Source organism: Bradyrhizobium sp. USDA 4449 (assembly GCF_054056275.1).
The window spans coordinates 6,853,433-6,909,418 of the sequence record NZ_JBSRYD010000001.1; the positions used below are offsets into that span (position 1 = coordinate 6,853,433).

At 61.6% G+C, this 55,986-nt stretch carries 57 protein-coding genes, 2 pseudogenes and 1 riboswitch (2 of these 60 only partly in view); of the genes and pseudogenes, 19 read left to right on the plus strand and 40 right to left on the minus strand.

The features are described 5' to 3' along the window. From ACVIIW_RS32390 to ACVIIW_RS32400, 3 genes are all read left to right on the plus strand, one after another. A protein-coding gene (locus ACVIIW_RS32390) for an alpha/beta fold hydrolase (protein WP_456704413.1) crosses the window boundary here: on the plus strand, positions 1-864 show its 3' end. Its footprint begins 864 nt before the window's first position; 864 of the gene's 1,728 nt are visible here — the last part of the coding sequence; its start codon lies beyond the left edge, outside the window; the stop codon is at positions 862-864. Positions 865-984: 120 nt separating this feature from the next. Then, positions 985-2,199 carry an NADP-dependent isocitrate dehydrogenase gene (locus ACVIIW_RS32395; protein WP_456704414.1) on the plus strand — a complete coding sequence of 405 codons (1,215 nt, stop codon included), beginning with the start codon at positions 985-987 and terminating at the stop codon, positions 2,197-2,199. A 142-nt stretch (positions 2,200-2,341) separates the two neighbouring features. Then, positions 2,342-2,800, plus strand: a complete 459-nt coding sequence (locus tag ACVIIW_RS32400) for a DUF3455 domain-containing protein (RefSeq protein WP_456704415.1) — start codon at positions 2,342-2,344, stop codon at positions 2,798-2,800. Here ACVIIW_RS32400 and ACVIIW_RS32405 read toward each other — a convergent pair. Together ACVIIW_RS32405 and alaS are read right to left on the minus strand one after the other, a co-directional pair. Further along, positions 2,797-3,753: an IS481 family transposase gene (locus tag ACVIIW_RS32405; protein ID WP_456704416.1), complete on the minus strand. Its 957-nt coding sequence runs from the start codon at positions 3,751-3,753 to the stop codon at positions 2,797-2,799. The genes ACVIIW_RS32400 and ACVIIW_RS32405 overlap by 4 nt on opposite strands. 107 nt (positions 3,754-3,860) lie before the next feature. Then, on the minus strand, positions 3,861-6,539 hold the full coding sequence (gene alaS, locus ACVIIW_RS32410; RefSeq protein ID WP_456704417.1) for an alanine--tRNA ligase: 2,679 nt from the start codon (positions 6,537-6,539) through the stop codon (positions 3,861-3,863). 225 nt (positions 6,540-6,764) lie between these two features. Beyond that, positions 6,765-6,853: riboswitch (glycine riboswitch) on the plus strand. A gap of 145 nt (positions 6,854-6,998) precedes the next feature. On the opposite strand from alaS, the gene gcvT reads away from it, so the two are divergent. The 3 genes from gcvT to gcvP all read left to right on the plus strand — a co-directional run bounded on the left by gcvT (position 6,999) and on the right by gcvP (position 11,550). Further along, positions 6,999-8,147, plus strand: a complete 1,149-nt coding sequence (gene gcvT, locus ACVIIW_RS32415; protein ID WP_456705323.1) for a glycine cleavage system aminomethyltransferase GcvT — start codon at positions 6,999-7,001, stop codon at positions 8,145-8,147. Between the two features lie 10 nt (positions 8,148-8,157). Beyond that, positions 8,158-8,526, plus strand: coding sequence for a glycine cleavage system protein GcvH (gcvH, locus tag ACVIIW_RS32420; protein ID WP_092228048.1), 369 nt, complete (start codon positions 8,158-8,160; stop codon positions 8,524-8,526). 159 nt (positions 8,527-8,685) lie between these two features. Further along, on the plus strand, positions 8,686-11,550 hold the full coding sequence (gcvP, locus tag ACVIIW_RS32425; RefSeq protein ID WP_456705324.1) for an aminomethyl-transferring glycine dehydrogenase: 2,865 nt from the start codon (positions 8,686-8,688) through the stop codon (positions 11,548-11,550). 266 nt (positions 11,551-11,816) lie between these two features. Here the strand turns inward: gcvP and ACVIIW_RS32430 are convergent, their stop codons facing one another. The 3 genes from ACVIIW_RS32430 to recA all read right to left on the minus strand — a co-directional run bounded on the left by ACVIIW_RS32430 (position 11,817) and on the right by recA (position 14,952). Next, positions 11,817-12,647 (minus strand): hypothetical protein, encoded by an 831-nt coding sequence (locus tag ACVIIW_RS32430; protein WP_456704418.1) that lies wholly within the window; start codon positions 12,645-12,647, stop codon positions 11,817-11,819. A gap of 47 nt (positions 12,648-12,694) precedes the next feature. Continuing rightward, on the minus strand, positions 12,695-13,702 hold the full coding sequence (locus tag ACVIIW_RS32435) for a hypothetical protein (protein ID WP_456705325.1): 1,008 nt from the start codon (positions 13,700-13,702) through the stop codon (positions 12,695-12,697). A gap of 161 nt (positions 13,703-13,863) precedes the next feature. Beyond that, positions 13,864-14,952: a recombinase RecA gene (gene recA, locus ACVIIW_RS32440; protein WP_057747344.1), complete on the minus strand. Its 1,089-nt coding sequence runs from the start codon at positions 14,950-14,952 to the stop codon at positions 13,864-13,866. Positions 14,953-15,146: 194 nt separating this feature from the next. On the opposite strand from recA, the gene ACVIIW_RS32445 reads away from it, so the two are divergent. After that, positions 15,147-15,362, plus strand: coding sequence for a hypothetical protein (locus ACVIIW_RS32445; protein WP_456704419.1), 216 nt, complete (start codon positions 15,147-15,149; stop codon positions 15,360-15,362). Between the two features lie 408 nt (positions 15,363-15,770). Here the strand turns inward: ACVIIW_RS32445 and ACVIIW_RS32450 are convergent, their stop codons facing one another. Beyond that, positions 15,771-15,953 (minus strand): hypothetical protein, encoded by a 183-nt coding sequence (locus ACVIIW_RS32450; RefSeq protein ID WP_456704420.1) that lies wholly within the window; start codon positions 15,951-15,953, stop codon positions 15,771-15,773. Between the two features lie 302 nt (positions 15,954-16,255). Between ACVIIW_RS32450 and ACVIIW_RS32455 the strand changes: the two genes are divergently transcribed. Both ACVIIW_RS32455 and ACVIIW_RS32460 read left to right on the plus strand, forming a co-directional pair. Then, positions 16,256-16,471, plus strand: coding sequence for a hypothetical protein (locus tag ACVIIW_RS32455; RefSeq protein WP_456704421.1), 216 nt, complete (start codon positions 16,256-16,258; stop codon positions 16,469-16,471). A gap of 2,573 nt (positions 16,472-19,044) precedes the next feature. Next, on the plus strand, positions 19,045-19,248 hold the full coding sequence (locus ACVIIW_RS32460; protein ID WP_092228052.1) for a hypothetical protein: 204 nt from the start codon (positions 19,045-19,047) through the stop codon (positions 19,246-19,248). Here the strand turns inward: ACVIIW_RS32460 and ACVIIW_RS32465 are convergent. Further along, positions 19,245-19,499 (minus strand): hypothetical protein, encoded by a 255-nt coding sequence (locus tag ACVIIW_RS32465; RefSeq protein ID WP_456704422.1) that lies wholly within the window; start codon positions 19,497-19,499, stop codon positions 19,245-19,247. The two genes, ACVIIW_RS32460 and ACVIIW_RS32465, sit on opposite strands and share 4 nt — an antisense overlap. A gap of 95 nt (positions 19,500-19,594) precedes the next feature. Then, entirely contained in the window at positions 19,595-19,888 is a 294-nt protein-coding gene (locus ACVIIW_RS32470) for a hypothetical protein (protein WP_456704423.1), read from the minus strand. 316 nt (positions 19,889-20,204) lie between these two features. Between ACVIIW_RS32470 and ACVIIW_RS32475 the strand changes: the two genes are divergently transcribed. Further along, the gene (locus ACVIIW_RS32475) at positions 20,205-20,669 is read left to right on the plus strand and encodes a PaaI family thioesterase (protein ID WP_456704424.1); all 465 of its coding nucleotides are present in this window, start codon (positions 20,205-20,207) and stop codon (positions 20,667-20,669) included. A 119-nt stretch (positions 20,670-20,788) separates the two neighbouring features. Here ACVIIW_RS32475 and ACVIIW_RS32480 read toward each other — a convergent pair whose 3' ends face one another. The 3 genes from ACVIIW_RS32480 to ACVIIW_RS32490 all read right to left on the minus strand — a co-directional run bounded on the left by ACVIIW_RS32480 (position 20,789) and on the right by ACVIIW_RS32490 (position 21,953). Then, positions 20,789-21,070, minus strand: coding sequence for an HdeA/HdeB family chaperone (locus ACVIIW_RS32480; RefSeq protein WP_456704425.1), 282 nt, complete (start codon positions 21,068-21,070; stop codon positions 20,789-20,791). A 139-nt stretch (positions 21,071-21,209) separates the two neighbouring features. Beyond that, positions 21,210-21,533: a hypothetical protein gene (locus ACVIIW_RS32485; RefSeq protein ID WP_456704426.1), complete on the minus strand. Its 324-nt coding sequence runs from the start codon at positions 21,531-21,533 to the stop codon at positions 21,210-21,212. A 186-nt stretch (positions 21,534-21,719) separates the two neighbouring features. Further along, positions 21,720-21,953, minus strand: coding sequence for a hypothetical protein (locus ACVIIW_RS32490; protein ID WP_456704427.1), 234 nt, complete (start codon positions 21,951-21,953; stop codon positions 21,720-21,722). A gap of 173 nt (positions 21,954-22,126) precedes the next feature. Between ACVIIW_RS32490 and ACVIIW_RS32495 the strand changes: the two genes are divergently transcribed. Further along, positions 22,127-22,510 (plus strand): hypothetical protein, encoded by a 384-nt coding sequence (locus ACVIIW_RS32495; RefSeq protein WP_456704428.1) that lies wholly within the window; start codon positions 22,127-22,129, stop codon positions 22,508-22,510. Between the two features lie 112 nt (positions 22,511-22,622). After that, entirely contained in the window at positions 22,623-22,952 is a 330-nt protein-coding gene (locus ACVIIW_RS32500; protein ID WP_456704429.1) for a hypothetical protein, read from the plus strand. 56 nt (positions 22,953-23,008) lie between these two features. Here ACVIIW_RS32500 and ACVIIW_RS32505 read toward each other — a convergent pair whose 3' ends face one another. Next, positions 23,009-23,476 carry a DUF6691 family protein gene (locus ACVIIW_RS32505; protein ID WP_456704430.1) on the minus strand — a complete coding sequence of 156 codons (468 nt, stop codon included), beginning with the start codon at positions 23,474-23,476 and terminating at the stop codon, positions 23,009-23,011. Between the two features lie 5 nt (positions 23,477-23,481). Next, positions 23,482-23,910, minus strand: coding sequence for a YeeE/YedE family protein (locus ACVIIW_RS32510; protein ID WP_456704431.1), 429 nt, complete (start codon positions 23,908-23,910; stop codon positions 23,482-23,484). A 182-nt stretch (positions 23,911-24,092) separates the two neighbouring features. Between ACVIIW_RS32510 and ACVIIW_RS32515 the strand changes: the two genes are divergently transcribed. After that, positions 24,093-25,256, plus strand: a complete 1,164-nt coding sequence (locus tag ACVIIW_RS32515) for a GNAT family N-acetyltransferase (protein ID WP_456704432.1) — start codon at positions 24,093-24,095, stop codon at positions 25,254-25,256. 7 nt (positions 25,257-25,263) lie between these two features. Here the strand turns inward: ACVIIW_RS32515 and ACVIIW_RS32520 are convergent, their stop codons facing one another. Together ACVIIW_RS32520 and ACVIIW_RS32525 are read right to left on the minus strand one after the other, a co-directional pair. Further along, complete coding sequence (locus ACVIIW_RS32520) at positions 25,264-25,929, minus strand: DsbA family oxidoreductase (RefSeq protein WP_456704433.1); 666 nt, start codon at positions 25,927-25,929, stop codon at positions 25,264-25,266. A gap of 65 nt (positions 25,930-25,994) precedes the next feature. Further along, positions 25,995-26,816: a helix-turn-helix domain-containing protein gene (locus tag ACVIIW_RS32525; protein WP_456704434.1), complete on the minus strand. Its 822-nt coding sequence runs from the start codon at positions 26,814-26,816 to the stop codon at positions 25,995-25,997. Positions 26,817-27,423: 607 nt separating this feature from the next. Here ACVIIW_RS32525 and ACVIIW_RS32530 point away from each other — a divergent pair. Then, positions 27,424-27,597, plus strand: coding sequence for a hypothetical protein (locus ACVIIW_RS32530; RefSeq protein WP_456704435.1), 174 nt, complete (start codon positions 27,424-27,426; stop codon positions 27,595-27,597). A 426-nt stretch (positions 27,598-28,023) separates the two neighbouring features. On the opposite strand, the gene ACVIIW_RS32535 is transcribed toward ACVIIW_RS32530, so the two are convergent. From ACVIIW_RS32535 to ACVIIW_RS32545, 3 genes and pseudogenes are all read right to left on the minus strand, one after another. Beyond that, positions 28,024-28,884, minus strand: coding sequence for an outer membrane protein (locus ACVIIW_RS32535; RefSeq protein ID WP_456704436.1), 861 nt, complete (start codon positions 28,882-28,884; stop codon positions 28,024-28,026). Between the two features lie 239 nt (positions 28,885-29,123). After that, positions 29,124-29,337, minus strand: a pseudogene (locus ACVIIW_RS32540) (transposase domain-containing protein); the annotation flags it as partial. A gap of 211 nt (positions 29,338-29,548) precedes the next feature. Next, positions 29,549-30,439, minus strand: coding sequence for a hypothetical protein (locus ACVIIW_RS32545; RefSeq protein WP_456704437.1), 891 nt, complete (start codon positions 30,437-30,439; stop codon positions 29,549-29,551). Between the two features lie 405 nt (positions 30,440-30,844). Here ACVIIW_RS32545 and ACVIIW_RS32550 point away from each other — a divergent pair, with 405 nt between their 5' ends. Beyond that, positions 30,845-31,786, plus strand: coding sequence for a hypothetical protein (locus ACVIIW_RS32550; protein ID WP_456704438.1), 942 nt, complete (start codon positions 30,845-30,847; stop codon positions 31,784-31,786). Positions 31,787-31,850: 64 nt separating this feature from the next. Here ACVIIW_RS32550 and ACVIIW_RS32555 read toward each other — a convergent pair whose 3' ends face one another. From ACVIIW_RS32555 to ACVIIW_RS32650, 20 genes and pseudogenes are all read right to left on the minus strand, one after another. Further along, a complete protein-coding gene (locus tag ACVIIW_RS32555; RefSeq protein WP_456704439.1) occupies positions 31,851-32,387 on the minus strand; it encodes a tetratricopeptide repeat protein in 537 nt (178 codons plus the stop codon). 80 nt (positions 32,388-32,467) lie between these two features. Then, positions 32,468-32,875, minus strand: coding sequence for a hypothetical protein (locus ACVIIW_RS32560; RefSeq protein WP_456704440.1), 408 nt, complete (start codon positions 32,873-32,875; stop codon positions 32,468-32,470). A gap of 11 nt (positions 32,876-32,886) precedes the next feature. After that, entirely contained in the window at positions 32,887-34,506 is a 1,620-nt protein-coding gene (locus ACVIIW_RS32565) for a type II and III secretion system protein family protein (RefSeq protein WP_456704441.1), read from the minus strand. A 411-nt stretch (positions 34,507-34,917) separates the two neighbouring features. After that, the gene (locus ACVIIW_RS32570; RefSeq protein ID WP_456704442.1) at positions 34,918-35,325 is read right to left on the minus strand and encodes a TadE family protein; all 408 of its coding nucleotides are present in this window, start codon (positions 35,323-35,325) and stop codon (positions 34,918-34,920) included. Then, positions 35,325-36,725, minus strand: coding sequence for a pilus assembly protein TadG-related protein (locus tag ACVIIW_RS32575; RefSeq protein WP_456704443.1), 1,401 nt, complete (start codon positions 36,723-36,725; stop codon positions 35,325-35,327). The genes ACVIIW_RS32570 and ACVIIW_RS32575 overlap by 1 nt, the downstream gene beginning before the upstream one ends. 9 nt (positions 36,726-36,734) lie before the next feature. Further along, positions 36,735-37,268: a hypothetical protein gene (locus ACVIIW_RS32580; protein ID WP_456704444.1), complete on the minus strand. Its 534-nt coding sequence runs from the start codon at positions 37,266-37,268 to the stop codon at positions 36,735-36,737. Positions 37,269-37,274: 6 nt separating this feature from the next. Then, positions 37,275-37,874 carry a methyltransferase family protein gene (locus ACVIIW_RS32585; RefSeq protein ID WP_456704445.1) on the minus strand — a complete coding sequence of 200 codons (600 nt, stop codon included), beginning with the start codon at positions 37,872-37,874 and terminating at the stop codon, positions 37,275-37,277. A gap of 48 nt (positions 37,875-37,922) precedes the next feature. After that, a complete protein-coding gene (locus tag ACVIIW_RS32590; RefSeq protein ID WP_456704446.1) occupies positions 37,923-38,834 on the minus strand; it encodes a type II secretion system F family protein in 912 nt (303 codons plus the stop codon). Beyond that, positions 38,831-39,760, minus strand: a complete 930-nt coding sequence (locus tag ACVIIW_RS32595; RefSeq protein ID WP_456704447.1) for a type II secretion system F family protein — start codon at positions 39,758-39,760, stop codon at positions 38,831-38,833. The genes ACVIIW_RS32590 and ACVIIW_RS32595 overlap by 4 nt, the downstream gene beginning before the upstream one ends. Further along, positions 39,757-41,160 carry a CpaF family protein gene (locus ACVIIW_RS32600; protein ID WP_456704448.1) on the minus strand — a complete coding sequence of 468 codons (1,404 nt, stop codon included), beginning with the start codon at positions 41,158-41,160 and terminating at the stop codon, positions 39,757-39,759. Before ACVIIW_RS32600 ends, ACVIIW_RS32595 begins: the two co-directional genes overlap by 4 nt. Further along, on the minus strand, positions 41,157-42,362 hold the full coding sequence (locus tag ACVIIW_RS32605; protein WP_456704449.1) for an AAA family ATPase: 1,206 nt from the start codon (positions 42,360-42,362) through the stop codon (positions 41,157-41,159). The genes ACVIIW_RS32600 and ACVIIW_RS32605 overlap by 4 nt, the downstream gene beginning before the upstream one ends. A 9-nt stretch (positions 42,363-42,371) precedes the next feature. After that, complete coding sequence (cpaB, locus tag ACVIIW_RS32610) at positions 42,372-43,280, minus strand: Flp pilus assembly protein CpaB (protein ID WP_456704450.1); 909 nt, start codon at positions 43,278-43,280, stop codon at positions 42,372-42,374. A gap of 1 nt (position 43,281) precedes the next feature. Further along, the gene (locus ACVIIW_RS32615; RefSeq protein WP_456705326.1) at positions 43,282-43,797 is read right to left on the minus strand and encodes an A24 family peptidase; all 516 of its coding nucleotides are present in this window, start codon (positions 43,795-43,797) and stop codon (positions 43,282-43,284) included. A gap of 96 nt (positions 43,798-43,893) precedes the next feature. After that, positions 43,894-44,103 (minus strand): hypothetical protein, encoded by a 210-nt coding sequence (locus tag ACVIIW_RS32620; RefSeq protein ID WP_456704451.1) that lies wholly within the window; start codon positions 44,101-44,103, stop codon positions 43,894-43,896. A gap of 86 nt (positions 44,104-44,189) precedes the next feature. Then, positions 44,190-44,399 (minus strand): hypothetical protein, encoded by a 210-nt coding sequence (locus ACVIIW_RS32625; RefSeq protein WP_456704452.1) that lies wholly within the window; start codon positions 44,397-44,399, stop codon positions 44,190-44,192. 399 nt (positions 44,400-44,798) lie between these two features. Continuing rightward, a pseudogene (locus tag ACVIIW_RS32630) lies at positions 44,799-45,687 on the minus strand (branched-chain amino acid aminotransferase). A 172-nt stretch (positions 45,688-45,859) separates the two neighbouring features. Then, the gene (gene metA, locus ACVIIW_RS32635; protein ID WP_456704453.1) at positions 45,860-47,017 is read right to left on the minus strand and encodes a homoserine O-succinyltransferase MetA; all 1,158 of its coding nucleotides are present in this window, start codon (positions 47,015-47,017) and stop codon (positions 45,860-45,862) included. Positions 47,018-47,044: 27 nt separating this feature from the next. Continuing rightward, positions 47,045-48,319, minus strand: coding sequence for an O-acetylhomoserine aminocarboxypropyltransferase/cysteine synthase family protein (locus tag ACVIIW_RS32640; RefSeq protein WP_456705327.1), 1,275 nt, complete (start codon positions 48,317-48,319; stop codon positions 47,045-47,047). Between the two features lie 56 nt (positions 48,320-48,375). Next, complete coding sequence (locus tag ACVIIW_RS32645) at positions 48,376-49,356, minus strand: amino acid--[acyl-carrier-protein] ligase (RefSeq protein WP_456704454.1); 981 nt, start codon at positions 49,354-49,356, stop codon at positions 48,376-48,378. Positions 49,357-49,379: 23 nt separating this feature from the next. After that, entirely contained in the window at positions 49,380-50,606 is a 1,227-nt protein-coding gene (locus ACVIIW_RS32650) for an acyl-CoA dehydrogenase family protein (protein WP_456704455.1), read from the minus strand. Between the two features lie 231 nt (positions 50,607-50,837). On the opposite strand from ACVIIW_RS32650, the gene ACVIIW_RS32655 reads away from it, so the two are divergent. The 3 genes from ACVIIW_RS32655 to ACVIIW_RS32665 are packed head-to-tail and all read left to right on the plus strand — an operon-like array spanning position 50,838 to position 53,228. Continuing rightward, positions 50,838-51,137: a phosphopantetheine-binding protein gene (locus ACVIIW_RS32655; protein WP_456705328.1), complete on the plus strand. Its 300-nt coding sequence runs from the start codon at positions 50,838-50,840 to the stop codon at positions 51,135-51,137. Then, entirely contained in the window at positions 51,134-52,948 is a 1,815-nt protein-coding gene (locus ACVIIW_RS32660) for a long-chain-acyl-CoA synthetase (protein ID WP_456704456.1), read from the plus strand. Before ACVIIW_RS32655 ends, ACVIIW_RS32660 begins: the two co-directional genes overlap by 4 nt. A gap of 34 nt (positions 52,949-52,982) precedes the next feature. Then, a complete protein-coding gene (locus tag ACVIIW_RS32665) occupies positions 52,983-53,228 on the plus strand; it encodes an acyl carrier protein (RefSeq protein ID WP_456704457.1) in 246 nt (81 codons plus the stop codon). Positions 53,229-53,434: 206 nt separating this feature from the next. Here ACVIIW_RS32665 and ACVIIW_RS32670 read toward each other — a convergent pair whose 3' ends face one another. After that, positions 53,435-53,695, minus strand: coding sequence for a hypothetical protein (locus ACVIIW_RS32670; protein ID WP_456704458.1), 261 nt, complete (start codon positions 53,693-53,695; stop codon positions 53,435-53,437). A gap of 627 nt (positions 53,696-54,322) precedes the next feature. Continuing rightward, entirely contained in the window at positions 54,323-54,961 is a 639-nt protein-coding gene (locus tag ACVIIW_RS32675) for a LuxR C-terminal-related transcriptional regulator (protein ID WP_456704459.1), read from the minus strand. Between the two features lie 815 nt (positions 54,962-55,776). Between ACVIIW_RS32675 and ACVIIW_RS32680 the strand changes: the two genes are divergently transcribed. Beyond that, a protein-coding gene (locus tag ACVIIW_RS32680; RefSeq protein ID WP_456704460.1) for a LuxR C-terminal-related transcriptional regulator crosses the window boundary here: on the plus strand, positions 55,777-55,986 show its start. 684 nt of this gene lie beyond the right edge of the window; 210 of the gene's 894 nt are visible here — the first part of the coding sequence; it begins with the start codon at positions 55,777-55,779; the stop codon falls past the right edge of the window.

Here is a 55,986-nt window from a genome sequence, read left to right on the forward strand (position 1 = left end):
TTCGTCGGCTTTGTCGTGCTGTTGATCGGCACTTTCGATGGCCTGCTGGAGGCGCCGATGTTCTCTCGTCTGCGCCTGCCCGCTGTCCCCGACGGCACCATGCCGCCCCATCACGCCGCCACCGGCAGGCGCTGGACCGCCGCGTTCATCCTGTCCGCGTTCATCCCGGCACTGACCTACTACCCGGCCTTCGCTTTGGGCGGCAGCTTCGTGACGCCGTCAGCGTTCCTGCCGCAGGGCATCACCAACCAGATCATGGTTTGGGCCATCATCAACGGGCTGATCACGCTGGCGCTGATGGGCTTGGCCCCGAAGCGCAAGGGCCGGGCCGGTCTGCTTGGCCAGTCACTCGCGATTGCGGTCGCCTCGGTCGCAGTGGGCTATGCCGCGCTCTGGCTTGCCGACCTCGCCTTCAAGATCGACTTCCGCTTCTGGATCGTCGCGCTGAAGTTGATGAACCCGAAGCAGGTTCTGATCTTCCTGATCTATTTGATTCCATTCACGGCGTTTTTCGTGGTGGCGCTGCACGTGCTGCACCGGAATTTCTCGACCATGGAGGCGCCGCGGCTCGCACTCTATCTGACCAACATCCTGGCGCTGACGTTGGGCTTCGTCGTGCTGCTGGTCCTGCAATACGGCACGCTTTGGCTGACGGGAAAGCTGTTCAACCCGCTGCCCGACCCCGGTTTCGTGCCGCTCTCGACCATCGTCGCGATCCAGTTCGTGCCGCTGCTCGCCATCGTCGCCGTGATCGCCACCTTCACCTGGCGACGGACCGGATCGAGCCTGCCCGGCGCCCTGATCTCAGGCCTGTTCGTAACCTGGTACATCGTGGCCGGCACGGCCACCCAGGCTGCCTTCTAGAGGGGCTGATCCCGGCGAAAAGATGGGCTGAAACTGCATAACCGCTCCGCTTTCGCCCGCCCCCGCGCGGTGCTATAGCGCGGGAGATTTCCACCAGTTCCCAAGAAGGCTTCTCCGATCATGGCAAAAATCAAGGTATCCAATCCCGTCGTCGAGCTCGATGGCGACGAGATGACCCGGATCATCTGGCAGTACATCAAGGACAAGCTGATCAACCCCTTCCTGGATGTCGAGCTGCTGTATTTCGACCTGGGCATGGAGTACCGCGACCACACCAACGATCAGGTGACCATCGACGCCGCCGAGGCGATCAAGAAGGTCGGCGTCGGCGTGAAGTGCGCCACCATCACCCCCGACGAGGCGCGGGTGAAGGAGTTCAACCTCAAGCAGATGTGGAAGTCGCCGAACGGCACCATCCGCAACATCCTCGGCGGCGTGATCTTCCGCGAGCCGATCATCTGCAAGAACGTGCCGCGCCTGGTTCCCGGCTGGACCAAGCCGATCATCATCGGCCGCCATGCCTATGGCGACCAGTACCGCGCCACCGACATCAAGTTCCCGGGCAAGGGCACCCTCTCGCTGAAGTTCGTCGGCGAGGACGGCACCGTGATCGAGAAGGAAGTGTTCAAGGCTCCCGGCGCCGGCGTCGCCATGGAGATGTACAATCTCGACGACTCCATCATCGACTTCGCCCGCGCCTCCTTCAACTACGGCCTCTTGCGCGGCTATCCGGTCTACCTGTCGACCAAGAACACGATTCTGAAGGTCTATGACGGCCGCTTCAAGGACATCTTCCAGGAGATCTTCGACAAGGAGTTCAAGAAGGAGTTCGACGCCAAGGGCCTGACCTACGAACACCGGCTGATCGACGACATGGTCGCCTCGGCGCTGAAATGGTCCGGCGGCTATGTCTGGGCCTGCAAGAACTACGACGGCGACGTGCAGTCCGACACCGTCGCGCAGGGCTACGGCTCGCTCGGCCTGATGACCTCGGTGCTGCTCACCCCTGACGGCAAGACCGTCGAAGCGGAAGCTGCCCACGGCACGGTGACCCGTCACTACCGCGAGCACCAGAAGGGCAAGGAGACCTCGACCAACTCGATCGCGTCGATCTTCGCCTGGACCCGCGGCCTGTCGCACCGCGCCAAGCTCGACAACAATCCCGAGCTCGCGAAGTTCGCGACCACGCTGGAGAAGGTCTGCGTCGACACCGTCGAGCAAGGCTACATGACCAAGGACCTCGCACTGCTGGTCGGCGCCGATCAGCGCTGGCTCTCGACCACCGGCTTCCTCGACAAGGTCGCTGACAACCTTGTGAAGGCGCTGGCGGCGTAAGCCGTCCGGATTTCACCCGCCTGGGCTAGACATCATCACGGGCCGCGTCTTTCAGCGCGGCCCGTATTTTCTGAGAGCTCCCTTGCGGAGATCCGACCATGTCCACCAAGCTTGCCGTCCCCTGCCTCTGCTTCTCGCGGCCGTGACTGCGCCAGCGGGGGCGGCCGGGACGCTTCCCGACGCCATCGCCGCACCGGGCCAGAACGTCGTGCTCAGCGTCCACGCCGAGGGCGCGCAGATTTATGAGTGCAAGGCCGGCGCCGACGGCAAGCTCGCCTGGGCGTTCCGCGAGCCGATCGCGACGCTGCTCGCCGAGGGCAAGACGATCGGCCGCCACTATGCCGGGCCGAACTGGCAGCACGCCGACGGCAGCGCCGTCGCCGGCAAGGTCGCAGGCAGCGCGCCGGGCGCCACGCCGGCCGATATCCCCTGGCTGAAGCTGGAGGTCACCGCCCATCGCGGTAGTGGCGTGCTGACGCCGGTCACCACGGTTCAGCGCATCAACACCCATGGCGGCAAGCTCGACGGCGCTTGCGACAAGGCCGGCGAGTTCAAAAGCGCGCCCTACTCGGCCGAATATGTGTTCCTGAAGCAGGGCTAGATGTGGAGCCTCAAGAGGTTGACCTCAGTCAGACCGAGGCGGCTGATCGGGGTTTGTGACTTTATACCACCATGAGGCCGGTGCCAGTTGTATCGATGCAGCCAGATCGGCAGCTCTTGGGCGCGGCGATTGGAGGTTGGATAGGCTTTGGCATAAGCCCATTCCCGTAGTGCGGTTTGGATGAAGCGCTCTGCCTTGCCATTCGTTCTCGGCGTGTAGGGTTTGGTGCGGATGTGCTTGATGCCCAGGTCGCGGCACGCCTCGCCGAAGGCGTGAGATCGGTAGCAACCGCCATTGTCGGTCATGACGCGCGTGACGGTGACCCCAAGGCCTCCATAATAAGCCACAGCCGCCTTGAGAAAAGACACCGCGCTGTCCACCGTCTCGTCCGGTTTGATCTCCGAGAAAGCGACGCGGGAATGGTCGTCAATGCAGACGTGGACGAACTCCCAGCCGACGCCTCGGCTCCTGTTTGGACCACTTGAATCGCCGGTGATGCGATGACCAACCCGCTCGAAACGCCCGAGCTTTTTGATGTCGATGTGAATGATCTCGCCTGGAGACTCACGCTCATAACGGCGCTCCGGCTCGGCCGGTTCAAGATCGCGGATCCGGTTCAAGCCCAAACGACGAAGCACTCGGCTGACCGTGGCTGGCGACACCTTGACCTCGATTGCGATTTGCTGGCCGGTGTGGCGCTGCCGGCGCAAGGCCTCGATAGCCGTGCATGTGGCCGCAGGAGTTTGGCTCGGCGATGAGTGCGGCCTTGAGGGGCGGTCACGCAACCCCTCCACACCGTCCTCACGGAACCGCTGGACCCATTTGGCAACGGTCTTGGGCGTCGTGTTGAACTGGAAGGCCGCGTCAGCCTGGCTCAGCCCACCCTCGACTACGCTTCGCACCATCGCCTCTCGACCTTTGGGCGTCAAAGGCGCATTCTTGTGGACGTTCATCTGGTCTCTCCTTGGAACACTGAAGCTTCGCAACCTCAGCTTCCTCGGTTCAGACCAGATGGACAACCTCTTGAGAGACCACAGCTAGAGCAACGCGACGCAGACGCCTAAGCGCCCGCCATCGCTTTTTCGATCGCCGCCAGCGCCTCGGTCGCCTTGGCGCCGTCGGGGCCACCGGCCTGGGCCATGTCGGGCCGGCCGCCGCCGCCCCTGCCGCCGAGCGCTTCGGAGGCGACGCGCACCAAATTCACGGCGTTGAAGCGCGCGGTGAGGTCGACGGTGACGCCGACCACGACACCGGCCTTGCCGTCCTCGGTGACGCCGACGATGGCGACCACGCCGGAGCCGATCTGCTTCTTGGCCTCGTCGGCGAGGCTCTTGAGATCCTTCATCTCGATGCCCTCGACCGCGCGCGCCATCAGCTTGACGCCGCCGACCTCGCGCACGCCGGAAGCCGCGCCGCCGCCGCTTGCTGCGCCGCCACCCATCGCGAGCTTCTTGCGGGCGTCGGACAGCTCGCGCTCGAGCTTCTTGCGTTCCTCCATCAGCGCGGTGATGCGCGCCGGAACGTCGTCGACCGAGGTGCGCAGCTCGCTTGCTGCGGTCTTCGCCAGCGCCATGGTCTCATTGGCATGCTTGCGGGCGTAGTTGCCGGTCAGCGCCTCGATGCGGCGCACGCCTGACGCCACCGCGCTCTCGCCGGTCAGCGTGATCAGGCCGATATCGCCGGTGCGCCGCACATGCGTGCCGCCGCAGAGCTCGACCGACCAGCCGAGCGCATTGGCGCCGCGCTCGCGCGCGGTCTTGCCCATCGAGACGACGCGAACCTCGTCGCCGTACTTCTCGCCGAACAGCGCGCGCGCGCCGGCCTCGCGAGCCTCGTCGACGCCCATCACGCGGGTCGTGACCTCGTCATTCTCCAGCACCACGTCGTTGGCGATGTCCTCGACGCGAGCAAGCTCCTCCGCCGTGATCGGCTTCGGATGCACGAAGTCGAAACGCAGCCGGTCCGGCGCCACCATCGAGCCGCGCTGGGCGATGTGATCGCCGAGCACCTGGCGCAGCGCCTCATGGATGAGATGCGTCGCCGAGTGATGCGCGCGGATCGACGAGCGCCTGGAATGATCAACCTCGAGCTGCAGCGCGGTGCCGACCTTAAGCTCGCCGCTCTCGACCGTGCCGACATGAACGAAGAAATCGCCGAGCTTCTTCTGCGTGTCGGTGACGCGGAATTTGATCCCGCTCTCGCCCGTCAGCACGCCGGTGTCGCCGACCTGGCCGCCCGACTCCGCATAGAACGGCGTCTGGTTGAGCACGATCGCGCCGGTGTCGCCGGCCTTGAGGTGGGCGACTTCCTTGCCGTCCCTGACCAGCGCCGAGACCACGCCTTCAGCGCTCTCGGTCTCGTAGCCCAAAAATTCCGTCGCCCCGAGCTTCTCGCGCAGCGGAAACCAGATCGCCTCGCTCGCCGCCTCGCCCGATCCCTTCCAGGACTCGCGCGCCTTGGCCTTCTGCCGCTCCATCGCGTCGGTGAACGCAGACTGGTCGACGCCAATGCCGCGCGACTTCAGCGCGTCCTGCGTCAGGTCCAGCGGGAAGCCGTAGGTGTCGTACAGCGTGAAGGCGACATCGCCGTCGAACATGTCGCCCTTCTTCAACGACGCGCTCTTCTCGTCGAGGATGGCAAGGCCCCGCGACAGCGTCTTGCGGAAGCGGGTCTCTTCCAGCCGCAGCGTTTCCTCGATCAGGTTTTCCGCGCGCATCAGATCAGGATAGGCCTGGCCCATCTCGCGGACCAGCGCCCAGACCAGCCGATGCATCAGCGGCTCCTTGGCGCCCAGCAGCTGCGCATGGCGCATGGCGCGGCGCATGATCCGGCGCAGCACATAGCCGCGGCCCTCGTTCGAGGGCAGCACGCCATCCGCGACCAGGAAGGCCGACGAGCGCAGATGGTCGGCGATGACGCGGAACGAGGCGACGGTCTGCTCGTTCGGCCCGCTGCCGAGCGCGGACGCGGCCGCATCGATCAAATGACGGAACAGATCGGTCTCGAACACGCTGTCGACGCCCTGCATGATGCAGGCCATACGCTCGAGGCCCATACCGGTGTCGATCGAGGGACGCGGCAGATCCACGCGCTCCTCCTTCGTCACCTGTTCGTATTGCATGAACACGAGATTCCAGAATTCGAGGAAGCGGTCGCCGTCCTCCTCAGGCGAACCCGGAGGGCCGCCCCAGATGTGGTCGCCGCGGTCGATGAAGATCTCCGAGCACGGACCGCAGGGGCCGGTGTCGCCCATCGCCCAGAAATTGTCCGAGGTCGGGATGCGGATGATGCGGTCGTCGGAAAAGCCGGCGATCTTCTTCCACAGCCCGTGCGCCTCGTCGTCGGTGTGGTAGACGGTGACGAGCAGCTTGTCCTTGTCGAGCCCGAAATCCTTCGTGATCAGCTTCCAGGCCAGCTCGATCGCGCGCTCCTTGAAATAGTCGCCGAAGGAGAAATTGCCGAGCATCTCGAAGAAGGTGAGATGGCGCGCGGTGTAGCCGACATTGTCGAGGTCGTTGTGCTTGCCCCCGGCGCGCACGCATTTCTGCGACGTGGTGGCGCGCTGATAGGGCCGCTTCTCGACGCCGGTGAAGACGTTCTTGAACTGCACCATGCCGGCATTGGTGAACATCAACGTCGGATCGTTGCGCGGCACCAATGGCGAGGACGACACGATCTCGTGCCCGTTCTCGGCAAAGAAGTTCAGAAAGGTCGACCTGATCTCGTTGACGCCGCTCATGTTCATCCAATCGGGTGTGCTTGGACCCGCTTATCCCTGATCCAAACCTGGCGATTTGGGCGGATATCTGCGGGCCAAAGCGCTTTTAGACAAGGCCAGCTTCCCTGTCCAGAAACTGTGCAAAGAGATCAGTGGGTTGCCGCAGGCGCGTAATCCCCTTTGGAAAGCCGCAAAGCGCGCGTTGACAGGCTTGGCCGGCCTGTGGTCTGTACCCATTTGTATCGTACGGCCACGTCGGGAGAGACCGGCTTCACTGCCGGCGCCGAAGGAGCAACCGCCCCGGAAACTCTCAGGCAAAAGGACCGCGTGGCTTTGACGACATCTGGAAAGAGGCGCTGGCGGGCTTAAGGCCTGGATAGCGTCCGCCGACGGGATAATACTCTCAGGCACAGCGACAGATGGGGCTTCGACCGGTGTCCCAGGGGAATCGTCCCCGGGGAACCGCCGAGGGCCCCCGTGATGCTTGCGTCGGACGACAAGAACTCCCTGAAACGTACACCCCTTTACGACCTGCACGTGTCGCTCGGCGGCAAGATGGTGCCGTTCGCGGGCTACGACATGCCCGTGCAGTACCCGGCGGGCGTGCTGAAGGAGCACCTTCAGACCCGCTCGTCCGCGGGCCTGTTCGACGTCTCCCATATGGGGCAGATCGCGCTTCGGCCGAAATCCGGCAGGATCGAGGACGCCGCTCGCGCGCTGGAGCGGCTGGTGCCGCAGGACATCGTGGCGATCGCGCCGGGACGGCAGCGCTACGCCCAGTTCACCAATGACGACGGCGGCATTCTCGACGATCTGATGGTCGCGAATTTCGGCGATCACCTGTTCCTGGTGGTCAATGCTGCCTGCAAGGCCGAGAACGAGGCGCATCTGCGCGCGAACCTGTCGGAGACCTGCATCATCGATTCGCTTGCCGACCGCGCGCTGATCGCGTTGCAAGGCCCGAAAGCCGAGTCAGCGCTGGCGAGATTATGTGCAGCAGCGCCCACCATGAACTTCATGGATGCCGGCCCGCATGAGGTTGCCGGCCTCGGCTGTTTCGTCTCGCGCTCGGGCTATACCGGCGAGGACGGGTTCGAGATTTCGGTGCCCGCGGCCGACGCCGAACGTCTCGCCAAGACGCTGCTCGAAAACCCCGACGTGATGCCGATCGGCTTGGGTGCCCGCGACAGCCTGCGGCTGGAAGCCGGGCTCTGCCTCTACGGCCACGATATCGACACCGAAACCACGCCGGTCGAAGCCGCGCTGGAATGGTCGGTACAGAAAAGCCGCCGCACCGGTGGCGCCCGCGCCGGCGGGTTTCCCGGCGCTGAAAAGATTCTCGCGCATTTCAATCACGGCGCATCCCGCCGCCGTGTCGGCCTGCGTGCCGAAGGCCGCGCACCGGTGCGCGAGGGCGCGCTGCTGTTTGCCGGGAACGAAGGCGGCCAGGCCATTGGAAGGGTCACCTCGGGCGGCTTCGGCCCGAGCCTGAATGCGCCCGTGGCGATGGGCTACGCGCCCACCGCTTTGAGCGCGCTCGACACGAAACTCTTTGCGGAAGTGCGTGGGCAGCGTCTGCCGCTCATCGTCGCCGCCATGCCCTTCGTGAAAAACACCTACAAACGCTGAGGACAAGACAATGACCACGACGCTGTACACTTCCGACCATGAATGGCTCGCGATCGACGGCGATGTCGCAACCGTCGGGATCACCGATTACGCGCAGTCCCAGCTCGGCGACGTCGTGTTCGTCGAATTGCCCAAGGTCGGCCGCACCCTGAAGAAGGCCGAAGCCGCCGCCGTGGTGGAATCGGTGAAAGCCGCCTCCGACGTCTACGCGCCCATCTCCGGCGAGGTGCTCGAGACCAACGAGGCGCTCGCCGCCGAGCCCGCGCTGGTGAACTCGGACGCGCAAGCCGCGGCCTGGTTCTTCAAGATTAAAATCGCCGACAAGAGCGAGCTTGGCGGGCTCATGGATGAAGCCGCCTACAAGGCCCACACGGCGTGAGGATATGAGTCGAACCGTCTCAACATACTCACTGTCATCGTCCGCGAAGGCGGACGATCCGGTACGCCGCGGCCCATCGGCTCTGGCCGAAGCGCCTGCGCTTACTGGATGCCCCGCCTTCGCGGGGCATGACAGCAACTCCTGAAACGAGGACCCATGATGACCGCGCACCGCAAATCCAACGGCGAGACCACCCCTTTCGTTCGCCGCCACATCGGCCCGTCGGCGCGCGATGTCACCGCAATGCTCGAGACTGTCGGCACGAAAAGCGTCGAGGCGCTGATGGCGGAAACGCTGCCGGCCTCGATCCGGCAGGCCGCTCCGCTCGATCTCGGCAAGCCCCTCGGCGAGACGGAGGCGATCGCGCATATGGCTGAGCTCGCTCGTCAAAACCAGGTCTTCACCTCGCTGATCGGCCAGGGCTATTCAGGAACGATCCTGCCCGCGGTGATCCAGCGCAACATTCTGGAGAACCCGGCCTGGTACACGGCCTACACGCCCTACCAGCCCGAAATCAGCCAGGGCCGGCTCGAAGCGCTGTTCAACTTCCAGACCATGATCTGCGACCTCACCGGGCTCGATGTCGCCAACGCCTCGCTGCTCGATGAGGCAACCGCCGCGGCCGAAGCCATGGCACTGGCGGAGCGGCACTCGAAGGTCGAAGCAAAGGCCTTCTTCGTCGACAAGGACGTGCATCCGCAGACCCTGGCCGTGATGCGCACGCGCGCCGAACCGCTCGGCTGGAATCTGGTGGTCGGCGATCCGCTCACCGATCTCGACAAGGCAGACGTGCTCGGCGCGCTGCTGCAATATCCGGGAAGTTCGGGCGTGGTGCGCGACCTCAGGCCTGCGGTCGCAGCGCTGAAAGCGAAGGGCGCGCTTGCGATCGTTGCCGCCGATCTCCTGGCCCTGACGCTGCTCGCCTCGCCCGGCGAACTCGGCGCCGACATTGCCATCGGCTCGGCGCAGCGTTTTGGCGTGCCGATGGGTTATGGCGGCCCGCACGCGGCCTATATGGCGGTGCGCGATGCGCTGAAGCGCTCGCTGCCCGGCCGCATCGTCGGCCTTTCCGTCGATTCACGCGGGATGCCTGCCTATCGCCTGGCTCTGCAGACCCGCGAGCAGCACATCCGCCGCGAGAAGGCGACCTCCAACATCTGCACCGCGCAGGTGCTGCTCGCCGTGATCGCCGCAATGTACGCGGTCTATCACGGTCCCGAGGGGCTCGCGCAGATCGCACGCAACGTGCATCGCCGCACCGCCGTGCTCGCGAGCGGCCTGCGCAAGCTCGGCTTCGCACCGCAGTCCGAGAGCTTCTTCGACACGCTCAGCGTCGATGCCGGCACAGGGCGCGCCGAGATCATCGCGCGCGCGGCGGCCGAGAAGATCAATCTCGGCGTCGGTGAGACCGGCTTGCGCATCGCGCTCGACGAGACCACCACGGCTGCGACCGTGGAAGCGGTCTGGCGTGCCTTCGGCGGCCAATTGTCCTACGCGGAGATCGATGCCACGACGCACGAGGCGCTGCCGGACACGCTGAAGCGTACGACCTCTTTCCTCACCCATCCGGTGTTCCACGCGCATCGCTCGGAAACCGAGATGCTGCGCTATATGCGCAAGCTCAGCGATCGCGACCTCGCGCTCGACCGCGCGATGATTCCGCTCGGCTCCTGCACGATGAAGCTGAACGCGACGACTGAAATGATGCCGCTGACCTGGCCGGAATTCGGCAGCCTGCACCCGTTCGCCCCGCGCGAGCAGGCCAACGGCTATCACGCGCTGTTCGCGCAGCTTGAAAAATGGCTCTGCGACATCACCGGCTATGACGCCATCTCACTGCAGCCGAACTCGGGCGCGCAAGGCGAATATGCCGGACTTCTGGCTATCCGGGGTTATCATGCCGCGCGCGGAGAGAGTCACCGCAAGATCTGCCTGATCCCCTCCTCCGCTCACGGCACTAACCCGGCCTCGGCCGCGATGGTCGGCATGGACGTGGTGCTTGTGTCTTGCGAGAAGAACGGCGACGTCGATGTCAACGATCTCCGTGCGAAGGCCGAGAAGCATTCGAACGATCTCGCGGCGGTGATGATCACTTATCCCTCGACCCATGGCGTGTTCGAGGAGCATATCAAGGAGATCTGCGACATCGTCCACGGCCATGGCGGCCAGGTGTATCTCGACGGCGCCAACCTGAATGCGCAGGTCGGCCTTAGCAGGCCCGGCGATTACGGCGCCGATGTCAGCCATCTCAATCTGCACAAGACCTTCTGCATTCCGCATGGCGGCGGCGGCCCCGGCATGGGCCCGATCGGCGTGAAGGCGCATCTTGCGCCGTTCCTCCCCGGTCACCCCGCGACGAAGGCGGATGCTCCAGTCGGCCCGGTCTCGGCCGCGCCGTTCGGCTCGGCTTCGATCCTCACCATCTCCTACATCTACATCCTGATGATGGGCGGCGAAGGTCTGAAGCGCGCGACCGAGATCGCGATCCTCAATGCCAACTACATCGCGGCGCGCCTCGATGCGCACTTCCCGGTGCTCTACAGGAACACGAGGGGCCGCGTCGCGCATGAGTGCATCATCGATCCTCGTCCTCTGAAGGCAACGTCAGGCGTCACCGTCGACGACATCGCAAAGCGCCTGATCGATTACGGCTTCCATGCGCCGACCATGAGCTTCCCGGTGCCGGGCACGCTGATGATCGAGCCGACGGAGTCGGAATCCAAGGCCGAGCTGGATCGATTTTGCGATGCCATGATCGCGATCCGGAAGGAGATTGCCGAGGTCGAGGCCGGTCGCTTCAAGATCGAGGCATCGCCGCTTCGCCACGCCCCACACACCGTGCACGACATCGCCGATGACGATTGGAAGCGTGCCTACGCCCGCAGCGAAGGCTGCTTCCCCGCGGGCGTCTCGCGCACCGACAAATATTGGTGCCCGGTGGGGCGCGTCGACAATGTCTACGGCGATCGTAATCTGGTGTGCTCCTGCCCGCCGGTGAGCGATTACGCGGAGGCGGCGGAGTAGGACGCGACGGTGGTTTCGTAGGGCGGGCAAAGCGAAGCGTGCCCACAACCTTTGCATCCGGTGTGAAAGATGGTGGGCACGGCGCTTGCGCGCCTTTGCCCAGCTGTGGCGCCGAGCGCGCCTCTAAGGCGCAACCAACAATCGGCTTTTGCGATCCCATCGCCAGAGCCGCTCGCTGGTCAACTCGGTCCCGCCCCACCAGCGCTTGATCCGGTTGTGACGCCACATATCGTCTTTGCGCGCTACAAGTGAACGCCCAAGCTCAGTCAGCGTGACCTCCACTCGCTCCTGCCGAAGTAGCGATCCTCATTGTCGAACGATGGATCGCCCAACAGGACCGGCGGGACCGAATGTCCCCCCAGTTCGATCAGGGCATCTTGCGCGTCGGATCCGTCGAATACATCGCGAAGCCACCTCGCCTCGGAGATGCGCCCCGGGTCGGTGTACCCTTGGTCCACAAAATCCAGCAGGTCCATTTCGCTGGCACCCAGGCCCGTCACGCTGTCCGGAAGCTCTTCAAGCACCGCAATGAGCGCCGATCGAAGTCTCGGCAGGATCGTCAGATCCGTCATCAGCAAATCGAAACAGGGCTCTGGGGTTTCAGCCCGGTAGGCTCTCCAGGCGCGGCTCGCCGTCGCCAAATGGTTGTCGGTCACCTTGAAGGCCGGCAGCTTCCATTTTGCGACCGATTCCGGTGCATAATTTGCAACAATGTCGTCCGTATGCACGAAGCTCAGCTTCGTCGTGATCTCCTTGTAAGGGCGAAGAAGGTCGAGCAGCCAGACGAGCACGAGCTGATCGTTAGCGAGAGGATCGACCCAGATTTCAATCGAGTCGAACTTTGCACAAAGCTCGAAGAAACCGATATCGCGGCTGCCGAAGCCTTCCAGCGAGCCACGACAAACGCCGTCGAGCCAATGGTCGCCGGGATTGCAGTGCTTGGCTGATCGCCGCTCCAGCCCCATCAAAAGCTGTTCTTCGGAAGGCAATTTCCTCCAAACGAAACGAAGATAGAACCCGAGCGTGAGGTTCGCGAGGCCTGACCCCCGGAGCACGTCTTCGGCAGGATCATTCGTGGCTAAGATCAAATGGGACACGATTGTCTGTCAAAATTGCTACGCAACGCTCTGACGACGCGTACGCATTAATCAGGAGCGATGAGTGAAAAGGCCTCCCGGTCCCACTGCCACAGCCGTTCGCTGGTCAGGTGGGTACCGCCCCACCACCGGTCGATCCGGTTGTGCCGCAGAAAATTCTCGTAGCCACCAAGCACCGCTTTGCCGAACTCGGTGAGCAACAACCGGGATTGCTTGTACCGCGCGTGACGGAGGGCATCGTTGTGCATGTCGAATGTAAATGGCCCTTCCTCCAGCCCGGACACGGCCGGCACCGGAGAGCGGACGAGCCCGTCGAGCAGCGCTCCGACTTCCCAATAGTCGAAGACGCGACTCTCGTTGCGCTTCTGATGTCCCGGAAAGACGTCGAAGGGCCGCGCTACGCCAGGCGCAACCAGCTCCAGGATCCGCGTCTCCGTAGCTCCCAGACCAGATGTGACGCCCGGAAGCTCTTCGAGCAGATCAATGATCGATTGCTCAAGTTGTGGAAACAGACTCAAATCCGCCTTGAGGAGATCGAACCAAGCCTGCGGCGTCGGCTCACGATAAGCCCGCCAGAGACGACCGGCCAGTTCGAGGTGATCATGTGTAGGCCTGACCATCGGCGGGTTGAGTTGCGCAAATTGCCCTGGATCGGCAGCACCAGCAGCGCCGTTCAGCTGACGCATCATGAGCTTGGAGACCGCCGCGTCCTCGCTGCTGCAATGATCGAGCAGCCAGAGCAGAAGCAATTGGGCGTTCGGCTCCCACCCGATCCACAATTCGGCCGAGCCACATTCTGACAACAGCTCGATCAATCCGTGACCCTTCAGGCCCGATTCATCGAGACGCCAGGACGGCGTATCGTCGAGCCAGTGAAGCCCTTGAGGCTGCGTCGCGCGCGGCGCAAAGAACGCATCGCGCTCCGCAGCGGACGGCAATCGTCCCCACACGAGCCGACGCTCGATCGCGATCACGAGGTCGGCACAGCCCGCCTGTTGGATGGCGCCGGCGATGGACGAGTCAGTCGTCACGATGAGCTTCGTCTTTGCTCGCATCACACCAGCCGATCACGACAACGCGCAAAAAGAAATGGGCACTGCCGACGTCGGCAACTCAACGTCCTCAGCGCCCGCTCCTCGCGAAAACTCTTGGAGCATGATCCGGAAAAGTGTGTAGCGGTTTTCCGATCAGATCATGCTCAAAACAACAACCCGGTCTACTCGTCCGCCGGCTCCTCGCCGTCGGCGTCGCTCTCGGGCGTGCCGGCCAGGATCTGCTCGGAAATCAGGCCGGAGTTCTGGCGGATCGCGGTCTCGATCTTGGCGGTGATGTCGGGGTTGGACTTCAAGAACGCCTTCGAGTTCTCGCGACCCTGACCGAGGCGCTGGCTGTCATAAGAGAACCAGGCGCCGGACTTTTCGACGATGCCGGCCTTGACGCCGAGATCGAGGATCTCGCCCATCTTGGAAACGCCCTCGCCGTACATGATGTCGAACTCGACCTGCTTGAAGGGCGGCGCCAGCTTGTTCTTCACCACCTTCACGCGCGTCGTGTTGCCGACCACTTCGTCGCGCTCCTTGATCGCGCCGATACGGCGGATGTCGAGGCGGACCGAGGCGTAGAACTTCAGCGCGTTGCCGCCGGTCGTGGTCTCCGGCGATCCGTACATCACCCCGATCTTCATGCGGATCTGGTTGATGAAGATCACCATGGTGTTGGACTTGTTGATGGAGGCCGTGAGCTTGCGCAGCGCCTGGCTCATCAGACGGGCCTGCAGGCCCGGCAGCGCATCGCCCATCTCGCCTTCGAGCTCGGCCTTCGGCACCAGCGCCGCGACCGAATCGACCACCAGCACGTCCACCGCACCCGAGCGCACCAGCGTGTCGCAGATTTCCAGCGCCTGCTCGCCGGTATCCGGCTGGGAGATCAGGAGCTCGTCGATATTGACGCCGAGCTTGCGGGCATAGACCGGGTCGAGCGCGTGCTCGGCGTCGATGAAGGCGCAGATACCGCCTTTCTTCTGGGCTTCCGCCACCGTGTGCAGCGCCAGCGTGGTCTTGCCCGAGGATTCCGGCCCGTAGATCTCGACGATACGCCCTTTGGGCAGGCCGCCGATGCCGAGCGCGATATCCAGCCCCAGCGAGCCCGACGAGACCGCCTCGATATCCATCGAACGGTCGTTCTTGCCGAGCTTCATCACCGAGCCCTTGCCGAACTGACGCTCGATCTGGGAGAGCGCGGCAGCGAGAGCTTTACTCTTGTCCATGGAAGATCCTTCGACGATACGCAGGGCAGTGGTGGACATTGGGTCGTGCTCCTTATGGCGAGGATTCGCGCGGGGGACAAACGGTTGGCGGGGCGGCTCGTCGATAAAAACAACGTACACCGTTTGTTCTAGGTTCGCAATATGTTCTTTTGGGAAAAGGGGTAGTGTCCGTATTTGACCCCTGGTGTCCCAGTTTGTTCTGCGCAGTGTCCTAATTCGCTGTAAGGTGCGGGATGGACCGCGCCATGCTGCACGAGCATTTAGCGATAGCCGAGCGCCACATTGCCGATGGCCTGAAGCTTCTTGCCAAGCAGGAGGGGCTGATATCGGAGCTTGACCGGCACCAACACGATGTCGAGGGCGCGCTGGCCGTGCTGGCGACCATGAGGGAAACGCAGTCGCTGCATATTGACGACCGTGACCGCATATTGAAGGAGCTGGAACGGTAAGGCCATTGTTTGGCTCAATGGCCGATGGTCCCCCGGGCTCAAGCCTCAGTTTGTGGAGGAGTCCACCCCAGAGAAACGCCCTGCGCCTAAGCCAACCCGGCTAGAGGAGGCGCGGCGCCGCGTTGAGGAGTACGCCGCCGAGTTGCGGAAGATCATCCAAAAGCTACGGCGCAAGATGCACTAAGGCCGCCTCGGTTGGGGCCTTCTTTCATTTAGAGCGCGGCTGATAGGTTTGCCATCCCGCGCTTGTATCGGTCGACAGACGGATCAACCTCCAGCCGTTGCCGCTCCACGATGTATGTCTTGCCGCTGACGAACGTCGCGAGCGGAATCTCTGGTTGCCACTGATGCGCCGCCAACCAAGTTGCAGGTCCCTGCAAATTGAAAGAGGCCGCAACCGAGGCGGCCTTACTCTGCGGCGTCTTGGACGGTGCGGATGCGTGCGGCGCGCTGGGCCAACTGGTCGTAGTTCTTGGCCACCTTGCGGAGCGACTGTCTCACTTCCTCATGCTCGCAATTGTCAGCCTTGGTGCGGAACTCTTCCGCTCGATTTCGGAAGTACGTGGGTGAATGCATACGCTCGATGCCCATGACACCAATCCCTCAATTGGGTCTCCGTCCCCATAATGGATTTGAAGCCTATCGTGTTCCCCGGACGAATAGACGTTCGAGGTGGCCCCAAACTGGGCCACTGGGGGCCAGCGCCAAGCAATCGGTACTGTCCGTATTTGACCCTCATTGTCCCAGTTTGTTCTGGCTAGCGTCCTAAGTTCACTTTTGAACCAAAGTGACGTGAGATAGTTTGCCCCTCATCACCGGCCGAGGCTCTGCCCGTAGGCGTCGGTGGCTGAGAGACCGAGAGCGCTCCCGCCTGCACAACAGGGAGCACCGCCATGACGGATAAGCCCGTCTATTTTGTCCGCCATTTTGCTGCGGAGATTGCCGAACAGAATGCCCGAATACGGGAGCTGATCGCGCAAGCATGCGAGGTGCTGAAACTGCCAAAGCCAGACACCTTTCTCGGACGCAAGACCCAGGAGCCCTTCCCAAAGGAGGACCTGCCTCCGGTAACAGGCTTGCAGTCTCCGGATCCAAGGAACTCAACCTGATTTGAGCCCCGGCCTGGCCGCACCCATGGTGACTGGCGACTAGCGATGGCTTGCCGAGCATCAGGTCTCTAACCGCCGCAACGCCGTCGTTCGGCGGCGCCGTCATTCCCACACATCGATCTCGCAATCCGCGGAGAAGCTCGGGCTGCATGGCCGCATCAAAGAGGCGCGCTGTGCGATGCTCTTTTGAATTCGCGTGCAAAATGTCGCGAGCACGCTCCGTCCCCGGGCTTCATCCTTATCGGCGGGACCGCTTGGCGAGGAATACCCGATGGGCTTTGCCCCGTTGAGGCGATCGATGGGAGATGCTCGTCAATGCATGGCGCGCGCATAGCAAAAATCACGCGATACACACGCATGTAGGTCGGCATGAGCTACGGCCCAATTGGTCTGATTATCAGAATTTTGAGGCTGCAAATATGCAGCGGCCCCACCAACGCTGATACACATGGCGGGGCCGCCTGCTCAACGAGCTCCGGGGCTGGAATCCGAGCCCGAAGGCCACCCGACTGTACGCCCATCCGCCTATAATGGTGCTTGAAACAAAGGAGCACTCATTTCGGAGTATCCTAATCAACGTGTGCGGTGCAGCGGCTCCGGGTACCTTGTGGGACTGGAGAGAGGATGTGACGCCGGGGCCGCGAGCGCACCAACTCGAATACACCTGGCACGCCGCGACAAGGCTCTGCCTCGTACCTTCCTGGTGCACCGCAGCCATGTAGCTGGGCTTCGGGAACGACTGCCATGGACTACCGCGCTTACATCTTGGAGCACCAAACTCGGCAATGAGGCCGCCTCGGTTGGGCGAGTTCGTCCAGCCAACGCCGTCGTTCTCCGACCGAGAAATTTGGCATTTTTTTCAGGAACGATGGCTTTCGCCGCGCGTCTGTTCGGAGCCCCCAGCCAGATAGGACAGCCCCCCGACTGCTGGAGGAAAACCCGCGTCACGCGGGTTGGCGGCCCCTCCCATCGGGGCCGTTTAAATTTCCAAGGGGAGAGATCAAGGCCGCCTTCAGTTGGCGGCCTCTTTCATGTCTTTGATGCGTCAAGACACATCGTCAACTTCTCGCGCAACTCGGCCGTCGTACCGGGTACGGTCGTATTCGGCCCCAAGCGTCCTAGGCTGAATCTGCTGGACCCGCCTGCGCGTGGTGTACAAGCGTCCCGTCGCATCGAGCTTGATGAGACGTGGGACCACATCGGCAAGAAGCAGAAGCGCGTCGGATGGACCGGCATTCACCTCTGCGGGTGCCTGAATCGAAAGGGGCCGCTTCTCAGCGACCCCTTGCCGGTTACAATCTTGTTCGGGATGAAATCCAGCCCCGGCAATAACCACCGTAGCGTTACCAAAAAGCCAAGTGGATTCCGGACAATTACCGTTCGCAATGCTGTCCTAATCTGCCTCCCGGGCGAACAAAAAAGCCCCGGCTCGCAGGGTTGGGGGCATGAGCCGGGGCCATTCACTTGGGGTCGCCCTTGGGGAAGGGCATCGGGAAAACTCGGCAATGAGCCAAGCGTTCCAGCGGCCCCAGTTGATTCGCAGACTGGGCTGACTGATGCGTGTTTTGCTCTTACGGCACGGTTCCGTGCGCGTCCGTCCAGACCGGTACACTGCTGCAAGTAAGGCCGCGCTTCTTACCGGTCGATGCCTACTGTGCATGGGGTTGTTTTCGCGTTTTGCGGCAAGCCGCTTCGGCAACACGCCGCAAGCGCCCGTGCGGCTACATCAGCACCAATAGCACGACCCCGATCACCAACACCACGAAGCCGGCCGCCGTCGCGGCGGCAAATGACCGCTCAACCTTATCCATGATGCCACCCCGCTATCGACGCGCCACGTATCCCCCATGGCTTCGCCGTGCCCGCAAAGTGTCGCCAACGGATGTGTCCTAAGTTGTGCGGCCGGATGTCTGAATTGGGACGCGCGGCCTTTTCGCAAGCCACGCACAAAAGCTTGCGTAAGGCGTTTGTCAGCCGAATGCTCTAGCGTTGCTTCACCCGATCGACCAACATCGGGTCTCCATACCCAGTCGACCCCGCTCTGCCCCGAGCGGGGTTTTCTGTTTTCGGCGCGTGGGTCTGAAGCTTGACTGCGCAAGTCGACATCGGGTCGGATCCTGCCTTGTCAGGCTGTCGTAAGCTGAGCGGGCTACGGTCACAGGGCTATGGTGTTGCAGCCCAGCACCTCAGCCTCCAATAACCTTCTCCCCGCCCGGCTCTCCCCTGGCGGGGTTTTTTCTTGTGAGGGCTCGCGGCGCGCGCGTGCGTGAGTTCGTGAGTCATCGGCGTCTGTCCGACTCGTCCGGGTCGCCATCACGCGACAAGTCTTCGAAACGCCGGACCCGCTCGGCCCGGAATCCCTGCCCGTGGTTCTCCGGCCATGAACAGAGTTCCTGGCCGAAAGCGCGCGTCCATCGGCTCCGCCTTTCGGAATCTGATTTCGCTTGTTTCGAAGCGCGCGCGCTTTCGGGATTTTCGTGAATTTTCCTCGACTTAACGGCAAATTTCTCTTGTGGAATATTGTCGCGCTCAACATGTTAGCCGACACGGAGAGGTGAATCGTGGAGGTGACCATGAATCACAGGGGCGTTGAGTTCACGATTGCGAAGACGGCGATCCCGGGCGTCTGGCAATGGCAATTCCGGATCGGCGATGAGACCAAGACGGGCAGGACCGAGACGAAGATCGATCTTCTGGCAATCCGTCGCGTGCAGCTGCGCATCGATCGGGAGTTGAAGGCCATCGGGCACAAGGCAGAGCGGCCGAACCGGGGCTAATCGGCGCTGGGCAGGCGTCGCATGGTGAATTCGATGTCGCCGCCGGGCAATTCGCGCCAATTCTCGACCTCGCTCATGTAGCCCGCCTTGGGATAGCGCGCGAAGAAGGCCCGCGCTCTCGCCCGTGCGGCATCGCGCGGCAGGGTGAAACTCTCGCGCAGATAGCCGTCGCCGGCCTTGTCAGCCGGTGCGACGGCCTGCTTGCGCCGGCGCGCCATCCGATCGGCGAGGTCCCGCGGGCGATCCGCCATATCCAGCCTCCTCAACGCAATACTGCCAGAGAATGTAGGATCAGGGCCGAGCCAAGGGGAGTCCCGAAAGTCGGTTTACTCGCCCCGGGGCCGGGTCAATTGGCGGCCTTGGTGGTCTTCTTGGGCGTGCTGGTGACGGCCGTGGCCTTCTTCGGCGCGGGTTGCTTCGGCGCATCGGCGCGCATTCCGCCCCAGGGATCGTTGGCCGCCTTGGCGTCCGGAATCTTCTTGAGCGTTTCCTTGTAAGCCTGATCGCGTGCGGCATCCGCGGCCTTTTCGTCGTCAGTTTTGGACGGGCCGTCCGCCATCAGATTAATGTGGGGCGAATCCTGCGCGAAGGCCGGTCCAGCCATCAGCGCGAGCACCGCCGCCAAACGAATAAGCTTCATCACTCACTCCTGATTCATCGTCTCGGCGCCGCCGGCGCCTCAATTTGCTAGAGCCGATCCGATCTGCACGATTTCGGCCCCTGGAGCCAGTCGTCCCAGATCGGGCCGCATTTGGTGCAGCCACTCAGCGCCAGACCAAGCACGGCCAGGCAAAATACCAGGATATATCGACGCGACATCGTCCACCCGCTCCCAAGCGTGGCACCATACCGGGCGAAGTCGGGCATTTTCAAGCCGACCGCCGGCCGGTGACTTGGCCGGTCGCAAGCGGGCAAAATGGGCGAAACATCCGGCAACCCAGGAGAGAACGACAGCAATGCCTTCGCAGCCAGAAGCCGAATTCGGGATCATCGAGGCCAGACGCATCCTCGGCGAGGTCTTTGCGCCCTGGGTGCAGGATCTCAACCTCTCCGTCGAGCGCATCGAGCACGCGCCGCCCGCGAACACGCCGGACTGGCAGCCGGGCGCCCTGCTCCGCATGCCATTCTCGGAGCGGCTATGCCGCAATGGCGGCGTTGTCTGCGGCCAGGCCTTGATGGCGCTGGCCGACACCGCAATGGTGATCGCAAACCTCGCCGCCAACAGCGGCTATCGGCCGATGACGACGGTGGACCAGACCACGCATTTCATGCGCGCGGTGTCCTCGTCGGACGTGCTGGCGGATGCGCGCGTGGTGCGCCTTGGTCGCACCATGAGCTTCGGCCGCGTCACCCTGCTCTCCGCCATCGACAACAAGCAGGTCGCGATGGTGTCGAGTGCATTCGCGATGCTTCCGGGCTGACGATCGCCCGAATATAACAGAGCCGCGTGAGCGCAAAAGCAAACCGCGGCTCTCGATGACGATCCTGCCGAAGCGATGGACCGGTACGTGATCGCGTGTCCGTCAGCACGCTTCGATCATTACTTGCCGCCGACTTCGTCGGCGGCGGCGACGATGCTGACGTTCGGGTTGGTGCCGCAATAGGCACCGAACTTCTTGGCGTTTTCGACAAACATGTCGGTGTCGATGATCGCGTTGTCCTCATCGCCCTTGTACCAGCCGTCCATCCAGGTCAGCACCATCTTGATGGTGTCGTCCCCGCTCTCGAGCAATTGCTTGCAGCTCATGGTCGCGAGATCGAGCTTGGTGGCGTGGGCGGGCATGGACGACAGCGAAAGCGTGATCTTGATCGGAATCTCCACCGGGGCGAAACGCCATTAAGGAAAGGCTTGCGGGTAAACTCGGCGGAAAATGACTCGCCGTCTCAACGTCGTAAACGAATTCTGAATCGCCGCGCAAGTAGCGCCGCGGTTGAGTTTAGATCAACGCAATTTCCATGCACTAGTTTACGATCGTCACTACGGATGAACGCAGATGATTGAGAAACGCGCAGCACAGCGTCACCGGGTCTTCAAAGGTGGCACGATCTGCTTTGAAAATAGCGGTATCGCGTGCACCGTACGAAACATGTCGGACGGCGGCGCGGCGATCGACCTCGATACGTCTGTCACGTTGCCACACTCGTTCACGCTCTCCATCGCACGCGACAAATTCGTGCGGAATTGCCGTACCGTTTGGCGGTGCGACAGGCGCATCGGCATCGCTTTCCTGCGGTAGCGCACGCGATGTGAACGACTGTTCGCATCGCATCGACATCACGATCATGATTGCCTGATCGTTGTGCCCGGCGGCGGATTGGATCCGGTGGCCTCGGCGTGAACGGAAACACCAGCGTGCGTTCGTCGATGGCGGCGTGAACGGGCCGTCGTTGCGGGCCTCCGCGAACTGCCGTTTGCAGGACGAGGACGCAAGCCGGCGTGATCTGCAGCCGTCCCGCCACACCGCCTCGTTCTATTTCGGCTTCGTCGCCGACCCGCTCGGACGCGCCCCGCCCCATGGGTCATACTTTTCCTTCGGCTCCGGAATACGCTCGAGCGCGGCCTTGTAAGCCCTATCGTCGACCTTAGGCTGGTTGTCCGTCTTCCGGCTGTCGTTGGCATGACGCCGACCGCCGCCCCCCATCTGCGCCTGCGCGGCGGCTACCGTCAGCGCCAGCACCGCGGTCGCAATGACCAAAATCCTCATTGGTGCTATCCCCCTGATCTGAGGTACAAACTAGCGTGCAATCCCATGTTAGCCAATGTGGCGACCTCCGCTTCTTCAGCAAATATTGATTTGGCGGGACTTCGTCTCGACGAATTCAAGCCTATTTGTTGCCCCGCGGGGGACCTTCACGGATGTCGCGGATTGTTGCTCATGTGTTGCTGCTTGCCGGCGCGCTCGCGCTCGGCGCGTGCGGCTTTGCCGACAGTCGTGCGCCGGTGCCTGAGTTCATGCGCCTCAAGGAAGCCGAGCAACCGCCTCCCGAACCGCCGCCCGACGTCAAGCGGGTCGTCCGCGAGCAGATTGACGTGGTCTTCCTCAACACGTCGTATCCGCGCGACGTGCAAGTCGCCCTGCCCCATCACGAGGTCCGTGGAGCGGGCTGGACCGCCTGCGTCCGCGCGCAACTCACCTCCGCCACCGGCTCTGCGTTGGGCATCCAGACTTACATCGTGACAATCAACGGCGGAAAGGTCATCGACCGGCGGCGCGCGGAAGCCGACGACATCTGCGGGTCGGAAGCCTATGAGCCGATTTAGCGACGGATCGCACCAACGATCATCCGGTTCCGGGAAAAAGCTGTAACTCGGCCGGAACGATCGTTGCCTCCCATTCTTGTTACCGCCGAGGGCAGTTTCGGAGGAGCACAGGATGAGGACGTTCACGATTGCACTGCTGGCCGGTGTCGGGGCTCTCGCTGCGGCGAGCAGCGCGAGGGCCGCGGATTTCTACACGACCAGCGAATACACCAGTCCCGATCTCGTTCAGGAAGTTCGGCTCGTCTGCGATGACGCCGGCAATTGCTATCGCACCCACGGCGGCGCGCGCGTGATCGTACGCGACTCCTATGCGCGGATGCCGCGCGAGCGCTATTACGAGCGCCGTTCCTATCGCGACTGGGACGATGGTCCGCATGCCGGCGTCGGCATTCGCGCGCCCGGTGTCAGCGTGGGCGTCGGAGTTGACGGCGACCGCTGGTAAGCAACAAATCACGGTGGACGGGACCGGACGAGGCAGTTCGCCCGGTCCCGTCTGTTTCAGGTCTCAAGCGGATCGACCGGCGCGGCGAGGCGCGTCGACGAGGGCAGCTGCGCGAGGAAGCGAGCAAGCACCATGCCGGCAAACATCGCGACGACAAAGACAAAGGCCGAGATCGATCCGAAGCCGAGCGCGGTCAGTGCCGGTCCAGGACAGAAGCCGGCTAGCCCCCAGCCGATGCCGAAGATCGCAGGACCGACAATGATCTTCGGATCGATGTCGCTGCGCGTCGGCACGTGGAAGCGATCCGCGAACAACGGGTGCGCAAGCTTCAGGACATGTCTGAAGCCGGCAAAGGTCACGGCGACGGCGCCGGCCATCACGAAGGCGAGGCTGGCGTCCCATGTCCCTGCCGGGATACTGCCGAGATCGAGGAAGTTCAGCACCTTCGCCGGATTCGACATGCCCGAGATGATGAGCCCGAGGCCGAACAGCGAGCCGATAGCGAATTGGACGAGAACGGTCATCGCAATCAGCTCCAGTGCCGCATCAAGTAGACGGTGGCGACGCCCGTCGCCATGAAGGTGACGGTCGCGATCAGTGAGCGCAGCGACAAACGCGACAGACCGCAGACGCCATGGCCTGAGGTACAGCCGCTGCCCCATACCGAACCGAATCCTGTGAGCAGTCCCGCGACAACAAGCACCAGTGTTCCCGCAGCGATCGTTTGCTCCGGCAGGTTGTCGGTGACGAGCCGCACCAGCACGGGCGACGCAATGAGGCCCGCGACAAAGCCGAGCCGGCCGGCGAATGCGCGATCCTCATAAGGTGGAAACAATCGCGACGCGATCCCGCTGATGCCGGCGATCCGCCCCGTCGCCCACATCAGGAGCACGGCGGACAGGCCGATCAGCGCGCCCCCGCACAGCGAGGCAATCGGCGTGAAAGGCGTGGCGACCATTTGATCCTCCGGCTCGAGGGCTTCCCCTACTGCATCGGACGGGGAACCTGCCTGATGCTCAATGAGACGTTAACAATACCACTCGAATTGAGGTGGCGTCCCAACTGTATTTTCCAATCTTTGCGCTAAGCATGACCGCGTAACGCTGGTCGCACGCCCAGCGTGAACGGGGACGACGGGACGTGGTCGATATCGCGCACCAGGCTGCGATGAAACCGGCATCGGTGAAGGATGCAACGCGCGCGCTTGTCCCGCTCACGGCGGTCGAGCCCGGCCAGTGGCGCGCGCTGGCGCAGCGGGCCGTCGAGCCGAATGGCTACTACCTGCCAGCGTGGGAACTGGCCGTCAGTGCCAGCGCGCGCGGCCGTGTCGGTGCCTCGGCCCTGTCGGTTTGCGGCGGCTCCGCGACGCGTCTGATCGGCTTGATGCCGGTGATCTCGCTTTGGCGGGCCTGGAAGATACCGCTGCCCGCGCTGGTGAGCGCGCATCCCTATGGCACTCTGTGCAGCCCGCTGATCGACCGCGACGTCTCGATCGAGGCCGCGACGCGGCTGCTGCAAAGGGCGCGCGAGGCCGGAGCACATGCGCTGATTCTGCGCGACGTCGCGCTCGACGGCGCCGCGATGGGGTCGCTCAAGGACGCACTCGGCCGGGCCGGCCTGAAACCGCGCGTGCTCGACTGCTATGTCCGCGCCAGCCTGGATGCGACACAGGACGGCGACGGATTACTGCACGCCGCGCTCGGTACCAGGAAACTCAAGGAGCTGCGCCGGCAACGCCGTCGCCTGGCGGAGCATGGCTCGATCAGCTTCGACGTCGCAACCAAGGCGGAGGAGATCAGGCCGGCACTCGAAAATTTCCTGCAACTCGAAGCCAGCGGCTGGAAGGGCCTGCGAGGCACGGCATTGATCCAGAACGCCGGCGATGCAGCCTTCATCCGCCGCGCCGTTCCCGCGCTCGCGGAGACCGCTCAATGCGAGATCGTCACCTTGCGCGCCGGCACGACGTCCGTGGCCGCCGGCATCGTGCTGCGCCACCAGGATCGCGCCTTCTTCTTCAAGCTCGGCATCGACGAGCGCTTCGCCAAATATTCGCCGGGCGTACAGCTTACGCTCGACCTGACCCGCCATCTCTGCGCCGATCCGTCCATTGCGAGCGCGGACTCCACCGCGAGCGCCGATCATCCCATGATCAACCCGATCTGGCGCGGCCGCCTTGCGATCGGTGACGTGCTGATCCCGCTACGTCGGAACGATCCGGTGGTCGGGCTGATCCATGCAGCGCTGGTCGCGCGTGGCTATGCCCGCGAGACGGCACGCCGCGCGATCCAGCTGCTCAGCAACTAAGCCGGCGCTACTCCGCCGCCTGTGCGTTGATCTCCGCCGAGACCTGGCGGATGGCGCGCGCAAGCATGTGCGGATCCTGCGCGCCGGAGACGGCATATTTCTGCGCGAACACATAGGTGGGCACGCCGGAGATACCCTTCTCGGCAGCCTCCTGTGCGTCGGCCGACACGCGCGCGACATCCTGGTCGGTGGCGAGGCGCTTGCGCACCTCCTCGGCATCGAGACCGATGTCGGTGGCCGCCTGCACCAGCACGTCGACGTCGGTGAGATCGCCGCCATCCCGGAAGTACAGCTCCATCAGGCGCTGCTTCATCTCGGGCGCCTTGCCGATTGCTTCGGCCCAGAGGATCAGGCGATGGCAGTCGGTCGTGTTGGGTTGGCGCGCGACCAGCTCGGGCCTGTAGACGAGGCCCTCTTCACTTGCCGCCGCGACCACGCGGCCCGCAATGCCCTTATAGGCCTCGACCGAGCCGAACTTGGTGGTGAGATACTCCTCGCGGCTGATGCCCTCGCGCGGCACCCAGGGATTGAGGAAGAAAGGGCGGAAATTCAGCTTAACCGGGACGTCGGGCACGAGCGCGAGCGCGCTCTCGATCCGGTGCTTGCCGATATAGCACCACGGACACACCACGTCGGAGACGACATCGATCTGGAGCGGTTTCAGGGTGCTCATGAGCGCCTCCTTCGGCGGTGCGGGTTTTGCCCAAGATAAGCCGCTCCCCCGCCCAGACAAGTGCGCTAGCACATGGCTGCGGCCATCTGCCTGAGGCGCTCGGCAGTGCGCTCGTCCGCAGGAAAGAACGTCTCCAGCGCCAGCTCCGACAAGGTGATGTCGACGGGCGTGCCGAACACCATGGTGGTGGAGAAGAAGCTTAGTATTTCCCCGTCCTGGCGCAGCTTGAAGGGGATCGCGACATTGTCGCCCGACAGCGGCCCCGCGCGCGCCGGAATCGGATAGCTCTTCAGGTCGTGGTAGAGCTTGATCAATTCAGGATCGGCCGTCGCCTCGCATTGCCGGTGCAAACGCTCGAGCAGATGCGCGCACCACTCCGCAAGATTGACCGTCCGCGGTGCCAGTGCTTCGGGGTGAAAGGCGAGCCGCAGCACGTTGACGGGCTGGCCGAGCAGCCGTTCCGGAATGCCTGCGAGCAGCGGAGCCACCATGCGGTTGGCGGAGACCAGGTTCCAGTGCCGGTCATAGGCCAGCGCCGGATTGGGCTCATGGGCCTTGAGGACGAGGTCGATCGCTTGCCGGGCTGACTTCAAGGCGGGATCCTCCAGCGTGCGCTGCGGAAAGGCCGGCGCGTAGCCGGCGGCAACCAGCAGCACATTGCGTTCGCGCAAGGGCACATCCAGACGCTCGGCGAGCCGCAGCACCATCTCGCGCGAGGGCGCGGCGCGGCCGGTCTCGACGAAGCTGAGATGGCGCGCCGATATCTCGGCCTCGCCCGCGAGATCGAGCTGGCTCATGCGGCGGCGCTGCCGCCACTCGCGCAAATGGTCGCCGATATGGGCCGGCTGGCTGGGTTCGGCTCGTGCCGCGGATGCATGTGCGTTCATGGTCGAAAACCTACCACGCACATTTCGCCCCATCCATTACCCCCGAGGTAATGGATGTGCACTTGGCCGATTGCAATCACGGCTTCAAAACATCCCGGCGGCAGTCGCTGCCGATCTTTCCGGAACAGCATCATCAGGCTTCCGGCAAGCGCGTGAAGAGCCATTTTCCCGCAAGCGCCCTGCCTTTCGAGGTACCTCGGCCTGGGAGGTCAAAACAGGCGGTGGCCTGCCTCTTTTGAACAGTCATTCCTTCTCGATTGCAGGCGTAAACTGCTTGTGCGAACCAAGCTTTGATCGGATAGCTCTGGCTCGCGAGCCGCGGCGGCCCTGCCGGGCTCCTGCGAGACGGGAGGCGCGTCATTCGGAGCTCGCGAGCGGAATTGGAGCTCTCGCTGAAGGCTCTCTCTGCCGGTCGAGCCAAAGCTCGGGGTCGGCAAGGCTGACAGCGGACCTACACACGCAGCTACTTCTTCCGTCGCTGTCGCGGCGGCGCCCCACGTCTACGCGGTACGCGCACCCGGTAGTTCGCTGCGGCCATTGCACGGTCATTATCTTGGAAGATCTGCTGCGGGATTAATTGAGGCGACCGATTTCGGACGGAGGGCCCATGAGCGTTAAAGCGGTAATGGCGACGATCCTCCAGAACGAGCTCGCATTGCGTGGCGTGCATTCGTTGACGCCATCTGACTACGAGGAAATCGTGGAGCTGTTGATCGAGCAGCTCAGAGAACTGGAAGTTGGCTTGGCAGCGCGAGCACTACCCGACAAGCACGAGCTGTAGTGCCCGTTCCCAAATCTGGAAGCGCGAGGCGCCTCTCACCGAGACAGTGATGAACAGGTCCTCCTCGATCAAAGACGAATTTGCGATTGGTTGTCGCGTGGAGATAAAGTCCTCAGCGGGGCCGCGCCTGAGCGGCAAGACCGGGACTGTGATTGGTATTGGCTATCATCCAGAAAGTCTCCGGATCCTCTTGGACGGGTCGAAATCACCGATTACTCTTCACTTCACGTATCTAGTGGTCGTGAACAAGTGATCTGGCACGCCGGACTTTCGACGCGTCTCAAGCGTCGCGGGCCAGGACCAGCCACCCAAAGAGCGGGGCGCTCAGACGCGAATATCGAGCGCGTATTGCTGGCGCTGCCGAGCCTTTGCACTCCCGCTCGCACAGCTAGAGCGCCACGACAAGGCTCTTAAGTATGCAGAGGGTCAGTATCTGGCAACGACGGGGCCACCAAACTTGTAGGCTATTCCTATCGTTGCGATGTGAGAAGTGAGTTTCAAATCCGTCGCTACCGTTACGATTGAAACGCCGGGGGACACCAGCGGCAGCGAATTGCTCCACGTTCCGAAGTCCGAGTAACGATACTCAGCACGAAGCATCCAGTTTTCAAAGATTTTCGCGTCGATGCCGACGCCGGCCGTCCAGCCCAATCGGGTTGTGCTGTTCGTGACCGTCGCGAAAACTGGGATGGCAGTCGGTCCGCAAACGGGATCAGTTAGGCTAGTTTGGCAGGTTGCGGAGTTGGAGAAGTTCTGGAACGCGATACCGCCGGTCCCATAGAGCAAAACGTTGGGAGTTATCAGATATCCGAGCCGGCCCCGCAAATCCGCATCCCATCTAGCTTTTACACTCGATACATCGGCTCCGGGTCCGGGGACACCCAAAATGCAACTGAACGTGCAGCCGGGCACTCCAACAGTCTGGACCGCACTGTCAAAATAGGCTGCATCGAGAATAATACCTGCAACCCACTGAGGCGCGAACTGATAGTCATATCCGGCAAAGCCCCCATAGCGACCACCTGAGGGGCTAAAGCGTCGAGGCGAACTACCGTCTACGGTTGGTGGAGGAATTACAAAGCCCGGTGCAACAACGCCAATCGACGTAGTCGCCCAATTGGCGTTGGTCTGCTCGCCGCCGAGCGAGGCCCCAACATAAAAGCCCGTCCAAGTCGAAACGATTGCTTGGGGCACTTTATACTGAGGGGCTTTCACAGCCATGTCGGCAGCGGATGCGCCCATTGCGCTGGCCGCCAGGACAGATAATGCCAAAGCAAGTCTTTTCATAAAAGCCTCCAAACCTCGCCGCATGACACAAGGCACTCGCCGAGGCACCCACCAAAGCATAAGCAAGTTCGTCGCGCGCGGATGTAACGTTCAAGCCACAGTCAAAACCTTTCGGTGGCGTCACATCGCCTTCTGCCCCCTTTCATCCGCCGATTGGGCGGGAGCCAAAGCACCGGTGTTCTCGGGCCAGGTTCTTTTGGTCACCCGAACGGGCAAATCGGCGATCTGCTGCCATAGGCCTATCCCGCGACGGTCCTTGTGATGACCTCGGCGAGGTAGGCGTGCGGTTCGATGCCGAGGAGTTGTGCAGGTCTCGATCAGCGAGGCGATGACTGCCCAATGCTCGCCGCCGCCATCGGAGCCCGCCAAGAGCGCGTTTACGGTTCAGGCGATTGGCCGGATCGCGCGCCCGACGACGTTGGAGTCGATCTCGACGCAGCCGTCGTGGAGGAAGCCGGGTCAGGCACCCCGGCCGGTACCGATCAGACCGATCACAGTCTCGACGTCAGCGCCTCGGCCCGCTCCCGCTTTAACCTCAAGCCGGCGCGTCGGCGGCCTCACTCGCCATAAGCGGATGGTCCATCGTAGAGACAACACGATCTCCAGTTCAGAGGCCGCCACAGTCGCCGATCGCAACCGTCAGGAACAGTTCTCAAGATACGGCTTACGAGCCAAATGATCGGGCCCAGAGTCGACGAAGGGTCGCGTCTGATCCTCGTTCGATTGTATCAACCGCTTGCATTGCAAATTCCCTTACCGCGCGGAAAACCAGCAATGCCCTGTCATACCACCACCCCTTTCTTTCGAAGAGAAATCTGGATTCTTCTCTCGTAAGATGAAGTATCTTCTCGTTGACAAAAACTTTGTGCCGACTTTGCGGGACGCCATTCCGTTCAACAGGAACGATTTCGGCATCATATACCAGGCCATGCATCTCTGCGAAGATCATCGCTTCGATGACCAATATATCGATACAAAATTTCTTGTATTTATCATCGCGCTCAAGTCTCTTGACTTGCGGATGATATTTTCTACTCGCAAGCCATGCATAGACAGCTTTCGAATCAAACAGGAAAATAGCCGCAGCTTCTATGCCCTCTTTATCCTTTGCTGCAAGCGCGAGCGCTTGCTGACGGCGGAGACCATTCTCGATGAGTGTTTCCGCGATGCCCAGAGGGGAATAGCTCCGCTCGCCTTTGCGAACAAGGTTGCTCTCGTAGAACTTACAAAAGTCCGATGCTGAGATGTTTTCTATTCTCGCTTGTTGTAGCGTGGCTCGGTATCTAGCCCTTCCGTCCTTTGAAATGGTCTTCATCACATTGTCTTTGGCTTGCGCATACGCAACCCGCTCGTAAACTTGTCCGCTGCTGGGTGATCGGATGTACTTGGGCATCTTGATACATTCAAACCCAGCTTTGATGAGCGCATCGCGGATGATGCCTGAATCATCATCTAGGATAAATTGGCAATGAGCCATCGATCTAGGAAGCTGCTCTATAATGTCGGTTACCGCATCTCGTTTCTCTTCATCGCTTATGCCTTTATCGAGAAACACAAATGAGCTCAGGCGCCTCCATTCATTTAAACTCGTCACCTTTGAAAATAGACCCATTATCTTTCTTTGGCGGTACGGAAAGACACATACTAGCCTGCCCGCTTTGTTAAATGCTTTAGCTGCACGGTGCCCCTTCCTGTACACGATGTCGACGAACCAAGGCTGAGAAAAGACCGATATCACGCGAACCCTCATAACCCGCAGGTTTCGGTTGTTGACCGCCGCGATTTGCCCGTCGGGCCTGGCGACCGATTTCACACTAGTAGCGAGTAAGGCAAGAAGGTGAGGACGCAAAAGGCTTACCCAAATGGATGCCCTTCGATCGGTCAGTTATGTCGATCGCACGCTTCGGCCGCGGAGGTCTGTCCCGCAGTTTCCCGTGTGAACTCTGACCCGAGGCGAGAGTTGCCTGATCCTGACTTTGCCTTTACTCTGTCGGTGAACTCGATTGGTGGATCGATCAGCACCGAGACGCTCCTGAAGAAATTTGAATCGCGGTCAGTTGACCGAAACACAGATCTCATCGCCCCTCACGATGAGACAGGCCCGGGAGTTCTACCAACGACTTCCCCGCCTGCTGATCCCCGTATGCCCGCTGGAAGCAATGACAGTCGTCCGGCTGTGGCAGGGACCGAAGCATTCGCACATCATGGTGACTATGAGGATGGTGACTATGGGGTCATTTCGGATGCCTCTGATTTCTTGAACCCCAAATTCGGCTCCGGGCTGCGGGACGCATCTCAAGCCTCCAATATCCTGAGCAGGCTGGCGCAGCGGATGCGGCAAGCCACCGGCACCTGGCGCCGCCATCTCCAGCAGGGCCAGCCACCGGAAGCGACCGGGCGCTCGGGCGCGAATATCGAGCGCGTATTGCTGGCGCTGCTGAGCCTGCTCGCAATCGTGAGTTGCGCCGGCGCGACAGCCGCCCTCGTGCAACTCAAATCCGTGAAATCCGAACTAGCCGCCCTGCATCGCGAACTGCCTCCGCTCAGGGAGCGCGTAGCCAGGCTGGACCAGATCGAAAAGAGCAAGGAAGCATCCGACAAGGCGAGCGACCAAAACATTCAGTCGTCGCGAGAACGTCGCACTGAAGAGGTTCCCCTTCTCTTCTCTCGGGAAGAGATTCAGCTCATTCGCGACTACATCAAGCCGGCTCCCGTTGCCGGTTCTTCCGCGGCAGCCATCAGCCTCGGCGATCCCGTCACCGGGCCGACGATCCCGTTCCCGTCTCCTATTACGGAAAAACTGCCCAAATTGATCGGCACGACGTTTGCGATCAGAAACGGCGCGATCATCATCCTCAAAAAGGACAGTCGTCGGGCTGACGCCGTGCTTGGAGCGAACTAGGACTCGATCTCAATCGCCTCCCGTCGCCCTATGGGCAATCGCGCACGGTCGCAATCAAGACTGATCAAGGCTGGTTATTCGGCGGCCTTTCGATGAACCTGCGGCTGCCGTTCAGCAACTCGAGGTTATTGGCAATGACCGGATTGCCAGGATCCAGCGAATAAGCCTTCTCAAACTTGCGCCGCGCCGCGCTTAGATTGCCGCGCAGCATGTACGAGTATCCTTGATCGTTCAGAATTTGTACAGTTTCGCCTCCCAGCCGGATCGCCTGGGCATAGGCCTGATCAGCCAAATCGAAGCGGCGCAACTTGTCATAGCTCGCTGCGAGCCCAATCCAGCCCGTCAAATCCTTCGGCGATTTCTCGACGGCGTCCTTGAAGTAGCGCTGGGAAAGCCCGTAGCTGCCGCGGTTGTAGTGCTCCAGCCCCAGCCGGACGGGTTCGTCCGATGGGTAATATTTGACATCGGTCGGCTCCTGCACCGGGTCCCCGCCCGGCGGATCCACGGGAGCCACGATTGCAGCGTCCCTCAATGTTTGCTCGCAGCCCGCAAGGACTGTCCCCAACAAGCAACAGCTCAATATCAAGATGATGCGCCGCATAACCCTTGTCCCCGCCCGGCTCCGCGGACGCATTGAAATATCATCGTTGAACTATCCAAAGCGAAGGCTCTTTGGCCTCTTTACCTGCTTCCTACTCCGCTGACTCCGCCGACCGGCACCGATACTCCGGCGTTCGATCCAGGCGGCAATCCGTCGATGTTGACATTCTGGGTAATCGGAGGCTGCTGACCCATCAGTTTCGTCGCAGGCGAGATGTCAGGAAGCTGATCCACCGGCTGTTGCGTTTTGCCATAGCGCGTGACGGCAGCGCCCACCCGCCGGGCGTCGTATGCAATCCTGCGATCACTCACGTATCGCGGCCAGGGATTGATGGTGTGGGTAACGGCATTCACCTGCTTGGCATCGCCGGCGGTCATGGTGATGGTATCTGAACGCTGGAAATAGCGGTCCATCTCATCATTGCCGGCAAGGCCGTAACATCCGCCGAGCAGGAGAGGTGCGAACAGAGCCAGATATCTCATGGTCATCTCTCGCTCCGTCAGTTGAGAGTCTTGACGACCGGCTGGTCGGTCACAACGGCGGCCGGCGCCGGAACAGGCGCTCGGACTTCAGGCGCGATGATATGGCCGTACGGACCCTTCACGTCGCCACCGGAATTGACGTAATCGTTGTACCGCTTGCGGACTTCCATCTGGCCATTGAGGAAGAAATCGACGTCGTTGGCCGGCAGGCGGGAGTCGAGCGGAGATGCCAGTTGCTGCCCCGGTGCCGCCGGCGCGACCAGGCGCGGCGTCACGATGATGACCAGATCGGTTTCCTGCTGCTGGTACGACTTGCTGCTGAACAAGCTTCCGATCACCGGGACCGAGCCGATCCAGGGCAATTGCGAAACGTCCTGCCGATTGCGGGTCTGGAGCAGGCCGGCGATCGCAAAGCTCTGCCCGTCGCGCAGCTCGACCGTGGTCCGCGCATCGCGGCGGGTCAACGCCGGAATGACCGTCCCGGCAATCTGCACCGCATTGGAGAAATCGAGCTCGCTGACCGACGGCTCGACCCGAAGGTTGATCACGCCGCGCGACAACACGGTAGGAACGAAAGCCAGCTCGACGCCGAATTTCTTGAATTCGATGGTCACCGTGGGAACCAATCCGGCGGTCCCCGCGGTAGAAGCCACCGGCACCGGGAATTCACCGCCGGCCAGGAAGCGAGCGGAATCGCCGGACAACGTGGTCAAGTTCGGCTCCGCCAGGCGGCGAGCCAATCCTTTGGTTTCCAGCGCCGAGATCAGCAAATCCACCGAGCCGCCGTTGGAAGTTCGAACGATGCTGGTCAACAAGCTTCCGAATGGCGTGGGTGCCAGACCACCTGCGGTGCCGACGAGCGTCCCGATCGTTCCGAGGACCGGAAGGCTGCCCGACGCCGGAGGCGAACCGATCGGCTGTCGGCCCGCGGCGGTCACGGCGCCCAGCCCGGTATTCCCCACATTGGTGCCATTGGCATTCGCCGCATAAAGGTTGACGCCCAGGTCGCGCCCGGCGTCCCTGTTCACCTCGAGAAAGCGTACCTCCAGCATCACCTGCTGCGGCGCAGCGACGCTCATCGCATTGACGACGACTCCGCCTTTGGCAACGGTGCTGGTGGCGATCGCCATCGCCCGCTCGGCCGAGACCGCGTCGGTTGCAGTTCCGCTGAGCACCACCTGCCCCTCGGAGGCCGAGACGCGAACGCCCTGCATGCCGGTGCTGGAGCGGATGTTCTGCTGGAGATTGCCGGTATCGATCACGACCTCGACGTCGAGGATCCCGATCTGCTTCATCGAAGAGTCAAATAATATGACGTTTGTGGTACCGGTCTGCTTGCCCTGGACATAGATCATGTGGTCGCTCAGCGACTTGACGTCGACGATGTCAGGCGAGCCCGCGACAATCGTTGCAAAAGGCGTGTCGACCTTGAAGGTACGCGACTTGTTGACGGTGACCTTGACCCGCTGAACGTCGTTCATGTCGCTGACGAAGACGCCGCTGGAGGACGACGTCCGCCGCTCTGCAGCCGCCGCGCGGTCAATTGAATCAAGTGGAATAAGCGCCGGGCCAAGAGCCATCGCGCTCAAGGCGAGGAGCCTCGCTCCTGCCCTTTTCGAAATGCGACCGCCACCCATTCCGATTCCCCCTCACCGCAATCCACGGCCTGTCCCGTAGACCTACGTGCTCAGCGTCCCAACAACTCTCCTTCCGCGCACCACACCGAAGAGCTTACGTCGGTCCCACTACAAATCCGTTACTTCGGAATTTCTCTGGTTGGGCACAACTTAACCCCGCAATACAGTTCACCGATTCAACCGGCGCGAATGAAGTTCTAGATCATTTCCTGCGCGCAGCGCCCTTGCAAGGCGAGACCCTCGCCACCTTGTCGCAGCGCCCGCGAAAGTTTCTTAATGTTGCCAGCGAGCACCACTCTTCGGCCTGACGGGAAATATCTTGCAGCATAAAGTGCACCCCAGCGGTCCCCGCCCTTGGCGAGGTCTGCCGATGACCGGAATTTGGGCAAGGCGAATACTAGGACTAGGTTCCTAGAACGGAATCGTTGTGGAGGCGCTCGGCGCGTTCAATGCCGTGCCCCAGATCGGCATCAGCATGGAGAAGCTCGGTACAGATGCCGTCACCGTAAGGACGCTGGCTCCCGTACTCGTGTTCAGCGTCGGCGAGAGACCGCCGAGCATTGGGGCGACGGCTTTTTTGGCCGTCAGAGACGGTAGGGGATCACCGCTACAGGTCGGCGTCGTCTTGGTCATTGCGCTGTTGACGAAGCAATCGTTGATCATCCAAGTCCGCGCACCAGCATTCGCGAGCGCCCGCAATGACTGCATGGTGATTGCGTAACGGCCGAGATCGAAGATGGCGAACATCAATGTAAAAAGTGGCACGGCGACGAGGCAGAATTCGAACGCCGCCATGCCGCGCTGATCGAGCTTTCTCATCACTGCACCAACTGGACATATTGACTTTGCGGCAGCTTCGTTTGCGACGGGCACCCCGTGGTGTCAAAAGTGGCATTGCCGTTGAACGAGACCGACTTGGCGATCAACTGGCCGCACGCGCCGCCTGTGGTGCCCACGGCGATAGTCGGGTTGCCTTGAAACGTCACGTCTGCGTTCGGCGCGTAGATGTTTCCCGTGAGGTTGATGTTGCTGTTTCCACCGAACTGCACCGCCGTCGCTGATGCATCATACATCGACATGTATTGGAATTTGTCGGCATAAGCCTGCAGGGAAGGAGGAAGCGACGAGGAGCTAGGAGCAGTTGCCGGCGCCTGGAGCGTGAGTAACGCGCCTCCCTTCATGGAAATTGAGGCTCCGGGCAGCAGGATGAAGATCACTCCTGTACACGGACTTGTGCAGGACATTTGGGAGCCGCCCTTGAGGGTCAGGGTACCGGATATGAAGTACACCGAGACCCCCGCAGCAAACGGCGGAGCGTCATTACCCTTCGTCGAGACATTGAGATTCGTGCACGGGGTGGCGGCGGTGTAAGGGACGAGAATCTGGCCAGCTGGAGAAGTTGGAGGTTTGCAAGTCGCTGCGTTCGTTGAAAGACCGCATGTGGCATTGGCGGGCGGGTTCGCTCCGCACATCGTGGTCAGGGCGCCATCGAGAGCCGAGAAGGGATCGGTAGTCGGCGTCGGCAAATACTTGAGCGCCTTGTCACAGAACGATGCGGCACCCGTGCAGCCGCCCACGGTCGACAGCGAGCCCACATTCATGGTCATCCCGCCGCCGGTGAAGTTGATTGCATTCGCCGCCGTATCGTTCGAGGCCATCCCGCAATTCGGGGCATTGATGTTCGGGCTGCCTTGGAAACTGATGGAGCCTGCCAATGTCAGGACGCAGGGCGGAGCCAGCACGGTCTTGACTGCGGCCACAGCGGTCGCGCCGATGTTGACGGTGGACAGACCAAGGATTTGTGCGAGGTATGCCGGCTGCTGCTGGGTGGCGGTGGCCTGAACGTAAGTTCCGGCCGTCCCGTTCCATGACGTGAGCGGAGTAATCGTGACGGTCTGCGAGACTCCTGTCGGAAGGCTAGTGGCACACTGGGAGCCCGGATAAGAGGTGCCGCCCGAGTTGCAGAACGAGTTCTGTGCCGCGGCTTGCTTGCCGCGATAGTCCACTGTTTGCGTAACCGCGCAGGGTGCGTTGTTGATGCACAATTGCTGCATGGCGCCCGAAACGGCCGCCGCATCGGCGGCATTCTGCGCGTGCTGATGGGTGACGTACCACGATCCCGCCTCGCCCCCGAGTGCGACCACGCCTATCAACGGAATCAGGGCGATAACGGTTGCGAAGGCGGCGGCGCCGCGACGAGAGCGAAGCAAGCCACGCATGGACCACTCCTATTGAAACCGTTCGGCGTAAGCCAGAGTGTAAGTGCAGGGATCGGCGTTGGTACTCTGGCAGATCCAGGCTTTTGACACGATGGGAGCTACGGTAACCGTCGTCGAGTAGGTGTAGTACTTGGGCGAACCAGAGTTGGTTGTGGAGCAGGCGGCCATGGTGTCGCTGCAGACGACCTGGAGATTGTTAATCGGATAACCCGACACCGAGGTCGGAAGCGCCGACTTCCAGCTTGCCCAGGAGGTCACATCCTGCGGCGGGTTGTACTGGATCTTCTGCCCGAAGGCGCGCACGGCCTCCCATGCGGCCACAAACCGAAAGCCAGCAGCCGCAAGATCGGCAAGCGGCATGAATAGAAACGACACCATGAAGACGTAGACGATGATCGTCTCAAACGCGACGGCGCCGCGTCGATCCGCGATGAAAGACTTTCGGGGGCTCCCGCGCCCGTCCCGACGGACACTTACCGCTTCCGCACGCCGACTCCTTGCACGAGCAAATTGAACGATGTCCATGACAATCTGGCCACGCATAGCCGCTCACCAAACATAAGGGACCAGTCTCCAACGCGACGCTTCGTAACTGGAATACTCCGGGCAAGTGCGCCGAAGCAGGTCTTCCTCGTAGAGAATTCGACAGACCTGGACGCCGATATGCAGGACCAGCACGATCGCCGTGAGCGGTGTCAGATATTGCAGCACCGCGCCCACGATCACGATCTCTTCCGCAAAATAAAGCGGATGCTTGATCCAGCGATAAGGACCGGTTTGCACGACTGAACGCGCCTGCGGCACCAGGCTGAACGACCGGCCAAGGTGTCGGATGGTGACAAGCATCATCATCATGCCGATCAGCACGCAAGCGGTGGACAGGAGGTTCGGCAGCGCCTGATCGGTCTTGCCGAAGAGGGAGATCGTCCACGGCAGATAGGAGCCGAGAAATGCGGCCACTCTCGGCATCAGTCCATGCGCATGCGCCTTTGCCGGCGACCTGCTCATGACCAACACGGCCAGGAGAATGTAGAAAATGGCAAGGCAGAAACTCGACAGAAGCGATGGCCAGGGATCGGCGAACGACCCAATTCTGATGGCGACGCAAACTCCCAACAACAAGAACCACATGCTGCCGAGCAGCTGCATGATCCACTCGTAAGACCGGCCTTTCGACAGGACCATCGTGCTCATGGCTTACTTCACCCCTATGCTGGAGAATGTACGCACGAGGTGCAGAAACGGACTTCCACCCAAGATGATGAACATGGCCGGAAGCATGAACAGCACCATCGGAATGGTCAGCTTGGCGCCGAGCTTGTGCGCCCGTTCTTCCAGCTTGGTGATACGTTCCCGCCGTAGATCGATTGCGATACTGCGCAGAGCCTGGCCCAGCGGCGTTCCGTATTGCAGGCTTTGGCTGACCATGGTGCCGAACCGGCGAAGCCCTTCCGACGTCGACCCCACTTTCTCGAACGCCTCGCTGCGATTTGGCAATATCCGGAGATCATCAAGAAGGCCGTACAAGACCCGGGCCATGGCAGGATCAGTCTGCTTCATTTCCTCCGCGACGCGTTCCAGCGCGCTTTCCAGGCCCATACCCGCCTCGCTACAGACGACCAGCAGGTCGATCATGTCAGGCGTGCCTCGCCGAATGCCGGCGTTAAAACGCCGCGTCAGGACCAAAAGGACCAACCGCGGCACCATGATTCCGAGCACCACGCCAATGAGGCTGAAGACCAACACATCGGTCAATGGCTTCCCAAGAAGCTGCGCACCGAGCAAGGCGACGATCGGGAACAGGAACATGCTGACGGTTTTGGCTCCGATCCAGATCGACAAGCTTCGATGAGGATTCAAGCCCGACGATTGAACGATGGTTCGGAGCTGATCCAGATTTTCCGCGGAGTAGAAGCGCCGATACCGCGCACCGAGCGACGAAAGCCACCCGGTGATGTCCTGCAGGGGCGCGGACCGGCCGGGGACGCCCAACACGGCATTCGACACCCGTACATTCAACGTACGAACGTGCAGTTCGTGGATGATCAACACGGAGGCCGCTGTCGCAAATGCTATGGCGAGAGCCACCACGCCGAGACCAAAAGTCATAGCGCTGTCTCCCGCCTGACCATCCAACGGATCACAAGGGACCCGATGATCACCGAGGCTGCGGCGTAAGCCAGCAGCCTGTTTCCGGTGGGATCATAGAGCAGCAGATCGACCGTTTCCGGATTGATCGCGTAGAGCAGCCCACCGACGATGACGGGCGACACTGACAGCGCGCGGGAAGAAAAGATCACCTCTCCAGCCAGAGCCTTCGCGCGCGCAGCGAGCGCAACGCGCTGCCTCACGGTATCTCCCAGTGTTTGCAGTGTTTCGGTCAAGCTGCCACCGGACTTCAACTGGACTGCAAGCGTGACTGCAAAGATCCCGTACTCCGTCACTTGGGTTCGCCGATAGACGGCTTCGATAGCCTCCTCTGGAGGTCTCCCCACGCTCACTTCGCTGCACACGATGGCAAACTGGCCGGCCGTCGGTTGCGGCATCTCGCGCGCGATGGTCCGAAAGGCTTCGGTCACGGGCAACCCGGATCGAACGGTACTGATCACCAGCTGGATCGCATCGGGCAGTTGCCGAAAAAGCTGGCTGGCGAGACGATGTCGCTGCCATCCGAACAGACCGCGCACCACCATGATCGCTACAATTGCCGCCACCGGATAGGCGTAGACGTATGAAAATTTCAGCAGGCTATTGGCGTAAAGGATTGCCACTGCCGCTATCAGACCGGCAAATAGCACATAAGCGGGGTGGAACGCGTAAGCTATCCCGGGCTTGTAACTGACCGTGCGGAAGAGGAAGTCCCAGCGGGATCCGGTCCCCGACCGGCGAATGGAAGGCAGGTTCGCCGGATCTGAAGCCGGCAGCGCGATCGCCACCTGACGATCGATGCGCCGTTGTCGTGCGTCGAGCCACAGCGTCACGATTGCTGCGCATACCAGGAGCACCAGATCACCGGTCGTCAAAAACTCCATCATGACAGCTGCCTCATAGCCTCGGCCCAGGCTCGATCAAGCCCATAGTAGGTCAGACGGCTCTTGAACTTCGGGACTGCGGGGGTGGACCTGTAGGTGCCCGATAACCGCCCGTGAACATCTTCGTGTTCGTACTCGAACGCGGCGATGTCGTTGGTCGTGATCACGTCACCCTCGAGCCCGATCACCTCGCAAATCTGGATGACGCGACGCTGCCCATCCCGCATGCGTTCGACTTGCACGATGATATCCAGCGCAGCGACGATCTGAGACCTGATCGCCCGCAGCGGCAGATTTGGCTGTCCCATCTGCACCATGTTTTCGATGCGGGTCATTGCATCACGGGCGCTATTGGCGTGCACCGTGGAGATCGAACCGTCATGGCCGGTGTTCATCGCTTGCAGCATGTCGAACGCTTCAGCGCCGCGGACCTCGCCCACGACGATCCGGTCAGGACGCATGCGCAGCGCATTCCACACCAGATCGCGTTGCGTCACCTGCCCGGTGCCCTCAAGGCTCGGAGGCCGGGTCTCGAGGCTGATCACATGGGGCTGTTGAAGCTGCAGTTCCGCTGCATCCTCGACGGTCACAATGCGCTCACTGTGATCGATGAACTGGCTCATGGCGTTGAGCAGCGTCGTCTTGCCGGAACCCGTACCACCCGAGACCAGAACATTGAGCCGGGATCGGGCGGCGATCTCCAACAATTGTCCGATGGGCGCGGTCATTGACCCGTTTGCGATCATCCCGGCCGTATCCAGGCGGCGGCTCGGAAATTTTCGGATCGAAATGCAGGGACTATGAATCGCCAGCGGCGGGAAGATGATGTTGACGCGGCTGCCGTCCGGCAGACGGCAGTCTACCATCGGACTGGATTCGTCAATTCGACGCCCGACTTGCCCCGCAATTTTCTGCGCCACCGATGCGATGTGATCATTGTCGCGGAATCGCACCGCGATCCGTTCGAGCTTGCCGTTTCGCTCGACGTAGACATTACTCGGTCCGTTGACCATGATGTCGTTGATCGTTTGATCCAGCAGAAGCGGACGGAGAGGCCCGTAACCGGTCATGTCGTCCGCAATCTCGTCCGCCAATTGCAACTGTTCGCGGCCTGACAGTTCCAGCCGATCCTCGTTGGCGATGCCGTGAATGATTTCCTCAATCTGCCGCCGAAGCACATCGCGCGAGACAGTCGCGGCCACCGACGGCTCGATCTGCTCGATGACCCTTTCACGCAGCGAAGCTGGCATCACGGGCCCCTGGCTAGCGGGCTCTTCGTGCCTTGCAGATGCAGGCAAGCTTGGCGGAGATGCCGGTAAGCTCGGCATTGCCGCAGGCAAACCTGCCGTTAATGCAGGCAAACGAGCGGGCGTATCGTCTTCTCGCCTACCAAACTTTTTCATAGCCGAAGCAGCCTCCTCAGCCATCCCCGCTGCCCAGCGCCCACACCCGTGATCTCCCGGACGATCGGGGCGAGGTGACGTCGCAGTCCTGATACATGCTTGAGAGCCGGAATTCCGAGATTCACGGCCTGGGTCATCCCCTTGCCGAGATCCGGAATCACCATGTCTGGTTCAGCGCCCAAGGCCTTGATGACCGTGGCTTTGGGAAGGCCGCCGGGTCGGCCGGCGCGGTTGAGCAAGGTAAAGACCCGATCCTTGCCGGCGATGTTGGTGACGGCGTTGCGTAGCGCATGGGCATTGCGAAGTCCGGTGACTTCGGCCTCCAGCAACACTAGCACGTGACGAGAGAGAGTGATCACCGGATGGATCGATGGCGGAAACGGCACTGGCACATCGACAACGATGTAATTGAAGCGCTGGCGGAGCAAACCGAGCACATGCCTCACCCCCGCTTCGGTAATATTCAGCTGCGCATCCAGATCCTCATCGGCGGAAATCAGGCAAACCCGCTCGTTGACCTCAATTGCCGCGCGTTCGAGGAACAGCGTGTCCGCCCGCATCGGGTTTTCGAGCGCGATGCGCAGCCCTGGCCCGGGCTGAACGCCCAGCATCACTGCCGTTTCGCCGCCCTGGAGATGCAGGTCGAGCAGCGCGACCTTGGCCTTGGTGGTTTCGGCCAATTGCAGTGCTAGATTGATGGCGATACTCGTTGCTCCGGCGCCCCCTTGCGCACCGCAGATCGAGATCACGTGCCCGCCACGATCGGTCGGACCGGGCGCCACATCGCCAAGCAGCTTGGGGCGGAGCTGGTCCAGCACCATATCGCGCGTCAGCGGCCTCGGCAGATACTCCGTCAGGCCGATTTCCATCAGCTCGCGGTAGAAGGTGATCTCCCTGCTCTCCCCGATCAGAGCCACCCGAACGTCGGGTGGGCAGACGCCGGCCAATCTTTCCAGCTCGGTAAATGGATCGTCGATCCCGCTGATATCAGTCACCAACGCAAACAGTTCGGTGTCGGTTTCGAGCATTCGTATGGCATTGCGGATGTTGCCACGCCGGATCGACAAGTTGCTGCCTTCGAGGCCTTTGCGCAGAGCGGCTGCACTGAGCTCGTCATTGACGAAGCAGACGATGCGGTTGCGCGTGACAACGGACGCTGCTTCTTCAGGCGGACTGACTACTGCTATGTTGGCGATCACCATTGCCTCCCCTTACCGACGTGACGATACGGCCGACGCGACCGACGTTGACGTAGCACTTGCCGCCGACGCATCACCAGTCAGCGCCGTGCGCGTGTCACCTGCACCGTCTCTCCTGACCGAGTATTTCGTGCCGCTGTTGCGCGCATAAACCACCACGGTCGTGTCCGTATCCCCTACGTCCTGTTGATCGACCGCCGACCGTACGGCCAGGGAGAGCTTTCCGAGCTGTACTGCCACTGTGACTTTCTTGACCTGCTCTGGCGCGAGCTGCAACGATACCGTGTGCGCGACCTTACCGGCCGTGGCGTTGCTGGCTGAGCCACCTTGCACAATCTCCTGGTCAATCGCGACAACTCGAACGTTTTGAGCAACGGTTTCGCTAAGCGTGCCATGCTGGTGATCCGGGCTCTGCTTTTCGCCCGCTGTCGTCGACTCCTGGGTCAACACAACATCCACATAGTCACCCGGCCAGATCAGGCCCGAGACACCAGACGCCGCGTCGACGTTGATGCTGACAGCACGGCTATCCGGTGCCAGGACGCTGGCGAGAAAACCCCGCTCGCGCGGGCGCAATACGTCTTTTGACGTGACGGGACTGGCAGTATCGAGGAAATTGCGCACCAAAGATCCGCGAAGTCCGATCTTTGCGTCCGGCGTATCAAGGATCGCGCCTGCTGGAACACGTTCCGGCGACGCCGAGCGCACCTCGAAATCCTCATCGCGGGCCAGAGTCCCTCTCGGCAGCGGGTGTGCGGCCACATAATAGCCGATAGTGGGAGGCGCCGGCGGCGGAGCCTTCTCGGTGACCTGTGCGACCGGGACCTCTTTCGGCAGGTTCATGCTATAGGCGATAAGGCCGAGCGCTACGGTCGCGAGCACAAACACCATGATGATCGAGAGGCGCAAAGCGGATGACATGTTAAAGTCCTTTGCTGAAGATGGTCCAGACACCACCGCACGCTATGGCAACCCCGTAAGGCAGCGGTGCGTGTCGCAAATGGCGCCAACGTTCGATCGCGTAGACGCGGCGTGCGAACGACGATCCGGCGGGCGCCAGTCTGGGATATGGCAGGAGGCGCATCACCAGATGCACCATTGCAAGAACACCACCGGTCAGCGCGGTGATGATCAACAACTGAATCACGCCTGTAAGCGGGAGGCCGATCGCCAAAGCGACCAGCAGCTTGACATCGCCACCACCAATCAGTCCCCGCTGGTAGATCATGAACAGCAGCAGGAACAAGATCGCCGCAGCGATCAGGGATTCGAGGATTTGCATCGGACTGTCCAGTTGACCGACGATCCCGAGGAGCGCCAGCACCAGACAGATGTCATTTCTGATCAAGCGAGTCGCGACATCAATCGTTGCGACATACAGCAACAGCAGGATTTCGAACGATGAGGTTATGGGAACGATCCAGCTCACGAAATGCAGCCTCAACAAAAGCGAGTGCAAATCAAAAATTTGGTCACGCGTGAGAAGAAGCGGAGGGGCACATTTCGATGCCCGCTCCGGCGTCAGATGCCTGCACTACACCGCTGCAGTGAAAGCAGCGGCGATGGTGGTGATGCCATTCGACAACGCCGTCGCGATAGCTCCACCTGCTCCGGTACCGAACGCCGCGGACACTGCGCCGATGATGCAAGCGGCGACGATGATGTACTCGAACGACACCACGCCGTCCTGATCCGTGCGCAGGTTCTTCAAGGCTTCGGTGGTCTTGATGTAATGGTTCAACATAGGAGAACGTCCTTCTCGCAAGATGCACGGCCACGACTAACCCCAAGCGGGAGGCATATTCCGATGCCCCCCTCCAGGAGCCGTATTTATACGGCCGCGGTGAAGGCCGCGGTGATAGCGGTGATCCCGCCAGACAGTGCCTTGCCGATCGCACCGCCAGCGCCGGTACCGAACGCTGCAGACACTGCCCCGATGATGCAGGCCGCGACGATGATGTACTCGAACGACACCACGCCGTCCTGGTCGGTGCGAAGACGCTTCAAGGCTTCCGTGGTCTTGATGTAGTACTTCAACATTTGAAAATCCCTTCTTTGAAGATGAATTTGCACATCGACGGCAGAGAAAAAGCCGGTGTCGACGTTTGCGTTTATAATCCGGGGTTCCTCAGGACAGCTGTGATTTCCAGGAGTAGCCCGAAATTGCCGAACATTGCCGCACCCGCTGTTTTGTGCGGTTTGCGCCGAAGCTCTTGTGGTCGTCGCGGTTCGCTCAAACCGGAGTAAGCGCTTCACGCAATGGCGCAAACTTCGTTGCGAGGAGGTCGCAGCGCATGACGAATGAAGATTGCAAATGCTCTTGGACGCGCGCGTCGGCTGCCATTAACTACAGGCAGAGAACGATCCTTTCACCGTAAACATACGGAGCGCTGCAAGGCAGCGTCGAGCAGCTGAAAGCGGCACAGGTGGACGACGCGCTCACGCCGCAAGCTTCATCCCGTGCGCGAAATCCCAATAGAGCTTTCGTGCGCGCGCATAAAAGCGCCCGGGCATGAGTTGGCGATCGTCGATCCGGATCACGGGCGCGACCTTGGCGAAATTGCCGGTGGAAAAAATCTCGTCTGCAGTGACGAAATCGGAATAGCGCAGCGTCGCCTCCAACACCGTGACGCCGTCGTTACGCAAGAGTTCGATCACGCGCTGCCGCGTGATTCCGTTCAGGAACGTGCCGTTCGGCGCCGGCGTATAGACGACGCCATCTTTGGCCATGAATACGTTGGAATTGCCAAACTCGGCGACGTTACCCAGCATGTCCAGCATCAGGCAATTTTGGAAGCCGCGCGAGGCGGCCTCGATGAGCGCGCGGGAGCAGTTCGGGTAGAGGCAGGAGGCCTTGGCACCAACAGGCGCGGATTCGGCGGTTGGTCTGCGGAACGGCGACAGCGTGATCGCGCTGCCGACCGGCTTGGGGATCGGCGCTTCGTAGATGCAAAGGCACCAGTCCGTCGTTTCCGGGTCGAACAGCACGCCGCCCCCGACGCCGTTCTGCGGCCAGTACATCGGGCGGATGTAGAGCTCGGCATCGGACGGGAAGCGCGCGATACCTTCACGCGCCAGTCCGAGCCACGTAGCGAGGTCGACGACGGGTTTGAGGCCGAAGTAGACCGCGGACTGATTGACGCGGGCGCAATGACGATCGAGATCGGGTGTCACGCCTTCGAAGGCGCGCCCGCCATCGAAGATGGTCGAACCGAGCCAGAGCCCGTGGGTGCGCGGTCCCATGATCGGGCACGTTGCCTTCGTGCCACTGGCCTTGAAAGAATGTCCATGTTCGTGAATGGCTGACGGACGTCGTGTTGGAAGCCATGACAAAACCTCCATCCTGGGATGGTCCGCAGATCGCCGGCTCGGAATCCGACAGATCCGGCAAGCCGGGGGCAATGCGGACCCTTGAAGTGTTTACGGCGTTCCCTGTAGAGCTCGACCAGGGCCTTCATGCGTCCGTTGGCGTCGGGAGCGACGGATCATGGCTCGACCCCTCACTCATGACGTCCAAGCCGTTTGCTGGTCATCAGGTTGGACGAGCGCGCCAGGCGAGCAGATCGGGCGGCAGCCAACTTGCGTCCATGGCGACGCGCCGGACTCCCGGTTGCAGAGAGAGCTGCTTCTCGCGCTCCCAACGGCTTTGATCGTCCCGCTCGGTGCGAGACCAGGTACAGTAACCAGTTGCGGTATAGGCGCTTGGCCGGCAGATGCCAGACGTTGATCAGGTCCTTGGCCACTGGATCGACCGGAAAGTCGGCGAAAAGCTCTGGGTGTCTGTCGGAAAGGGCTTTCTGTCGGAAGGCGATCTGTATCTCTTCCGCTTCATCGCTGAAGTAACCCTTCGGTATCGTCGGACAGACGTCATTCTCTTCCCGGAGGAAGCGCCCCATATCTCTCCTATATTCGCCCAACAGGCTCTGGGTTTCGTATTCCGGGTGACCCTGGAAATGAACGAAAAGGCTATTCCTCTGCTGCTTGACGAAGCAGTCGACCCCGGCCTCGGCCGACCAGGTGAGAACCGAATATCCGCTGTTCGCGAGATCCCCCTCCTCCACCTCGTTCCACCGGGCATGCGGTATTCTGAATGTCTTCGGCACATCCTGCAGCAACGGATGATGTCTCGTCTTTGTTTGAGCGAAGACACCGAAACATTTATTGGGCAGCTTGTGACGCGCAACGCCGTCCATGTGCAGGACGGCCGCATGCACGGCCAGGCAGGAAAACACCGACGACACGGTATTCTCCGCGGCCCAGTCGGCGATCGCTGCGAACGTCGCCCAATATGGCTCTTCCGTCAGGCTGGCGGCCCTGGGTTCCGCGCCGGTGACGATCACGCCATCGAGGCGCCTGTTCAGCAGATCGTCGATGCCACGATAGTATCGCCGCACGTAATCGCGGCCCCATTCCGAACGGGGGGTCGCCGCCATCGTATAGAAATGCAGCCTGACGAAAAGCCGTCCGGCCGCCGCATTGATGAGATCGAACAGCTGGCGCTCGGTCGACATCAAGGCAGCATCCGACATGTTGTTGATGACCGCGATGTCGAGGCACTCCACCCGGTTTCCCGGTAATGCCGTCGCATAGGGGCCTGCACTCGGCGCTCGCGAGAAGAGGTGATGTTCGTGCGAATCGATGTCGATCAAGACAGTCATGCGAATGCCTTCATGGTTCACGACACATCAATTCGCAGCACAGAGGGCCTGATCGAGATCCGCGATGATGTCGTCGATGTGCTCGATTCCGACGCTGAGCCTGATCATCTCCGGCCGCACGCCGGCTTTGTCCTGTTCTCCGGGCGACATTTGCCGGTGCGTCGTCGACGCGGGATGACAGGCGAGTGTTTTCGCGTCGCCGATATTGACCAGCCGCTTGCTGAGCTTCAGCGCGTCGTAAAACCGCTTGCCCGCCTCGAAGCCTCCAGCCACGCCAAAGGTCAGCAACGAGCACGCCAGGCCACCTAGATACTTCTGCGTCAGTGCGTGATAGGGGCTGTCGTGAAAGCCCGCATAGTTCACCCACGCGACTCGGCGGTCCTCTCGCAAGAACCTCGCGACCTTTTCGCCGTTTTCGACGTGCCGCTCGACGCGGAGCGCGACTGTCTCAATGCCCTGGAGCAGAAGGAAAGCGTTCATCGGCGCCAGGACGGCGCCGGTGGTCCGCTGGGAGACGGCGCGGCAACGCGCAATGTAGGCGGCGGCCCCGTAGCGCTCGGTGAAAACCAGCCCGTGGTAGGATTTCTCCGGCTCGTTCATCATCGGGAAGCGCCGGCGGTGCTCCGCCCATGGGAACCTGCCGCTGTCGATGATAATTCCACCGAGCGTGGTGCCGTGCCCGCCCATGAATTTCGTCAGCGACTCCACGACGATATCTGCGCCATACTCGATTGGCCGGAGCAGAATCGGTGTCGGCACCGTGTTGTCGACGATCAGCGGGACGCCGTACTTGTGCGCGACTCCGGCCATCGCTTCAATGTCGCAGACGTTTCCGGCCGGATTCCCGACGCTTTCGCAGAACACCGCCCTCGTATCGTCGTCGATCAGTCTTTCTACGCTCTCGGGCCGGTCATCCTCCGAAAACCTCACCGCAATGCCCTGCCTCGGCAGGATGTGCGCGAACAACGTATGCGTGGTGCCGTACAGCTGCGGGACCGAGACGATATTGGTGCCCATCTCCGCGATGTTGACCACCGCATAGTTCACCGCGGCCTGACCACAGGCCACGCTGAGGGCCTCGATGCCTCCTTCCAGGGCGGCAACTCGCCTCTCCAGCACGGCGTTGGTCGGATTGCCGATCCTGGTGTAGCGGAATCCGTCCGCTTCGAGATTGAAGAGCGCGGCTCCATGGTCGGCACTGTCGAATGCATACGAGGCCGTCTGGTAGATCGGCACGGCGACGGCCTTCGTTGCCGGATCATTTTCGAAGCCGCCGTGGACGGCGAGAGTCTCTCTTCTCATGAAGGCTTGCCCTTCGGCCTTTCCCTGCCGGGCCAGCTCCCGACTTCCGTCGCGCATCAGAGCTCCCCGGACACCGAAGGTCCCCCGCGGCGGGTCTGCGCGAATCCCAGAAGGTCCCGCACCGCGATCGGCCACTGGGCAACGTCTTTACCGTGCGTATGGAACATGGCGACGGCGAGACGGTCCATTCCGAAGGCCACGCAGGCGGTGTGGGCCGGCTCGGAGGCTGCATCGACAATGCCCCAAGCGGTGCCGAAATGATCTCGGTGGTAGTTGAAGCTCATGCATGCGGTCGGTCGCTGCTCGGAGCGTAGCGGCACCAGCAACTCGAACTTCAGCGACTGCTGCTTTTGGCTCACCGCCATCATCTGACCGACACGGCCGAAGAAGGGGTCGTTCGCATAGTCGACCTTGAAGGTCAGTCCGAGATCCCGGGCGATCTCCTGGGCGCGTATCATCCAGCGCTCCCGGAACGACGAGACATGATCGGGGCTGCCGATACAGACGAATTCGCGCATTCTGAAGGACTGCAGCCGGTCGAGATGGCGGGAGGGCTCGCGACGGAAACAATCGGCCGCCACGTCGAAACTCCAGCCGCCAGCCGGCACCGGACCTCGGCTCGCCGCGATCGGATAGACCGGGTAGCAGGCGGCCGGCGACAGAACGAGATCGGCCGCTGACAGCGACGCGGTCCAGTCGCCGCCGGCATCGAAGCGGTTGAGCACCGCGTCGATCTCGCTTGCCGTGCCGTGCAAACCGCAGACGCAGCCGAGGAGGTTGGGAAAGCTCTTCAGATAGCCCGACCTTTCGAGCTGGGCACGGTTCATGACGGGGGGGAAGCGCATCACCTCAGTGTTCTGGTCTCGATTCCGCGAGATCACCGCCCCAATTCGCTCCACGACATCTTCATAGAGCGCGGTGCGGCCATAGACGCCGGGGGATCCCATCTCATGGAACAGCGTGTCAGCGAGATGGTCCAACGGATCGGCGGGAGACGGAGTGGAGTCCGCTGGTGCTTCGACAATGCTCAGGTTCATCAGTCCATTCCTTTGGGAGAAATTCAATCGCGCAGGGCCTCCGGGACGCTGCTCATCAGCGTGGCGGTGCCGATGCTGGCGAGGATGCGATCGTTGTTGATCATGATCGGGGCGGACAGCACGTCGCGCAGGTGGCGGCCGATACTTACGTCGGTGTCGTTGCGGTAACCGGACAGGCCGCAGGCGCGCATTGCGTGCATAACGGCGGCGACGGCGAGCTCGGACGCCTCCACCTTGAGAAGATTGATCGAGGACTGGAAGTCGACGGACGACAGCGCGCGCTCGTCCCGTTCGCGAGATTCATAGAACTGGAGATTCGCAGTGATGACGGCGCGCAGTTTCGTCAGTGTCATTTTGGCGGCGGTGAAATGCGCCGCCCCGGGAGGCATATTGCCGCCCGCCCCGCGGGCGGCCTTGCGGATGAAGAGCTGCGCTCGATCCACCGCCGCAGCCGCGATGCCCGCCCAGACCGAGGACCAGCACAGGTGGGCGACGGGTGTCATCGTCTGCGCATGAATCCTGTCGTATGGCACGGGGAATATCCGGTCGGCGGCGCCCCTGAAATTCAACTTGAACCCGGCGCTGCAGGTTCCGCGCATGCCAAGCGTCTCCCATGCGAGAGTGGGCTCCAGCGTATAGTCGTCGCGGGTGATGGCGAGCAGCACCTGATCGGATCCGGCTGAGGAGTCGGAGCGGCGCGCAACAGTGACGATGCCGTCCGCCTCGGCCCCGTACGAAATCACCGTCGCGTCGCGCACCAGCGAAATCTCGGTATCAGCGCGCTCAACTGCGGCCGAGCTGAAGCGTATGTTTCCGCCGTTCTGGCCTTCCGTGGTCGATGATGCCAGCAGCAGCTGTTCGGCAGCCACACGGCGCATGAGGCTTTCATGCCAGCCGCTGCCCGCGCCGTGGCGGACCAGGCACGCGATCTTGGTCTGATGCATCGCGAAGATCATCCCGGCGGAGGCGCACGCACGGCCGAGCCCGTAACACATATCGGCCACCTCGGAGATAGACGCACCGTCCCCACCGAACTCGATCGGTATCTGAGCGCCGAGAAGTCTCTCCCTGCGCGCCGCATCGATCGCCTTCCGCGGGAAGCGCGCCTCGCGATCGACCGCCTCGGCCTCCGTCGCAGCGACCTCTGCGACATTCGCGAGCCGTTCTCCGAACGAGGAACTGTCGGGACAGAAAGCTGCTCGGCCGACTTCCGTTGCGAAATCGCGACGCTTGACCTCCTGCACACTCATGCGCCAAAGCCTCCCTTTTTCATCGATGGACGACGCGAACCGGGTCGGGACAGATCCCGCTCAAACTGCTAGCCCACTTCCCTTGCTGCGTCGTTGGCGCAGAAGTGGGTGTCAAGGAGCTATCACTCCCGGGCGAGGTACCTCCGAAGCAGAGCTATTGACCAGAGGAGCAGTTGGGTATCGTCGTTGCCGATTGTGATCACGCTCGACCACGGCGAGAGGCCAAGTGAAATGCACGACTCTGTCGTCAACGTTCAGAAACGCGTTCTATCCGTCGTCAGAAGCGTCCTCCAGCAGAACGCAATCACCGCCGATGTCCATCCGGAGTCGCGCTTGGTGGATATCGGGCTGAGCTCGATGGGCATGGTCGAGCTGATGCTCAAGGTTGAAGCAGAGTTCGATCTCATCCTTCCCCAACTCGAAATCACGCCCGAGAATTTTCAATCCGTGAAGACGATGGAGCGGATGATCCTCAACCAGCTTGGCTGCGCACGGACGCCGATCCAACCAAACCGCATGATCACATCGTGAAGACAGCCGTGATCCCGCGGGCCACCGGGGGCGCCGCTCCGCCGCGCAGGCGCTCTACTGCCAACACCTGGCTGCAAGGCATCGCACTAACCGCGCGGCTCGAAGACCAGCCGCATCGGTTATTCGCCGACGTCGTGGAAGAATGGGCACAGCGTCAGCCCGACCGACTTGCCTTGCTCTCGGATGGCCAATCCTTCACCTATGGCGAACTCGCCGCCCGGATCAACCGGTATGCTCGCTGGGCGCGGGATCTTGACCTTCGCGCTGGCCGCACCGTCTGTCTGCTGATGCCGAACCGGCCGGACTACCTCGCCTGCTGGCTCGGCATCAGCAGCGTCGGAGCAACCGTGGCGCTGATCAATACGAGACTGGTCGGCCGGTCCCTGGCTCACTGCATCGACGTCGCGCAGGCCGATCACCTCATTCTGGCTTCCGATTGCGTGAATGCGTTTGAGAGCGCACGTCCGCACCTGGACCGCGTGCCGCAACGTTGGACCCTCGGCACGGGCGACGAAAGCGATCTGGACAAGGCGCTCGTCGCCCTCGAGGCACGTCCGCTGACCTCCGCCCAACGTGGCGACGTCACGATCGACGGACGCGCGCTCCTCATCTACACATCTGGCACCACGGGACTACCGAAAGCGGCGAATGTCAGTCATCGCCGGATACTGACCTGGGGGGGATGGTTCGCAGGGCTGACGGACGCATCCACCGACGACCGTCTCTACGATAGCCTGCCGCTCCATCACTCCGTTGGCGGCGTCGCAGCTCCCTGCAGCATGCTCTGCGCTGGTGGTTCGGTCGTGATCGCCGAGAAATTTTCCGCAAGCAGCTTTTGGGACGATATCGAGCGTTTCGACTGCACCATCTTCCAATATATTGGCGAGCTCTGCCGCTATCTGCTGAAGGCGCCGGCGTCCGAGCGAGACCCGCGACACGGACTGCGACTGGCTGTCGGTAACGGATTGCGCGGCGACATCTGGGAGGTGTTCGCCAGCCGGTTCGCGATTCCGCAGATCCTCGAATTCTATGCCGCGACGGAAGGCAATTTTTCCCTGTTCAACGTCGAAGGAAAACCCGGTGCGATCGGCCGGATACCACCGGTGCTGGCGCATCGCTTTCCTGCCGCGATCGTCAAGGTGGACGCCGACAGCGGCAATCCGCTCCGCAGCGACGCCGGGCTCTGCATCGCCTGCGCCCCTGGCGAGACCGGCGAGGCTGTCGGGCATATCGGCAGTGCTGGTCGCGACGGCGTACCTTTCGAAGGTTACACCGATCAGGCCGAAACCGCGAAAAAGATTCTGCGCGACGTCTTTGCTGAAGGCGATGCATGGTTCCGCACTGGTGATCTGATGCTGCGCGATGAGCAGGGCTATTTCCACTTCGTCGACCGCCTCGGCGACACCTTCCGCTGGAAGGGCGAAAACGTCGCGACCAGCGAAGTGAACGACGCAATAAGGGACTGCCCCGGCGTTCTCGATGCCTCGACCTATGGAGTTGCCGTGTCGGGGGTCGATGGCCGCGCCGGCATGGCGGCACTGGTGGTGGACCGCCGTTTCGATTTCGGGATCTTCAGAGAACATCTTTCGTATCGGCTCCCGCGCTATGCAGTCCCAACCTTCGTCAGGTTGTGCCGGGCGCTCGAAGCGACCGACACTTTCAAGCAGAACAAGCAGCGGCTGATCCGCGAGGGGTTTGATCCTTCGGTGACGGACGATCCGCTGTTCCTGCGCGATCCGGTGAGCGGCGACTATCGTTCGATCGACCGTGCGGTCTACGCGCGCATCATTGCGGGCGAAATCAGGCTCTAGCATCGGCTCGGAAAACCGAGATGTGAGGTATACCATGTCAGTCAAGTCGAAGATCTTCTCCGTGATGACGCTGATCGCCGACGAACAGAAGGTCACGCTTCCGCCGCTTGAGGACGATCTGTCGCTGAACGAAACCGGGTTCGATTCGCTGGCATTCGCCATCCTGGTTGCGCGGCTCGAGGACGAGCTCGGTATCGATCCATTCACAGTCGCCGAGGACGCAGCTTTCCCGTCTACCGTCGGAGAGTTTGTCAGAGCCTACGAGAATGTCCCCGCCTGACATCATCGCGCTGCGCCCGTATCTCGGGCAGGAGTCCAAGAATCGCAGGATTTCCGATGCGCCATTGTGTCGCCGGCGGGCATGATTCAGCACAGCTCGTTAACTGGCAGATCCTGCGAGTCGTCCGGCCACTCGGTGCCGGTTGCGATTTTGCAGACCCTCCCCTCGGCTCAAAACCACTCGATCTCGACTCCGGGCCCTGCAGATCATTTCAGCGACAGCCCGTTCAAATACTCGAGCATCGTAGCGCAGGCCTTCTCCGCTTCCGCGAACGTCGCAAACGCCGAACCGGCAATCCTGATCGCGCCGTTCCCTCGATAGAGCGGCCGCCACGACGCCACATACCCGGCACGTCCATGAAAGCCGGCACCAGCAGGGGTCTCATACGTGATCACAAAGGAAAAGCCGTCGCGGGCCGCGCTCCAAATTTCCATGTCCTCAACGGCACGGTGAAACTGAAGGGACATCAAGATGGGTCCGCACACTCGCTTTCAACCACAGAGTCTCAGTCCTGTTGGCAGGGCCGACTACGGAGACGGCCCTGGCCACTTGGGGGGCAGGGCAGGAAAGGGCCAGGGCCGCCGCTCCAGATGTGCCGAGTGCAGTCGGCACACCTTTACGTCTGCATCTGGATGCCGTTGGTTACCCGCGACTTGTTCTACCTGACAACGGACGAACCGCCATGAACCCAGAGCTGCAGATGACGAATAATTGCACTTTCTTCCCGCCGTCTTGGCTGCAATTCTGGATCAACCGCCAGTCCGGACGGACTACCCATTTAGCTTTCCCGACATTGGCCTAGCCAATCAAGCAGCGCTTGATCTTCAGGGCCCCCTGAAGCTGCTCGTCCAGCCTGACCGGGGGCGGCGCCGGCGACGGATACAGCTGCATCGCTGGCCCGCCGATGCTGATCTGAAGGCTACGACACTGCGCAGGTATCAGGATCACGTCCCAAAACGGCAGATTGCCCGGATCGGTCGTGTCGGCGCGCCCACCCGCATCGCTGCCGAGCCTGGGCCCTTCCCGCCGGGGCCGGCGCTTCCAATAGCGCCCATCGCAGCTTCGGCGAAGAATGGTGGTGCATGCAGACCTTCTCAGCGATCACCATTCGTCGGACTCAATCCGGAGTGCGGAGGTTTCTCCCGCGCGGCCGTGGCGCGATCATGCTGCGAGATGGCAAGGGCCGCGAGCACCGTCCGATTGCTGATTTCAAGCTTTTGAAAGATGTTGTGAAGGTGCACCTTGATGGTGCCGTCGGCAATGTTCAGCCGCCGCCCGATTTCCTTGTTCGACAATCCTTCGGAGACCAGACGCATGATCTGACGCTCGCGTTCCGTCAGCGTCGTCAGCCCATTCTCCAAATTTGCGCCCTGCTCGTGCGACACGATCGATTCTGATGGGGTGGACGGCAGCACGTTGTGACCGTTGGCGATCAGCCGGAGCGACTGCACCAGCGCCTCGGGATCGGAGTCTCTGAGGATGATACTGCAGGTCACCGGCGTCGCCGCGAGCACCAGCTCGCAATCCTCACTCGCAGCGAAAAACACCACATGTGTCGAACGATTTTCTGAATTCACGGTCGAAAGAATTTTCGCGGCGGCAAGCTCAGGCATCGCGGGATCGACAATCGCGATATCGGGCGCCAGGCCCCGGATCGCCTCGATGCAGCTCGCCGCGTCGCTACAAGAAGCGACGATGCTGAAATCGGATGCGGCACCGAGCACACTGCTCATTCCGCGCAAGACGACCGGATGCCGGTCTGCAATGACTACATTAATACGTCGCATTGGGCGCTCCTCAGCCTATCGCCTCCCAAAACATAAACTCTGCACACCCTTTCGCTATTTCACCTACTCTTAGGAGACTCACCCGAAATTTCCATTAATACAACAATTGTCGATGTGGCAGGGCAATACTTAGAGTCATCAGGCACGCTGCTCTGCTCGCTTCCCGACTCTCGCCCCATCAATTCGCGATTCGAAAGCCCGTAAGAACCCGGCAATCAGGCCGCGGCACGCCAGCCTTTATGCCGAGCCAGTCCGGGCAACAGCGGTAACGTCACCGTGCAGGCCTTCGATATTCCTCTATCCCAGATCGATATGCGCCCCCTTTGACACACTCGCAGGATGTGTTCGCGCAAACGTCGCATCGACGAACAAAAACATCGTCAGGTTTTTCACCTTCAAATGAACATCGTCATCTAATTCACCCAGAGGCTGCGCCATAAGGTGCTTTTCTGCACCGTACTTGCACGGGTTAACGATGCCTACCGCCTATAACGAACGATATATAGGGCGATCTGAAATTCGCATCTAACATTCAAAAAAGTTTACTCAACATTAATTATTCGATTTCCACCGACGTGGTCGGACAAAACAAAAAAGAGCATCGCGATCGAGGTAACTCCATATTTCTGAAGACCAGAACCGGAGGGAGAACGACCAAACGAACAACAAGGGCTAATTCGTCCATCGAGAAACCAAAGAAACCAGATTGAGTTTAACCGCCCATCGCTGTTGTGTCATTGCGTAGTAGGCTGGAGGGTAAAATGAGGAGGCGGCATTCTTGCGAGACCGTTCTTATTGGAAAGAACGTTTTGATTAGAGAAGGCATTGCTAAAATCTTGCACGCGGCGAATTTTCACATCCCGGTCTCGGTGTCGAGCCCCGAGGAATTGCCGCACTCACTTCAAGCAGAGAAATTGATGTTCCTTATCGTCCATACGGGCGACGGGTTCAATCTCACGATAGCGCAAATC

Coding starts and splice junctions, on each gene's coding strand:
- ACVIIW_RS32395 (WP_456704414.1), top strand. CDS start 985: ATGGCAAAAATCAAGGTATCCAATCCCGTCGTCGAGCTCGATGGCGAC.
- ACVIIW_RS32405 (WP_456704416.1), bottom strand. CDS start 3,753: ATGAACGTCCACAAGAATGCGCCTTTGACGCCCAAAGGTCGAGAGGCG.
- alaS (WP_456704417.1), bottom strand. CDS start 6,539: ATGAGCGGCGTCAACGAGATCAGGTCGACCTTTCTGAACTTCTTTGCC.
- gcvT (WP_456705323.1), top strand. CDS start 6,999: ATGCTTGCGTCGGACGACAAGAACTCCCTGAAACGTACACCCCTTTAC.
- gcvH (WP_092228048.1), top strand. CDS start 8,158: ATGACCACGACGCTGTACACTTCCGACCATGAATGGCTCGCGATCGAC.
- gcvP (WP_456705324.1), top strand. CDS start 8,686: ATGACCGCGCACCGCAAATCCAACGGCGAGACCACCCCTTTCGTTCGC.
- ACVIIW_RS32435 (WP_456705325.1), bottom strand. CDS start 13,702: ATGCGAGCAAAGACGAAGCTCATCGTGACGACTGACTCGTCCATCGCC.
- recA (WP_057747344.1), bottom strand. CDS start 14,952: ATGTCCACCACTGCCCTGCGTATCGTCGAAGGATCTTCCATGGACAAG.
- ACVIIW_RS32445 (WP_456704419.1), top strand. CDS start 15,147: ATGGACCGCGCCATGCTGCACGAGCATTTAGCGATAGCCGAGCGCCAC.
- ACVIIW_RS32450 (WP_456704420.1), bottom strand. CDS start 15,953: ATGGGCATCGAGCGTATGCATTCACCCACGTACTTCCGAAATCGAGCG.
- ACVIIW_RS32455 (WP_456704421.1), top strand. CDS start 16,256: ATGACGGATAAGCCCGTCTATTTTGTCCGCCATTTTGCTGCGGAGATT.
- ACVIIW_RS32460 (WP_092228052.1), top strand. CDS start 19,045: ATGAATCACAGGGGCGTTGAGTTCACGATTGCGAAGACGGCGATCCCG.
- ACVIIW_RS32465 (WP_456704422.1), bottom strand. CDS start 19,499: ATGGCGGATCGCCCGCGGGACCTCGCCGATCGGATGGCGCGCCGGCGC.
- ACVIIW_RS32470 (WP_456704423.1), bottom strand. CDS start 19,888: ATGAAGCTTATTCGTTTGGCGGCGGTGCTCGCGCTGATGGCTGGACCG.
- ACVIIW_RS32475 (WP_456704424.1), top strand. CDS start 20,205: ATGCCTTCGCAGCCAGAAGCCGAATTCGGGATCATCGAGGCCAGACGC.
- ACVIIW_RS32485 (WP_456704426.1), bottom strand. CDS start 21,533: ATGATCGTGATGTCGATGCGATGCGAACAGTCGTTCACATCGCGTGCG.
- ACVIIW_RS32490 (WP_456704427.1), bottom strand. CDS start 21,953: ATGAGGATTTTGGTCATTGCGACCGCGGTGCTGGCGCTGACGGTAGCC.
- ACVIIW_RS32500 (WP_456704429.1), top strand. CDS start 22,623: ATGAGGACGTTCACGATTGCACTGCTGGCCGGTGTCGGGGCTCTCGCT.
- ACVIIW_RS32505 (WP_456704430.1), bottom strand. CDS start 23,476: ATGACCGTTCTCGTCCAATTCGCTATCGGCTCGCTGTTCGGCCTCGGG.
- ACVIIW_RS32510 (WP_456704431.1), bottom strand. CDS start 23,910: ATGGTCGCCACGCCTTTCACGCCGATTGCCTCGCTGTGCGGGGGCGCG.
- ACVIIW_RS32520 (WP_456704433.1), bottom strand. CDS start 25,929: ATGAGCACCCTGAAACCGCTCCAGATCGATGTCGTCTCCGACGTGGTG.
- ACVIIW_RS32525 (WP_456704434.1), bottom strand. CDS start 26,816: ATGAACGCACATGCATCCGCGGCACGAGCCGAACCCAGCCAGCCGGCC.
- ACVIIW_RS32530 (WP_456704435.1), top strand. CDS start 27,424: ATGAGCGTTAAAGCGGTAATGGCGACGATCCTCCAGAACGAGCTCGCA.
- ACVIIW_RS32535 (WP_456704436.1), bottom strand. CDS start 28,884: ATGAAAAGACTTGCTTTGGCATTATCTGTCCTGGCGGCCAGCGCAATG.
- ACVIIW_RS32555 (WP_456704439.1), bottom strand. CDS start 32,387: ATGCGGCGCATCATCTTGATATTGAGCTGTTGCTTGTTGGGGACAGTC.
- ACVIIW_RS32560 (WP_456704440.1), bottom strand. CDS start 32,875: ATGACCATGAGATATCTGGCTCTGTTCGCACCTCTCCTGCTCGGCGGA.
- ACVIIW_RS32565 (WP_456704441.1), bottom strand. CDS start 34,506: ATGGGTGGCGGTCGCATTTCGAAAAGGGCAGGAGCGAGGCTCCTCGCC.
- ACVIIW_RS32570 (WP_456704442.1), bottom strand. CDS start 35,325: ATGAGAAAGCTCGATCAGCGCGGCATGGCGGCGTTCGAATTCTGCCTC.
- ACVIIW_RS32575 (WP_456704443.1), bottom strand. CDS start 36,725: ATGCGTGGCTTGCTTCGCTCTCGTCGCGGCGCCGCCGCCTTCGCAACC.
- ACVIIW_RS32580 (WP_456704444.1), bottom strand. CDS start 37,268: ATGCGTGGCCAGATTGTCATGGACATCGTTCAATTTGCTCGTGCAAGG.
- ACVIIW_RS32585 (WP_456704445.1), bottom strand. CDS start 37,874: ATGCAGCTGCTCGGCAGCATGTGGTTCTTGTTGTTGGGAGTTTGCGTC.
- ACVIIW_RS32590 (WP_456704446.1), bottom strand. CDS start 38,834: ATGACTTTTGGTCTCGGCGTGGTGGCTCTCGCCATAGCATTTGCGACA.
- ACVIIW_RS32595 (WP_456704447.1), bottom strand. CDS start 39,760: ATGATGGAGTTTTTGACGACCGGTGATCTGGTGCTCCTGGTATGCGCA.
- ACVIIW_RS32600 (WP_456704448.1), bottom strand. CDS start 41,160: ATGAAAAAGTTTGGTAGGCGAGAAGACGATACGCCCGCTCGTTTGCCT.
- ACVIIW_RS32605 (WP_456704449.1), bottom strand. CDS start 42,362: ATGGTGATCGCCAACATAGCAGTAGTCAGTCCGCCTGAAGAAGCAGCG.
- cpaB (WP_456704450.1), bottom strand. CDS start 43,280: ATGTCATCCGCTTTGCGCCTCTCGATCATCATGGTGTTTGTGCTCGCG.
- ACVIIW_RS32620 (WP_456704451.1), bottom strand. CDS start 44,103: ATGTTGAACCATTACATCAAGACCACCGAAGCCTTGAAGAACCTGCGC.
- ACVIIW_RS32625 (WP_456704452.1), bottom strand. CDS start 44,399: ATGTTGAAGTACTACATCAAGACCACGGAAGCCTTGAAGCGTCTTCGC.
- metA (WP_456704453.1), bottom strand. CDS start 47,017: ATGACTGTCTTGATCGACATCGATTCGCACGAACATCACCTCTTCTCG.
- ACVIIW_RS32640 (WP_456705327.1), bottom strand. CDS start 48,319: ATGAGAAGAGAGACTCTCGCCGTCCACGGCGGCTTCGAAAATGATCCG.
- ACVIIW_RS32645 (WP_456704454.1), bottom strand. CDS start 49,356: ATGAACCTGAGCATTGTCGAAGCACCAGCGGACTCCACTCCGTCTCCC.
- ACVIIW_RS32650 (WP_456704455.1), bottom strand. CDS start 50,606: ATGAGTGTGCAGGAGGTCAAGCGTCGCGATTTCGCAACGGAAGTCGGC.
- ACVIIW_RS32655 (WP_456705328.1), top strand. CDS start 50,838: ATGCACGACTCTGTCGTCAACGTTCAGAAACGCGTTCTATCCGTCGTC.
- ACVIIW_RS32665 (WP_456704457.1), top strand. CDS start 52,983: ATGTCAGTCAAGTCGAAGATCTTCTCCGTGATGACGCTGATCGCCGAC.
- ACVIIW_RS32670 (WP_456704458.1), bottom strand. CDS start 53,695: ATGTCCCTTCAGTTTCACCGTGCCGTTGAGGACATGGAAATTTGGAGC.
- ACVIIW_RS32675 (WP_456704459.1), bottom strand. CDS start 54,961: ATGAGCAGTGTGCTCGGTGCCGCATCCGATTTCAGCATCGTCGCTTCT.